Raw genomic sequence first — 57,671 nt, forward strand, 5'->3', positions numbered from 1 at the left:
GTTGATCTTGTAAGCTGGTTAATTCTTCTAAATATGCAGGGGAAACTAAGTCGGGGCGGGTGGAAAGGGCTTGACCAATTTTGATGTAGGCAGGACCTAGTTTGGTTAAAATCTTTCTGAGTTTTTCTGCTTGTTTTTTTTGATGTTTTTTTGATGTACCCCAGAGGGAATGCCACCAGTTAGTTAACATAAAGGAGGCGAAGGGAAAGGAAATATTGATTAATCTTGCTAATACTTGGAAAGGTTTGCCCCGATAATATTTAATGATAGTATCTGGATTGTATTCCCAATCTTCTGGGCTAATGTCTGTAATCGGGCCCAAGTTTTCTTGATGTTGTTTGGGGGAAGCTACAATTTCTGACTGGACATCAATTATCGTTTCTTCTTTATTTAATGGGTTTTGGGGGGAAGTAGTTTGAGTCATGAGATCCGTACTATTTTATTTAGTATCTGGGGTTGTTAGTCATTGTAACAAGATCTTAACATTTTTCTCACTATTCTCCCGAACTGTTGACGGTGTGGAAATTAGCAATTGATCTATTGATTTTTATGGATTATGAGTCTTTGAGGTTGAGGGATAAGAACTGAAAAAAGGCCTTGTAGTTATACTGAGAAAAGAAGATCAAGTTATTAGGAGACAAAATATGAACCCCAATCCCGCCATTATGAAATCTGTGGAAAAATTAGATTATCGTGTCACGGTGGGTGATGTCGCTTCGGAGAGTGGTTTAGATGTTGCTTTTGCCCAACGGGAGTTGTTGGCCTTGGCATCGGAAGCGGGAGGACATTTACAAGTAGCGGAAACGGGGGATATGGTTTATGCTTTCCCCAATGATTTTCGGGCTATTTTGCGTAATCGTTACTGGAAGTTAAGAGTTAAACAATGGCTTTCTAAGGCATGGGAAGTGATTTTTTATTTGATACGTATTTCTTTTGGTATTTTGTTGATTGCGTCTATTGTAATTTTAGCCGTTGCGATCGCCCTTATTGTGATCGGACTTTCTGCTTCAAGGGGTGATAATGATAACCGTGGTAATGATTCTCGGGGAGGAGGAGGAATGATGTTTGTGCCAAATTTTTGGCTGATGCCTAATCCTTTCTCTATTTTTAGCCCCCGTTACCACCGCAATAATTACTATTATCAACAGTCTTATCAGGGTAATATATCTCAACAATCTAAACAAGAGAGTGAGTTAAATTTCCTTGAAAGTATTTATTCATTCTTATTCGGTGACGGTAATCCTAACCCCAATCTGGAGGAAAGAAGATGGCAGGAAATTGCGGGGGTAATTCAAAACAATCAAGGTGCAGTCATAGCCGAACAAATTGCCCCTTATCTCGATAACATTAACATCTATAATGAAATGAAAGGGACGAAGATTATATGTTACCTGTGTTAACCCGTTTTAATGGTTATCCTGAGGTGTCAGAAACGGGGGACATTATTTACTATTTCCCTGAACTACAGGTTAAGGCAAAGGTAAAAGAAAAAAGCTCTATTGCTCCTTATTTGGAGGAAAATAAATGGCGGTTTAGCATTGCCACCAGTTCACAAAAAATCATGGCATTTGGTTTAGGGGCGGTTTATTTTATCTTGGTATTGGTTTTTTCTTCCCTTACTAAGCAAGATATATCTACTTTATCCCCCGATTTAGTTTCCTTTGTGGATTTTGTGCGTTTTATTTATCCTATTCTTGTCAGTTATTCTGTGGCTTATTTAACAGTGCCTTTAGTTCGTTATTTTTGGATTCAAAATCGCAATGCTAAAATCGAAAAACGTAATGATAATAGGCAAGAGAGGGCTGGTTTATTGATAGAAAATAGAGAGCAATTACAACCTAAAATTAATTATGCCCGTCAATTTGCTAGTCAAAAAGTGCTTAGTGAAGATAAGATGATTTACTCTAGTGATCGAGATATGTTAGATAATTTATTAGAAGAATAAGTCATTAAAATATGCTCTCCCCTAGCCCCTAGAAGACTGGGGGGGAACTTGATTTAACTTCAATTTGGGATAATCGTCGTTAATGTGCTAGAGAAGTTGTGCCACGTCCGTACAGATTACAGGTTACGGGTATTAATACCAAATCCGATTTGTAATATGAAATATAAAAAAGATTGCTATAAATATAATTCGGCTGGGATGTCATTTTAAAGGCTTTATTTGTCGCAAACATTTAAGTATTTCATATAAGATTTACTATCATCCACTTGCCACAGTTGACAATAAACAATTATTATCTTTTTTCTGTTGCCTGTTCCCCGTTCCCTGTTCCCCACTCTAATTAGTATATTTTGATTTACGAATTTAATATAAGCTGATCAAATGCTAATTATTTCTTGAGTGCCAATTATCGATATTTTTTTGTTTTTGACGGGCGATCGCCAATGCCCCATCAGGTACATCATGGGTAATGACTGAACCCGCACCGATGGTAACATCTTCACCGATGGTAACGGGGGCAACAAAGACACTATTTGAACCAGTCTTGGTGCGATCGCCTATAACCGTAGGATGTTTATTAACTCCATCATAGTTAGCGGTAATAGTACCAGCGCCTACATTAACTTGATTACCAAGGGTAGCGTCCCCAATATAAGATAAATGAGCCACATTCGTTTTATTACCAATGGTGGATTTTTTCACCTCCACAAAATTTCCTACCCGACAATTTTCGCCAATATTTGCCTGTCCTCGCAAATGAGTATAGGGGCCTATTTTGCCCCCCGAAGCCACCCGACTATCGGTAATGGTGGAATAAAACACCTTAACATCTTCCCCAAGGTGACTATTTTCGATAAAACTACCAGGGCCGATGTGACATCCTGAACCAATGATGGTATTACCCCTTAAATGGGTTTGGGGTTCGATAATCACATCACTGCCAAGGGTGACGGTATCTTCAATGGTAATGCTATCAGGATCAATCATGGTTACCCCTGCCATCATCCACGCTTCTTTTACCCTTGCTTGTAAAATATCATAGGCCACGGCCAATTGACGACGATCATTAATACCATTAATCTCTAAAGAATCATCAACATCCAAAGCCATGACGGGGTTTAAATAATCCACTACCTCGGTGAGATAATATTCTTTTTGGTCATTATTGGTGCTGAGTTTCGGTAATACTTCTTTAAGGGCATCCCAGTTAAAACAATATACCCCCGCATTGACTCGGGGATTCTGTTTTTGGGCAGAACTACAGTCTCGATGTTCTACAATTTGTTTAACAATATTGGTGCTGTCGCAAAATACCCTTCCATAACCCGTAGGATTGGATAAATTAGCAGTGAGGAGGGTTGCTTGGTTTTTATTTTCCTTGTGGATGGTGATTAATTTTTGAACTGTTTCGGGGCGTAATAGGGGTACATCACCGTTTAAAACCAATAAATCTCCTGAAAAGTCTTTGAGGGGTTCGAGTAACTGTTGAATGGCGTGTCCTGTGCCTAGTTGCTCTTTTTGTTCAACAAATTCTACCTCTTGAAGGTGATGGAGGGCTTCTTTTATTTTATCTCCTTCATAGCCGATAATGATGGCGGTGCGATCGGGTTTTATCAGTTCACAAGAGGCGATCGCCCTTTCCACTAAAGTTTTATTTCCTAAAGGATGTAACACCTTAGGAAGTTTGGATTTCATTCTAGTTCCTTTGCCTGCGGCAAGTATTGCAACTGCTAACATGAGATATTTTTACTACCGTTTGCCCTAGAGTATATCATCAAAGGATTACCTTGGTTTAGTTGAAAATTTAGCAGATATGAAAGATGGAGAGGATGAAAGGTTAAGGGTGGCTTTATCATTGTGGGAAATAGAATTAAAAGCCCTGCAAAATTAAGAGATCAAGATATTGTAACTGTGGATAATTTACTGTTCTTTGTTTGCTATTAATAATTATTATTTAATTTAAATTTATTCTTTAGACTATCTTTTTTGCTAATCTTATTACTGTGCTTTTGTTTAACTGTTTATCATAGACAAACTTTTTTAAGTTATAACAAACAATGTTAATTTAATCTGAGTTCGAGATAAAATTTATAGTCTTGTAAAAGTGTGAACCATTAACAATGGACAGTGAAGAACTATTGCCTGTTCCCCGTTCCCTGTTACCTTCTCCCGATTGACAAGCATTATCCCGAACTGAAGTTAATTTAGTCAGCACATACTTGAGGATTAGAAATAAATAGTAAAAAATAACCGAACAGAAATAGAGTGATTACCGCTCTAATTTTATTTTTTCTGTGGTAAGAAGTATCATATTATAGTAGTAGCAATAATTAAAATTATTTCAGAAAATCGTATCTTTAAAAGCGATTGAAAATGTTCAGTTAAATAAGGAGACAAACAATATATGAACGGTAACATCAGAGTGGGGAATCTATTCGGAATTCCCTTTTATATTAATCCATCATGGTTTTTAATCTTGGGTTTAATGACTCTTACCTACGGTGGACAATTAGCCTTTACTACCGAACTTCCGGGAGTAGTGCCTTGGTTGGTGGGTTTATTCGCTTCTTTACTGCTTTTTGCCTCAGTGTTAGCCCACGAATTGGGGCATAGTTTTGTGGCCATTTCCCAAGGAATTGAAGTTAAATCCATTACCTTGTTTATTTTTGGTGGTTTAGCATCCCTTGAAAGAGAATCAAAATCCCCTGGGGAAGCCTTCGCCGTTGCGATCGCAGGGCCCCTTGTCAGTATAATTTTATTTGCTATTTTCACGGCAATTCAAACCACCGTTACTCTACCTTTAGCATTATCGTTAGTGGTATCCTTATTGGCTTACATTAACTTAATTTTGGCATTGTTTAACATGATTCCTGGCCTACCCCTTGATGGTGGTAATGTGTTGAAAGCCATCGTCTGGAAAATTACAGGAAATCCCCAAAAAGGTGTTATTTTTGCAGGACGTTTTGGACAGTTTTTCGGTTGGACGGCGGTTATCATTGGTGCATTGGGTACTTTGAATGTCATTACTTTTGGTAACTTTTGGACAGTGTTAATTGGTTGGTTTTTACTTCAAAACGCAGGAAATGCCGCCCAATCGGCGAGATTAGAAGATAAGTTAAATCACTTTAGTGCCGGAGAAGCCATCACCGAAGAAAGCCCCATTGTAAAAGAAAATATCACCCTAAGAGAATTTGCCAACAATTACATCATCGGTAAACAACCTTGGCGTAAGTTTCTTGTTACCAACGAAGACAATATTTTAGTAGGGGTGTTGGAAGTGGAAGATATAAAAGGTATTTCCACCCATCTTTGGGGAGAAACAACCATTAAGGAGTTAATGAAATCCCATGATGATGTGAAAACCGTTATTGATACCGAAACCCTATGGGAAGTTGTCAAAATGCTTGAGCAACAAAAAGAGTCGGAATTAACGGTAGTTAAAGAAGATGGTACATTGTTAGGTTTAATTGAGAAAAAAGGTATCACTAAACTTTTACAATCTCAAAAGTCTTAATAATAAGAGCCTTCTATACCAATGGGCGATGAGAAAACGAACATGGTGGGTAGTTTTGCCCATCTTAATTCCATCAACTGATTATGTTAAAATGGGTATCATTCTTGACCTGAAATTGCTATTCCTAATACACTAAGAATATAACCCTGTTATGACTGTAACTCAAGTAAGTGCGATCGCCCCAAACCTCAGAAAAGATTTTCCCATCCTTCACCAAGAAATCAACGGCAAACCTTTAATTTATTTTGATAATGCGGCTACCTCCCAAAAACCCACCGCCGTTATCAACGCCCTCAAAAATTACTATGAGTTAAACAATGCTAACGTCCACCGTGGCGCCCACAGTCTTAGCGGTAGGGCAACGGATGATTACGAAGGGGCAAGGGATAAAGTAGCAAAATTTATTAATGCCCGTAGTCGTAACGAAATTGTCTATACCCGTAATGCCAGTGAAGCCATTAACATTGTGGCCTATACTTGGGGTTTGGCGAATCTCAAAGAAGATGACGAAATAATTTTAAGTGTCATGGAACATCATAGCAACATTGTGCCATGGCAAATTATCGCCCAAAAAACAGGCACAAAAATCCGTTTTGTAGAACTAACGGACACCGAAGAATTTAATTTGCAACAATATAAAACTTTCCTCAACGAAAAAACTAAATTAGTATCCATTGTTCATGTTTCTAATACCCTCGGTTGCATTAACCCCGTAGAAGAAATTATCAATCTTGCCCATCAACAAGGCGCGAAGGTTTTAATTGATGCTTGTCAAAGTCTTCCCCATATGCCCATTGACGTTCAGGGGATGGATTGTGATTGGTTAGTGGGTTCTGGCCATAAAATGTGCGCCACCACAGGCATTGGCTTTTTATATGGTAAAGAAGAACTATTATTGAAGATGCCTCCTTTTTTGGGGGGAGGAGAGATGATAGGAGAAGTATATCTTGATCATTTTACTTGCGGTGAATTACCCCATAAATTTGAAGCGGGTACTCCTGCCATTGGAGAGGCGATCGCCCTTGGCGCCGCGGTGGATTATTTGAGTAGTATTGGCATGGATAAAATTCACCAATATGAGGAGCAATTAACCGCTTATTTATTTGAGAAGTTGAATAAAATTCCCCATCTAAAAATATATGGTAATCAACCCACCCCCGATGGTCAAGGAAGGGCTTGTTTAGCCGCTTTTAATGTGGATGGCATTCATGCTAGTGATTTGGCTACCCTCCTTGATAACGAAGGGATTGCCATTCGTTCGGGGCATCATTGCACCCAACCTCTCCATCGATATTTAGAAATTTCTGGCAGTGCTAGGGCGAGTCTTTATTTTTACAATACCTTTGAGGAAATAGATACTTTTGTTAAGGCACTCCAAGAAACCATCGATTTTTTCACCCAGATGATGTAAGCAAAAAAAATATGGCTGTTACAAAATTTTAGATTTTCTGGCCCTCAATCACTGTATTTTAAAAAATGAATATAAATGCTCATAAAATACAAAATGCCATGTTAAAGAAAATTTTATACGCCGATTCGGGAAATGGTCACACCCAAGAAATGTTAAAAACTTTACAGGATATTCCTGCTTTTCAAAATTGTGACCTAACCATCTTACACGTTGTTTCCCCCCAAACCAGCGCCGATGCCCTCGAAAGTAAATGGGAAGAAGGGGGAAAGATTTTGGCAGACATCGTTAAAAACGTAGAAATTGATCCTAGTAAGGTTGCCACTATCCTTAGACAAGGTGAACCGAAAGACGTTGTTTGTCAGGTAGCCCAAGAAATTGACGCAGACTTGATTTTAATGGGTTCTCGGGGTTTAAAAAGGTTAGAATCTTTCTTGGAAAACTCTGTTAGTCAATATGTATTCCAACTGAGCGATCGCCCCATGCTCTTGGTCAAAGATGATATATATGTAAGAAGGATAAAAAGGGTAATGCTGGCTCTAGATAAATCAGAGGCTGCCCAATATGCCCTTGAGTTAACCATTAATATGCTCAAAGACTATCGGGAAGCAGAATTATATCTAGTGAGGGTAAACCCCGATTTAGATGCCAATGTGGATTTATCTAAAACCGAAATGGAACAAAACCCCATCCTTGCCCCTGCCCTTGCCCAAGCTAAAAGAATGGGAATTAGTACCCGTTGTATCGTCACAGGGGGTAAACCAGGGAAAAAAATCTGTCAGTTAGCCGAAGAAAAAGACATTGATTTATTATTATTAGGCTCTCCTGATCGTCGTCCTTCCATTGCTAAAAGTTTGGTAGATTTAGATCGTTTACTGGGTTCTTCTCTTTCTGATTATATTCGAGTCAATGCCAATTGCCCTGTTTTATTAGTGAGAAAATAAGGTTTCAGGTTTGGGGTTTTAGGTGATGTGTCCGTACAGGTGTTAGGTAAATGGGTAATTTAATTATCCATTATCAATTCTCCATTATCAATTATTATCATGTCTATAGGCGATCGTTTTAATAAAATTAGAGGCAAAACTAGATTTGTTGTCTCTCGAATTTTTATCCATTTACAAGGGGAAGAAATAGCTCCTTTATTGGGGGTATTAAATGAAAATGCCCGTAGTGCCGTCGATGCGGATGGTGATTTGGAAGTGATGGGGGAATGTTTGGTTAATGTTTGCCAAAGTTTACTCCAATATCAAAACTATTGGCGTAGTGCTTCCAATGAAGGTGACGTAGTCTGGAATGAAGGTGAAGCCGGGGATTATGTAGAAGAATTGTTCACCGATTCAGCTAACCGCTATCTTTCTCAACCCGATGTTACTCCCATGGTAGAGGAAAACGAACTTCTATCCTTGCCCATCACCGATAACTTAATTGTTATGATTACGGTAGCCTTTGAAGGGGAATCCCCCGACATTGAAACTGATTTAGGGGAATATGATGCCCTTAGTGAAGGTTTAAAAGCTCTCATTAGTCTTAATTATAAAGGGGGATACCGTGCGATCGCACTTCACTTCTCCCCCGCCCGACTAGGAGAAATCCTCACCGAAGAACAAACCATTCTCAATTTCCCAGAATTAGTACCACTATAAAAAAGTATCCATACATTACAATGTTTAAGAAATTACTCGCTATATGTTTAGTCATCACCCTCGGTTTTACTACCGTTGCCTGTGGCTCAAACAACCCTAGCCGTAACAATACCAACTTTACCAACAACACAAGCCCAACCGCTACCAATAATATCCCCAATGGTCAATATCCCGTCCAACAAGCCACTTTTAACGATGTAGATGGGGAATATAACCTAATGCTATTAAATACCCCCTCTGGTAGTCGTCCCAACTTCATGACTACCGATTTACAGATGGCAAGGTTAACCGATGAGGAAATCGAAGCAGGTAAACAAACCTACGTAGAAATTAACGGTAGTGATGCCGTGATGCACCTTACCGAAGATTTTCGCATTGAATACATCCACAACGAAACCGAAACCGTCACCAACCCAGACACGGGCAGACAAGAAACCGTCATTGTCAGACAACAATCTAGCTTCTGGAGTCCTTTTGCGGGAGCATTAGCAGGACAAGCCATTGGTAATATGTTATTTAGTCCCCAATATTATGTTCCTCCCGTATATCAACCAGGGGTAACTTTAACGGGTTTTGGGGGTTATGGCAGTAGCTATAGTCAAGCGGTGGACAGCTATCGTAGTAACCATAATACTGTGCCTCCTGTGGAAAAAAACCGCCAATCGGTACGCACCACGGGAACTATTAGAAACAGTCAAACAGGGGTTGTGAAAAGAACAAACCTTAATAATACTAGGTCAACGGGTTCTGGAGTTGGTTCTAGTAATCTCCGTAATAATAATACATCTAACAGCACTACCAGACAAAGAAATAATAGCAGTTTTGGTACTAATCGTAACAGCGGTAGTACAACCCGTCGTACTCCTACTCGTCGCAGTAGCGGTAGTAGTGGTTTCCGTCGTCGTCGTCGTTAACTATCGGAGCAAAAAAATTAATGGGGTGGATAGGTTTTGGGTTTTAACTAATTCCTAATTCCTATCACCTTAATGAAACCTCAATTTGGGATAATAATTATATCAAGTTCGGATAATTCGTTGTAAATAAATTGTACCCCAGTCCCACCATGTAATGAATCACACGGCTAATGGTAGTTCGTTCAATAAATTGAACTAAGATATTAATATTGCTAATTTGTAAGTGATCAAGCGGATTTTATAATTATTAGTCTGGTTTAGTATCATGCTTGACGATAAAAACTTTACAACGGTTTTCAAATTTTTAAATAATAGCCAGAAATGGTTGAAAATATTTACCTTACCATTGCCCGTTGCCCATTCCCTATTCCCTACCTTAACTAAAAAATCTTATCTCGAACTCAGGTTAAAATAGTAGCTACAATTTTTTCATCAATGATTATCATTTGGCACCATGGGTAAAAAATCATCATCCCCTGCAACAATAGATAAAATGGTAACGGGAGTTTTACAAACTATCCAAGCCCAATTTAATCTTCCTAAGTTAAAACAAGGTGCGATCGTTCCCAAAATAATACTTAAAAATGGTAGTAGTGGTAAAACCCACGAATATCCACTATTAGGAGAACGTTATATAATCGGTAGAAATAAAAATAGTTGTGATATTATTCTCCGTAACCCCATCATTAGTCAGATTCATTGTGCCGTTGAAAAAGATAAAAAAACCAATAGATTTAAGATAAAAGATTTACAATCCACCAATGGAATTTACCTGGGCAAAAAACGTTACCAATCAATTGCCCTACACCATAATGATACTGTCACCCTAGGGCCTCCAGAGTTAGAAGATGTCATAGAATTATATTTTGATAAACCCCCCTCCAAATTATCGTTAATTCTTCGCTACGGATTATTTACCATGGCGGGTTTTTTAATTCTCATCAGTGCCGTTGTGGCGGTGGCGTGGTCAAGATATACTGTTTATCCTATGCCCCAAGGTAATACTGGTGCCACCGTGGTTTATGGAGAAGATGGGGTAACACCCCTTGCCCCTCGTATTTCTTCCCCCCATCGAGAGTTAGAAAGATTAAGTGATTTTTCTCCTTATTTACCACAGGCGTTAATTGCTTCGGAAGATTCTCGCTATTATTGGCATTTTGGGGTTGATCCTGTGGGGGTTTTACGGGCTATCCTCATTAATACGGGAGATAGTGGGGTAAGACAGGGGGCAAGTACCATTACTCAGCAGTTAGCCCGTAGTTTATATCCTGAGGTGGGTAGGGAAAATACTATTGCACGGAAGGTGCGAGAAATGATTGTGGCGACTAAGTTGGAGGCTGTATATAGTAAAGATGAGATTATGAAGGGTTATCTCAATCGGGTTTATTTGGGGATAAATCTTTATGGTTTTGAGGATGCGGCGAGATTTTATTTTGGCAAGTCAGCACGGGATGTGTCTATTGAGGAGGCGGCGGCGTTGGTGGCGATTTTACCTGCCCCTAATGCTTATAACCCTGTGCAGGATTATGATACAGCTTTAGGATTGCGTAATCGTGTCATTAGTCGTATGCTTTCTTTGAGTATGATAACAGAGGATCAGGCAAATAGTGCGAGAAGATCTCGCATTGAGATAACCCCCGAAGCAAGGGAGACTTTATCAAACACCATTGCCCCTTATTTTTATAGTTATGTGTTTGATGAGGTGCGGATGTTGTTGGGGGCTGATTTGTTGCAGGAGGGGGATTTTATCATCGAAACGGGGTTAAATTTAGAGTATCAAAGGGAGGCGGAAAATTCCCTTAAGGATTATATTAATACTAATGGATCTCGTTTTAATTTTGACCAAGGGGCGATCGCCACTATCAACAGTCAAACAGGAGAAATTGTTGCCCTAGTGGGGGGAAAAGACTTCCAAGAAAGTCAATTTAATCGAGCCACCCAAGCCCAACGACAAGCCGCCTCCACCTTTAAACTATTCTCCTACGCCGCTGCCCTCGAGGCTGGAATCTCCCCCCATAAAACCTATTCTTGTGCCGCTTTACAATGGCAAGGGGTACAGTTTCGCCCCTGTAATAACTTTTCTGCCCCCATTGATATGTTTGTGGGCATGGCAACTTCAGAAAATGCCGTGGCTTTACGCATTGCCCAAGATGTGGGCTTAAATAAGGTGGTGGCTATTGCAAAAAAAATGGGTATAAATTCCCCCCTAAATCCTGTACCTGGTTTAGCCCTGGGGCAAAGTGAAGTCAACGTTTTAGAAATGACAGGGGCTTATGCCACTATTGCCAACCAAGGGGTATGGAATCGCCCCCACGCCATCAACGTCATTCGAGATGGCAGAGACTGCGAAAACGTAGATGAATATAATACCTGTAGGGAAGTATATCGTTTTAATCAAGGGGGTTATGAAAGTAAACAAGCTATTACTCCCCAAATTGCCCAAACCATGCACCAAATGTTTCAAAGGGTTGTTACTTCAGGCACTGGTAGAAATGCCAATATAGGTAGGGGGGAAGGGGGTAAAACAGGTACGAATTCCCAAGGTATTGACTTGTGGTTTATTGGTTATAGTCCTCAAGATAACCTCACCACAGGAGTATGGTTGGGCAATGATGATAATTCCCCCACTAGGGGAGGTAGTGCGCAGGCTGCTTCTTTATGGGGTAGTTATATGAGAAAATTACTTTAAATGGCTTTTTTCTCGTAAAAGTGCGTCTTTATTTTAAATATTGAAAAAACTTTTATTCTACTTTTTCAAAATATTGATTTTCTAACAAAAAGGCTTTTTGGGTAAAACGAATTGCCCAATATCCGCTTGGTTTTGGTGATAAAATAATTCCTTCTTCGCCTATGGCTATTTCTGAGGCTGATTTTAGCATGGGCATGGGTTCAGCTGTTTTGAGGTATGGAGGTAATTTTGTTACCCTAATTTTGTCCCCTACTTTTAATGTTTGTTCCATTTTTTCTAGTGTTTAATTTATCTTTGTAACTTGGATTTTAATTAGGGTGCGCTGATCAAAAATATCCTATCTAATTAGTAAATTCTACCATTATTCACGGTATAATCAATGACGTAGCTAAGGATTAATATTCAATAAATTGAACAAAAAGTTATATTTTGATTTACGGATTTAGTATAAATTATTAAAAAATTAGTTTAAAAATAAAATAATAGCTTGTAAAGCACCAATAAAAAATCCTAAAATTCCTCCTAAATTAACGATCGCCTGTAGCTCACTTTTAACAATAGATTGAGTGGCATTTTCTAACTGTTCGGGGGAAGTATCTTTGATACGATCAATAATGACTTGATCTATGGCTAAAATAGGGATTGCTTGGGTGACAATTTTTTCTAAATCTTCTTCTAAATACCTTTCCAAAATTAAGGCTAATTCTTTACTCACAACCCCCAGGGAACTATTAACCACGGTGGAGGATTGGAGACGACTAATAATTAAAATTGAAACCTTATCCCAATCAATAGAAGCACTAAAATCCTGTAAAAAATCTACCCCTTTTTCTTGAATATATTCCCTAACAATTTTTCCTGTAGTTTGTCTCAATTGTTTAACAGTGGCTACGGGTAAATTTTGTAAAGATAAGGTAAGAAAAAATTCCTTTAAACGGGTTCTAACTTCTAAAGATAATAATATTTCTTTGATGCGTAAATTAGCGGTTTCTTTTTCATCTAAACAAAAAGTTCTTAACCTTTGTAAGCTATTTTTTACCCCGAACAAATTAGCCACTACCCAATAAGTACCGCTAGTTTTTTCCCTAAATCCCTCATCGATAACAGTTATGTTTCTGTCTGTCAAAAAATTAACTAAATTTTCCCGTAAAAAATCGGGAGAGAATACAGCCTTTAATAACCAGTCTGATAGTTGTCTGGCTTGATTTTCCGTTAAAGTAAATTCTAATAAAATACGGTCAAAAATTTGATCTATTTGAGCTTGAAAAAAATTCTCTTTTCTGGCTAAGGCTCTTAATAATTTCGGGAAAGATTCTCCAAATAAATCCCTTAAAATATCGGCTAAAATTCGAGCAGTTTTATTTTCTTTATCCTCCTTAATTTGCTTTAATGCTAACTGTAATAACCAAACGATCGCCCCTTCAACCCTTTCAGTTTGTAATAATCTTTTAGCTAACTTTTGTAACTCTGAAGGAGTCAAAAGAGAACCCATAATAGTATCAGAAACCCTTTTAGCTAATCTTTCTTGATTTCGGGGAATTAAACCGGGGGTAAAAGGAAGTCTTTTTTTGAAAATAAATACGGGGCGATAAGGTCGAAATAGCATATTAATGGCTAAATCGTTGGTAAAATAACCTATTACTGCTCCTGCGACGGGGGGTAAAGCGTATTGCCACCAGTTATTGAATCCTAAAAACATTAATTCTTGTTGATAACTGTTTTTTCTTGCTTTCTTTTATTATTTAAATAAATAGATTTGCAAAATTAATGATGATATTTGATGGTTAAAAAATTCTCACAAGGGGCTTATGCCTTCTGGATAAATTTATTTAATATTTTAACTTTTCAAATAAAAATTTTATTAGTTATTTTGTTAATACTAAGACCCCCATTATACCACCAGCTAGGGGGTAATGGATAGCCGAATTAAATCCCGCTTTTTGTCCTAATTTTATTTGTTCCTCACCACAGGGAAATCGGTCTAAACTGGGATTAATATAAGCATATTCAGCCGTTGAGCCAAAATATTGAGCCATATTAACCACAATATTATCTATATACCATCTTTGGGCTTGGGCTAATAGGGAATCAGAAGGGCGATGAAAATCAAGAATGGCGACTTTAGAGTTAGGTTTCAAAACTCGGTGGATTTCTTGGAGGGCCAGGGGTATATCAACAACGTTTCTGAGTCCATAACCCATGGTGGCACAGTCAAAGGTATTGTCATCAAAGGGGAGAGTTAAAACGTCACTTTCTATCCAAGTTATATTATTGATAGAGGGTTTTTGTTGTTGTTTTTCTTGGGCAACGGCAAGGAGTTGGGGGGAGAAGTCAACGCCGTAAACTTTGCCGTGGGTGATTTGTTTTGCTAATAAAAAAGTAAGATCACCTGTACCACAACAGAGGTCTAAACCTTGATGATGGGGTTGGGCGTTGCTCCATTTTACCGCCATTTTTTTCCAAACATGGTGAACCCCAAAACTAAGCCAGTTATTCATTTGGTCGTAGATAGGGGCAATGTTGTTAAAGATGTTTTGAATTTCTTTATCAGTGGGTTTGGTGGATGATGTCATACTAAGTCCTATTTTAATAATATACCAATATAGGTTAAGGCAGGAAACGGGAAACAGGGAACAGATAATAATGTTTTATTCTCAATTGTCAGACGGTGGATAATACTAAACTTTACTAATCGGATTTGCTGTCATGGAGTTTGTTTGGAATTAACTGGCTTTTTCGGTATGATTCGATCTAGTGTATCGATTTTTGATTTGTGATGAGGGAGGTATTCGGTTGACTTTTGTGGAATCAAGGATTAAGGTGGCGGATGATTTATCTTTGTCTGTGATGGGTTGTGGCACTTGGGCTTGGGGAAATCAGTTTTTGTGGGGTTATACTCCCGAGATGGATGGGGAGTTACAGAGGGTTTTTAATTTGATGGTGTCGCAGGGGGTGACTTGGTTTGATACGGGGGATTCTTATGGCACGGGGAAATTTAGTGGGCGCAGTGAGTCTCTTTTGGGTCGGTTTGTGGCAGAATATGAGGGGGAACATTGGGGGGATATTGCGATCGCCACTAAACTAGCGGTATATCCTTGGCGTTTAACTCCTCAATCCATGGTCAAAGCCTGTGAAAAATCAGCTCAAAGACTGCAAAAACCTGTGGATTTGGTACAGTTACACTGGCCCCCTACCAAGTATTTTCCATGGCAAGAAAAGCCCCTTTTAGAAGGGTTGGCGAGGTTATATCATCAGGGTAAGGTAAGGGCGATCGGTTTGTCTAATTATGGCCCTGATAATTTACTCAAAGCCCATCAGTTTTTTCAAGCCCAAGGGGTGAAAATTAGTACGTTGCAGGTACAATATTCTTTACTTTCTACCTATGCCATTTCTGAGTTAGGGTTAAAAGATTTATGTCGGGAGTTGGACATCAAAATTATCGCCTATAGCCCCCTAACGTTGGGTTTATTGACGGGAAAATATGGTTTAGATACTCCACTACCTAAAGGCTCTCGACGCTTCTTATTTAAGCAATTATTACCCAGTATTCAACCTCTTTTGGATCGGCTAAGGGCGATCGCCCTTAACAACGGCAAAACCATGGCACAAGTAGCCATCAATTGGTGTATTTGTCAGGGTACAATCCCCATTCCGGGAGCAAAAAACCTGCAACAAGCCCAAGACAATATAGGGGCGCTGGGGTGGCGTTTGAGTAATCAAGAAGTAAAAGAATTAGAACAAATTGCCCTTAATTTGGATAGAAAAATGATCCAAAATATATTCCAAACCAGTTAATAAATTATATGGCATTGGTGAATTAAGGTATGATTTCTTGTTGAGGAAGGGAACAGGGAACGGGGAATAGGGAACAGTTATAATATTTAGAAGTCTTAGTTTTTTGTGTAATTCAATAATGTTTCATACTCAAAATCAGCAATGCCAATCAAAAGTTTGCCAGTTTTAACCATTACCCATTTTCCTTAAACTATAACTAGCAATTTCAGAAGGTTTAATATAGTTTAAGTTGTCTTCATCAAGGGGATTTTCTAAGATATTAACCTTATGTTCAATGGTTAAATCTAAACTATTTTGTAAATCAAAGTTGCTAACCCGATGGGCAGATTCATAAAAACGCAAAATTACTTGATTTTTATCATCATATCCCTGTTTAAAACAAGTTAAAATCAGATTATCAGAGCCTAAATTTAAAAACTCCTGTTCAGGGGGAAAAATGTCAAAATGGTGTTCATTTTCCGCCAAAACTACTACTTGTAAAGGTACATTTAATTCATAGCCTTTATTAACTGTTTTAGCCTCTTGCCAACCCTGATGATGGGGATAAATAGCATAATTGAAATTATGCACCATCATATCAGAAGTAGCGTCAGGCCATTTAGGGCTACGTAACAAACTTAGTCTAATTTGATTTGGCTTAAAATCATGACCATATTTACCATTGTTAAGTAAACTTACTCCATATTCGTTGTTACTTAAATCAACCCAATGATGGGCGCAGATTTCCCATTTGGCTTTTTCTAGGGCAGTTTTTGGATTAGTGGGATATTCCATTACGGCGCAGGGGGTTTCATAACAAGCTGTTGGGCTATTAAAATTGAGGGGAAAGTTAACTTTTAAGAGAGTATATTCTTCTTGCCAATCAATGGTATTTTCTATATGAATTATGGGGCTATGGGAGTATAAGATATATTTTTGAGTAAAGGTTGATTTATTATATTTTTTGACGACTTCTATGATTTGTCTTAATGCTCCTTTTTCTAAACATTTTATCTCTGTTAATCTGGGATTTGGTAAGGGTTTTTGTTCATAATTAGGATCAATATTCCAAGCATCCCAATATTGTCCTTTATCTTCAAATAGTTGTAGTTCGTTGGCTTCTTGATTAATGATTTCTTTATTTATTTGATAATCATAAATATTAACAATATTTCCTGTTTTTGGATTTATTTTTGCGGTTATATATTCATTTTCTAATATAAAATCTGTAGTTATAATTTCATCTGGTTGAACTTCTTCTATGGGAGATAAAATTAATTGAGTATAGCCTATTTTTGGAATATCATTAACTAATACTAATAGTTTATTTTCTTTACTGATTTGGGTTATTAATATATTGCCTTCTCCATCTTCTACTTGATATTTATTGCCTTCTATATCAATTTCTATGATTTCTGAGCGTTGCCAGTTTAAACTATTAAAAATTACTACTCTTTTTTCTCCTTTTGATAATACTCTTTTTTTATTATCAATATTAAGGGCGATCGCCCTTAGACAATCATTTAAAATTAATTCACCTTCTTTAATTACTTCATTCCAAATTTGATTAGCTTCAGTAAAAACAGGAGTAATCGAAGTACCGGGTAAAATATCATGAAATTGATTTAATAATATTTTTCGCCATAAATCATCAATTTTATGTTGACTACCAACAATAGTGCTATTGATTAAACTATACTTTTTATTTAAAATAGTAATAATAGTTAAAAACAATTCAGCCTGAAAAAGTAGTTTTTCAGAATATCTATTAAAATATTTTTGCTCTCCATGGGTAGTATAACAACCTCGATGTAACTCCAAATATAACTCCTCATCCCACAAAGGAATATCATCACCCAATTGATGACTAATCTTATCTAAATAATCTTCCGCCCTAGCAAAAGTAACTTGTGGAAAAAAGGGAGAATCATCATAACGTTTCACTACATCTAACATATCACGGGTTGGACCCCCTCCATGATCACCCACCCCAGGCAACCAAAAAATATCCTTTAACCCTGTCTGTTTTTCCCAAGCCACACTGTAATCACTCATTACTACTGGATTAGTATTCATTACCCCCGCAATATTGGGGGGAGACATGGTGGTAAAAATACGACTACCATCGGGAGATTGCCACCAAAAACAACCATGGGGAAACTTGTTGGTATCATTCCAATGTAATTTGCCTGTGACAAAATAATCAATTTCCCCTAACTTCATAATTTGTGGCATTTGGGCAGGAAAACCAAAACTATCGGGTAACCATGCTACTCGATTATATTTTGTAAATTTTTCTTGAAAATATTTTTGTCCATATAATATTTGTCTAATTAATGATTCTCCACTAATTAAATTAACTTCTGGTTCAACCCACATTCCTCCTAATATTTCCCATGTGTTATTTTTTACTTTAGTTTGAATTTGATTAAATAATGATTTATTATGGTTTTCTATCCACTCATATAAATAAGCCGTAGTATGTCCAAAAGTTAATTGAAAAGTATTTTTTTGTAAATTTAATACAGAGTTAAATGTTCGTTGGGCAACGTCATAAGTTTCGTCCATTGTCCATAACCAAGCCATATCTAAATGGGCATGACCTAATAAATAAAAGTTTCTTTCTTTGATAATTTCTGAAAGGGATAATAGTTTATTTCTAAACTCTATTAAGGATTTATTAAATATATCTTGATTTTTAATATTACCCCAATCGATAATTTTTAAACTATCATTGATAGTGGTTTTATATTCAGGGTAGAAATTATTAATATATTGTGATAAAACTGTTAGTTCATTGGCAACTAAACTAGGATCAACTTTATTATAGTTGCTTTCATAAAGACAACGAGAAATCATTAATCCCCCAATATCATGACCAGGACTTGTTAATTTTAAACTAATAATAAATTCCTGCTCACATTGAGCATTATTAGTAACTAAAACTCGGCTAGAGGAGTCGAATAAATCTCCCTCACAAACCAATGTACCATCAATAAATATTTGAGCTGATTTGGCCCACCATGTTAAATTAATACGTAGAGATAAGTTATTTAAGGGATAATGATTAAGATGATGAGGAATAGTTACTTTTTGAATAAACCAGCGCACCTTATCCCCTTTTTCCCATACTAAATATCTTTTTTCGTTGGGGATAGCCTGTTGCCAATTATCATCGATATATATGGGAGGATGATTTAAATTTTGGTCAGTAAAAAACCAATTATTTTGTATATCTAATTCTGTCAGATTTCTGAGGTTATTAATGGTTTGCTCTAAGGAGATATTTTGGGTCATAATTTAAACTATTTTAGATAATAATTTAAGGGCGATCGCCCCTAAGATAATAAAAAACCTATAGACAAATAAAAACTAACAATAATAAAGATAACAAAAAATATTAAATCAAAAATAAGATAAACAAACTAAATTAGTAACCATAAAAAGAAAATTAATTTTTTTATCGTAAAAGCAAAAAAATCAAGTAGCTATGTCAAACTATATATATAAGGGCAAAATAAAAGGAGCAAAACCATGGAAAATAAATTAGAGAATAAAAATAATAGTTTATCCCTAGGGTTTCACAAAATCATCGTCAGTTTAGACTACCCCGAAATTAATAAAGAAGTTTATCAACAAGCCCTAGCCATAGCTAAAAATAATCAGAGTGAATTAATGCTGTGCCATTGTTTGCACGAAAATCTATCCCATAATACTGATTTATTGATGCCTTCTGTGGTAGGTAGCGGGATGTATGCCTCCGAGGTTTGGGATGTTGAACAAGAAATGTTAGAAAATAACAAGAAAAAAATAAACGAATGGCTAGAATCATTACAAACTGAAGCTCATCAGGCACAGGTTAGATGTGAATTTGTCTGCTTAACAGGTAACATAGCCGTGGAAATTTGTGAATTAGCCCAAGAATGGAAAGCCGACTTAATCGTTACGGGGCGCCGAGGCTTAAAAGGCTTAGGAGAAGCATTATTAGGCAGTGTCAGTAACTATGTCGTCCACAACGCTCCCTGTGCTGTTTTGGTAATACAACATAGTACCAAAAATTGACCAAAAGTCAACAATAACTAAAAACCCACTCATGTTTAAATTGCTAAATTGAACGATCATTTTACCCTAGCTAGGGCATAAGAAAATGTCTTCAATTCTTTACCATTAGCAGTCGAATAAAAGTTAATGTGACACAATAAAAGGTAATTATTAGTATTTAAATAGTGAAAAAAAGCCTTTAATATAATTTTAGGAGTTTAATTTGTGAGTACAGCAACTTTAACATCTAGTTTTGGCGTTGCCCAAAGAGAAGACTTTAACCAATATGTAATGAATACCTACGGGCGTTTTCCCGTTACCATAGAAAAAGGTCAAGGGTGTAAACTATGGGATACTGAGGGTAAAGAATATCTTGATTTTGTAGCAGGTATTGCTACTTGTACCTTAGGCCATGGACATCCTGCCCTCATTGAGGCGGTGAGTGAGCAAATCAAGAAACTACACCATGTTTCTAATTTATATTATATTGCCGAACAGGGGGCATTAGCTAAAAAAATTGTCGAAAGTTCCTGTGCTGACAAGGTTTTTTTCTGTAATTCGGGGGCAGAAGCCAACGAAGCAGCCATTAAATTAGTTAGAAAATATGCCCATACGGTCTTAGAATTTTTAGAAGAACCTGTTATTTTAACTGCTAAATCTAGTTTCCATGGTCGTACTTTAGCCACTATCACCGCCACAGGGCAACCTAAATATCAAAAACATTTCCAACCTTTAGTACCGGGGTTTGAATATGTGCCTTACAATGATATTCGTGCCGTAGAAGAAGCTATCACTGATATTGATGAGGGCGATCGCCGCGTAGCTGCTATCATGATAGAACCATTACAAGGGGAAGGAGGAGTAAGGCCAGGGGATTTAGATTATTTCCTCCGCCTCAGAAAAATATGCGACGATACCGGCATTCTACTGGTGTTTGACGAAGTACAAGTGGGAGTAGGACGCACAGGGAAAATGTGGGGTTACGAAAATCTTGGGGTTGAACCTGATATTTTCACCAGTGCCAAGGGTTTAGCTGGGGGTATCCCCATCGGGGCGATGATGTGTAAATCTAGTTGTGATGTTTTTGAGCCCGGTAATCATGCTAGTACCTTCGGCGGTAATCCTTTCGCCTGTGCAGCAGCCCTCAAAGTGCTAGAAACCATCGATAATGAAGGTATTTTACAAAACGTCCAGGCCCGTGGCGAACAACTTAGAACCCGCTTAAGGGCGATCGCAACTAGCTATCCTCAAACATTTGAAGAAGTCAGAGGATGGGGACTAATCAACGGCATTGAAATTAAAGCCGACACCCCACTAACCTCCGTTGAAATCGTCAAAAAAGCCATGGAAAAAGGTTTATTACTAGCCCCCGCAGGGCCAAAAGTAGTTCGTTTTGTACCCCCCCTAATCATTTCTAGCCAAGAAATCGACCAAGGTGCCGACATCCTCGAACAAACCCTTAACGAATTAATTAACCCCTAATATCATATTCAATAAATTGAATATCAACCAATAGCCGTGTAATTCATTACACGGTGGGGCAACTGCTAAAATACAATCTAATTATAAGGAATTTTTCGAACTTGATATAATTCATTCCAAGGGGAGTGATTGATATATTTTCTATTCTCCCCAACTCAAGTTAAAAAACATAACCCCCCTCCCCATCCTTCGCATAGGCTTTACTCAACAACTCATTAATACTCACGTTAAAAACCGCCTCGCCATTAAACACCGTACCTATCTGATGGGTGTTGAAATGAATCAAAGCCACCTCATAAGCAGAATCAGGTAACGGTAAATAGCCAACCTCCCTTACAACCCCAGAAGCAGACTTCAGAAAATAATCCACAAAACCTTTTAAAGCACCATTATCCTGAGCGCTCTTAGCGTTAACATACATAAACAAAGGACGAGTCAAAGGACGATAAGTATTATTAATAATAGTTTCATCAGAAGGAAAAACCGCCCCTTCCCCATTATCAATAGCCAAAGCCTTTAACTTATCCTTATTCTGCTCATAATAAGCATAACCAAAATAGCCTAACCCATTAATATCCTGAGCCACCCCATTTACCAACGCCTCATCATTCTCGCTAAATACATAGTCATTACGACTAGCTTGAGCATCTCCCACAATTGCCCCCGTAAAATACTCAAAAGTACCAGAATCACGACCAGGACCAAATAAATTTAAAGTATTATCAACCCAATCAGAATTAACCTGATTCCAAGTCATAATTTGATTTTCTGCCTCCGGTTGCCACATAATTTTTAACTCTTGTACCGTAATAGAATTAAGCCAATTATTATTTGGATTTACCACCACCGTTAAAGCATCAAAAGCCACAGGCAATTCAATATAAGCCACTCCATTTTTTTTACACTCCTCCATGGCTTCCCTGGGAATTGGCACAGAAGAATTATTAATATCCGTTTCCCCATTACAAAACTTACGAAATCCACCCACAGAACCCGAAAAACTTACATCGATCGCCACTTGATTTTCACCTTGCCCATTAAAATTTTTTGCAATTAAATCGGTAATCGGAAAAACCGTACTTGAACCATCAATAGAGATTGATTTATTTTCTTCAGTAACACTATCTCCACAGCCTTGAGTCAAAATACCCAACCCTATACATACTAAAATATATTGAATTATTTTTGTTTTTGATTTACGCCACATAACCTTAATCCTCAAACAATACAAAGAGTTAACTTGGTTCTTAACTCTAATATTATTTCAAAAATAATTAGTTAGTGATAAATGTAACAAAAAAGATAAACTACATTTAAAACCTTAAAAAAAACCAAAGCTAAAGAGTTTTTTTCTCAATAAAATAAGCAGATCAAATCAGTTAAAAAAAAAGATAGATAAAAAATAAATTTCTTAACCTAACCTTTACCAACAAATAAGCATCCCTGTTCTATGATTAAAACCTGAACAGGAAATTAAATTTTTATTCTCAATTATATGTTGACAAAATTAAACAGTAAAACTTTAAAAAATAAAGTTGTTGGCGGATTTTCTAGCCTAACCCTAGCTTTCATTCTTGCCGCCTGTGGCGGTGAATCCACCACTACCACCCCCGAAGGAGGTACAGAAACAGGAGGAGAAACCACCGAAACCACCACCGGTAGTATCGAACTTCCCTTCGACGATAGCGTTTCCTTAACCGGTGCAGGAGCAAGTTTCCCCGCCTCTATTTATCAAAACTGGTTTGTAAGCCTTAACGAACAAGTACCCCAACTACAAGTAAACTATCAGTCTGTCGGTAGTGGTGCAGGAATTGAACAATTCACCGCAGGAACTGTAGATTTTGGTGCTAGTGACGTTGCCATGACTGACGAACAAATTGCCGAAATTGATAGAGGAGTTTTACTATTACCCGTTACCGCAGGGGGTATCGTATTCGCATTCAACGTGCCTGGGGTAGAAGAATTAAACCTCAGTAGAGAAGTGTATGTGGACATCGCCCTAGGTAGAATTACTAGATGGAACGATCCTCGCATTGCCGCCGATAACCCCGATGCCCAATTACCCGACTTAGCCATCACCTTCGTACATCGTTCCGACGGTAGTGGTACTACAGGGGTACTCACCAAACATCTATCCGCCATTAGTCCTGATTGGGAAAGCGAAGTAGGCTCAGGAACTACCGTAGAATGGGGTAACGCTGGGGGAACTTTTATCGGTAGTAGAGGTAACGAAGGGGTAACCGCTAGTATCATGCAAACCGAAGGGGGCATTGGCTACATTGAATATGGTTATGCCCTTAACAACGATATTCCCATGGCTTCTTTACAAAATGCCTCTGGAGAATTTGTTTACCCCACCGAAGAAACCACCTCAGCAACCTTGGGTAACGTAGAACTACCTGATAACCTTAGAGCATTTATCCTCGATCCTGAGGGCGCTAATTCCTATCCCATTGTTACCTATACTTGGATTTTGGCTTATCAACAATATGATGATCCTCAAAAAGCCGTCGCCTTAGAAGCCGCTATTCAGTATGCCCTAACCGACGGTCAAAATGTTGCCACTGAACTAGGTTATATCCCCTTACCTCCCAATGTGGCCGCTAGGGTAGCTCAGGCAGCTGATCAACTTACCGATGAATTTACCATCACCGTTGAATAAAACCTACTTCCATTTTAGGAATTTTTAAAAATTGCCATTTTCTCGACAAATACTACGGGAAAATGGTATAAACCGATATATTTACAGTTTATTTAACTTGGTATTTAAAATGAGTGTTTCTGGTTATTCCAGTCGTTCTAGTGCCGTTACCGATTCTAGATCCGTTACTGAAAAAAATCTCGATACGGGCTTTCGTTGGTTAACCTATGCCTTTGCCATCGGTATCGGTTTAATTTTAATTAGTATTGCTTTAATTATCATCGTTGGTGCTTGGCCGGCCATTGTCGAATTCAATGTCGGTTTTTTTGCGGGTAGTAGCTGGAATCCCGTGGAAGATGAATACGGAACTTTGATGGTAATTTATGGAACTTTGGTTAGTTCTTTTATTGCTCTGCTAATTGCCGTACCCTTGGGGGTGGGCGCTGCTATTTTTTTAAGTGAGGATTTTTTACCGGAACAAATTCGCACCATCTTGGTGTTTTTGGTGGAAATTTTGGCGGCTATCCCCAGTGTTGTATATGGTTTATGGGGTATCTTTGTTTTAATTCCTTTAACCAGAACCCTCGGACTTTGGTTGAATGCTAATTTTGGTTGGATTCCCATTTTTAGCACTGAGCCATCAGGTCCTGGTATGTTACCCGCTGGGATTATTCTAGCAATCATGATTTTACCTATTATCATAGCCATTTCCCGTGATTCTTTGGCTTCTTTGCCCCCTGATTTACGTCAGGCTTCTTTAGGTTTGGGGGCTACTCGTTGGGAAACTATTTTCCGTGTGTTAATTCCTGCTGCCATTTCTGGTATTGTGGGGGGAACTATGTTGGCTTTGGGTCGTGCTATGGGTGAAACCATGGCGGCAACCATGATTATTGGTAATGCTAATCGTCTTAATATATCTATTTTAGATCCTGCGAACACGATCGCCTCTTTGATCGCTAATCAATTTGCTGAGGCTAGTGGTTTACAGGTATCGGCTTTGATGTATGCTGGTTTGGTGTTAATGATCTTAACTTTTATTGTCAATATTTTTGCTGAATTAATTGTTAATAAAATTAAGGCTAAATACGAATAGTTAATTTAAGGATATTTTTTGATATTTTTAAATCATCTATTTATGAACAATTTTACCTTAATTTCAAAGTTGATTTGTATCTAACTTTATCTTAAATTTTATTATGACTTCCTCAACCATTAAAGGTTTAGATTTAAAGAAAAATAGCAATAGCCCAAGAACTATTATGGGTAATGTCATGACGGCTATTTCTGGTCTTTGTGTCCTCATTACCCTCATCCCTTTAGTGGCACTTATTTATTTTGTGGTGGTACAGGGCTTTAGTCGTCTCAATGCCGATCTATTTACCAAGTTACCCCCTCCCCCTGGCTTGACTGAGGGGGGTTTAGCTAATGCCATCATCGGAACTTTGGTGGTGGTGGGTATTGCTACCCTGATTTCTGTTCCCTTTGGGGTAATGGCTGCCATTTATCTCTCGGAGTTTAGTGGTAATAATAAAACCGCCCTAGCCATTCGTTTTGCCACCAATGTTTTAAGTGGTGTACCCTCCATTATTGCGGGGGTATTTGCCTATGGCTTATTGGTTGCTACGGGTATTGTGGGTTTTTCTTCTGTCGCTGGGGGTGTTGCTTTGGCGGTATTGATGTTACCTACCATTATTCGTACCACCGATGAAGCCCTGAAAATTATTCCCCAAGAAATTCGCTGGGCTGCTTTAGGGGTAGGGGCTTATAATTATCAAACGGTATTAAAAATCGTCTTACCTGCCGCCTTACCCGGGATTTTAACTGGGGTTACCTTGGCGATCGCCCGTGCGGCTGGAGAAACCGCCCCCCTACTATTCACCGCCCTATATTCCAACTTTTGGCCTAACGTATCAGCCCAAGGATTATTTGAACCCATCGCCACCCTAGCGGTATTGGTGTATAACTTTGCGATCGTTCCTTTCCCCGCTCAAAACGAGTTGGCCTGGGCTGGGGCATTAATTTTAGTTATGTTGGTACTCTTTACCAGTATTATTGCTCGTTTTGCCCTCAGAAAAAAGGTTTATTAATCATTTAATTCTCCAGAGAAATTTAATAACTTTAGCCTTAAAATTAGAAGAGGAATAATAGTTCCATAAATTTTTGAAATAATCATCGTCCATAGATATTCCGCACCTTTAATCAATTAATTTTTTATCGTTAATTCAAATAAAAAAAATGCACTCTGATAACAATTACACCGATTCCCCCGATATTGACATTAGTGATTCAAGAGTAATGGCATTGGACAATGTTGATATTTATTATGGTAGCTATAAAGCCGTTAGGGGAATTAACTTAGAAATTCCGCAAAATCAAATAACCGCTTTTATTGGTCCTTCTGGGTGTGGTAAAAGTACCATTCTTCGCTCTTTAAATCGTCTCAATGACTTAATTAAGTCTTTTCACCTCACAGGGAAAGTAAGCTACCACGGACAAAATATTTATAACAAAAGTATCGATCCTGTAAAATTACGTCATCACATCGGCATGGTTTTCCAGCGCCCTAACCCATTTCCTAAAAGTATTTATGACAATGTGGCCTATGGGGCAAGAATCAATGGTTATAAAGGGGATTTAGATGAATTGGTAGAAACTTCCCTCCGCCGTGCGGTATTGTGGGATGAGGTAAAAGATAAATTGAAAAAAAGTGGTTTTTCCCTATCAGGGGGACAACAACAGCGGTTATGTATTGCTAGAACCATTGCCGCAGAACCAGAGGTACTATTAATGGATGAGCCTTGTTCTGCCCTTGATCCCATTTCCACCCTCAAAATTGAGGAGTTGATGCACGAATTAAAACAAAATTACACCATTGTCATTGTCACCCACAATATGCAACAGGCCACGAGGGTAGCCGATCGCACCGCCTTTTTTAATGCTGAGGCCATCGGTGATAAGGGTAATAAAATCGGTTATTTGGTGGAGTTTGACGACACCGACAAAATATTTAATGACCCTGCTGAGGAATTAACCAGAGATTATGTGAGTGGTAAGTTTGGTTAACTTTTTTTATCACCACAAAAGTCGTTGAAATCAAATATAAAACTGTTCTTGATCAAAGTATTTAATGGTGGGCGATACATCGTCCCACCTTTTTTTAATCTGTCTGAATTTTAATTTCTAGCGGTGTTACCCATTTGGTTTCCGAGAACTTCAAGAGCCTTTTTAAATTGAGCATCTTCCAAAGTACCGACCTTCTGGCGATCGCCCGCTAAAACCTCCCGTTGCTCCTCACTAAGTTCATAAACAATGTCGGGGGTAATACCCTCTTTATTAATATCCCGACCATCAGGGGTGAGATACTTAGAAATAGTCACCGCCAATCCAGAACCATCACTCAAACCGCGCACCGACTGTACCAAACCCTTACCAAAAGTCTGAGTTCCCACAATGGTTGCCCTTTCATTATCCTGTAGAGCGCCCGAAACAATTTCACTAGCACTGGCAGAACCACCATCCACCAACACCACCAAAGGTTTATCCGTCAAAGCTCTACCATTGGCCTGATGACTATCCACCTCCCCAACTCGGTCAACGGTGGTGACAATACCTCCTCGGTCAATAAACATCCGAGAAATTTCCACACTAGAATATAATAAACCCCCCGGATTAGAACGTAGATCTAAAATATAACCATTAACGTTTTGGGATTCGGCTTGGGCGATCGCCTCTCGCATCTCCGCAGAAGCATTATTACTAAACTGAACCAATCGAATATAAGCAATTCTACCAAGGTTCGGATCTTCTTCAATGCGGCTTCTAACAGGTTTAATCTCAATCTTTGCCCTAGTCAACTCAAAATCAATTTCCCGATTATCCCTTTGTATTGTAAGCACCACATTACTTCCAGGGACACCCCTAATTAAATTAACCGCATCATTTAGCTCCATCCCTTCAGTGCTTTGACCATCAATTTTTGTGATAATATCCTTCGCCATAAGCCCCGCCTCCGATGCAGGGGTATCCTCAATGGGCGCCACCACCACAATATTATTTGTCTCCTCCTCCTTGGTGATTTGAATACCAACCCCTGTTAACTCCCCAGAAGTGTCAATCTGCATACTCTTAAACTCCTCAGGGTCCATAAAACGAGTATAGGGATCTTCTAAAGTTTTCAACATCTCCCTTACCGCCTCATAGGCTTCCTCCTCATTGGCATATTCCCTTTCTAGGTATTCATTTCTAATGCTACGCCAATCTTGACCGTTAAAAGTTGCATCGACATAACGGCTATTGATTACTTGCCATACCTCATCGACTATTTCCTTAGGACTTTGTTGGACAAAAGCCTGAGTTTGCGAATAGTGGAGACCAAAGCCTGTGATTGCTACACTACCAGCAGTTAAGGCGGTTGCCCCTAAGATTAGTCCATTTTTGGTGATGTTCATAGTGTCGAATTCGTGTTATGAAAATTAGTTTTTTGTTGTTAGCCTTTGTTGTTAAAGATAATTTACTTAATGGTTTTCTATCTTTAATAAATAGGTTTTTAACGATACTTTGATGTTAGCATAATTTATTTTTCCCTTGTTAACATCCTCTATGGTTCTCTTTGTCTCTTTTACACGACTATAGATGATTCTTGAAACCTTATTTTTCCATACTCCCAACATATATTTTTAAATTGAGGAATTATACTGTTTTAGTTAACTATAAACATTCGGTAAACCATCCTGCCTAAATATCGGTTTTCCCTAATCTATTTTAACCTATTTATTGCCAGAATATAAATTAAGTAACAGCTTATTAATGACCATTGCTGGAGGATTAAATATATGTCTTTAGTTCGTTTTTATCCCTTATCTGATGTTAATGGTTTACACCGTCAAATGAATCGTTTATTTGATGAATTAAGTAATACTTGGGAACAAGTTCCAACCATTGGTAATATTCCTTTAGAATTATTTGACAATGGTGATACCCTCGTTTTAAAGGCAGTTCTGCCCGGTGTTAATAAAGATGACATTGATATTAGTGTCAGCCGTCAAAATTTAAAAATTGCAGGGGAGTATCATCAAAACGTAGCGGAAAAAGAAAATAACTATTTTATTTCTGAGTTTAATTATGGTAAATTTGAACGTACTATTAATTTACCTTTTCCTATTAAAAATACTGAAGTAGTAGCAGATTATAATGATGGTATTTTAACTTTAACTTTACCTAAGGTAGAGGAAGTAAAAAATAAGGTTGTCAAGGTTAGTTTAAATCCAGTAAAAAGTATTGATAATTAGTTTTTGATTACTGTTTCAAACTTTTATTCTTATTTTTAATGTATCATTCTAGGGCGATCGCATTTAACCAGTAAGGGCGATCGCCCCTATTTTTTTAACCAACTAACTGTAAAATAAAAAGTGCCATTATCCATAACCAATCAATCAATAAAAAATCATGTCCCATCAACATTGTTTAATCCTAGGAGCAAGTCAAGGCATAGGTTTAGGATTCGTTAAACAACTAGCCGAAGATAATAATTATCAAAAAATATACAGCCTATATAGAAATAAAAATAACGCCGAAAAACTATTTCAACTACAACAACAATATCCCCATAAAATTCATTGCATACAAGGAGATATAACCCAAGAAAAAGACATCATTAACCTAGTAGAAAAAATAAAATCAACCACCAATCAACTTCACCTAGTCATCAACTGCGTAGGAATTTTGCATCAAGGAGAAATACAACCCGAAAAAAGTTTAAAACATATCCATAGCCCCAACCTACTACATTACTTTCAAGTAAACGCCATCCCAACCGTCTTACTAGCCAAACATCTCCTCCCCCTGCTAAAACATAGCCAAAAGAGCATTTTTGCCACCATCTCAGCCAAAGTAGGTAGCATAGAAGACAACTATCTAGGAGGTTGGTATGGTTACCGTGCCTCCAAATCAGCCCTCAATATGTTCATTAAAAATATAGCCATAGAATATAACCGAGTCAGCAAAAACACCATCGTTATCGCCCTCCACCCCGGCACCACCGACACCCAACTATCCCAACCCTTTCAAGGAAATGTTCCCCCCGAAAAACTATTTTCTGTCGAGCGTTGCACCTCTCAATTACTATTAATAATTAATCGCTTAACCAAAAATGATCACGGTAAATTTTTCTCCTGGGATGGCTCTATTTTGCCTTGGTAAAAAAGAACTTTTTTTTCTGAATCCAAATCAAAAATCCCGTTAAAGATAAACCTACTAATACGAATCCAAAAACAAAATAAACTCCCATGCTAAATATACCGAATAAAATACCATAATGAAAAACATCAGACCATACCCGAAAACGCTGATAAAATGATTTTTCAGAGAACTTATCAACATTCAATAATTCTCCTGTTTTGCCATTAAAAGAAATATAACTTCTACCCCGAGGATTAATATCATAACCCTGTTTAAAACGAAACTCAATAATATCTCTTTCTTCTACAAACTTGACTTCTGTAAAATTATTTTCCCCCGTAATATGTTTTGCTTCTCTTAAAAGACTATCTAGGGATGATAAATTAGTATTATTATTTACCATTAAAGATTGATTATTGACTGTCACAGTTTCTAAATTAGATGGAGAAAAAAGTTTATTTATCGGTTGCTCAAAAGCTAATATTGATCCCGTAATAGCCATATTAGCCACCAAAATAAAAGAAAAAATACCGATAAATTGATGTAAATCATAATTAATAACTTGCGGTTTTGACAACCAGCGCACCTTAAAGCCCATACGAAACCTTTTCCACCCCTTCCAAAGAAATATACCAGTAAGAGAAAGAATCAATAAACAAATCCCCAATAAACCAAGAATAAATTTACCAATATTTCCCCCTAATAACTCCGTATGTAACCTATGTAAAAAAGGATCATAAGTATTATTTCTGCCATAAATATTTAATACTTTTTCCTGCTCAAAATCAAAATAAATTTCTTGCCTAATGTCTTGAGCATCATTCAAAATAAGACGTAACGGAGACTTTTTTTGCAATGGTAAAACAATTTTTGTTAACCTAAGACTAGGATAACTTTCAGTCAAAAAATTAACAGTTTTATCCAAAGTATAGTCAGGTTTATCAACATCTAATTGGTGAGTGTAACTATAAACCACAGGAGTTATCTCCCGACTCCATACCAAGTAGCTACCAGTCAAACCCATAACCATAATAATCAGAGCTACCATTACCCCAATTATTTGATGAACCCTTAAGAAAAATTTCCTCATAAAATATTACTTAAATTTAATATTTATTGAACCATCAAGCTACCATAGCACTATACTATTAAAAGTTATTTATACATTTTACAAAAAACAATTTATTCCTTCATTATCCATGAAAAACTACTCCATTCTTGTAGTTGATGATGAGCCAGATAACTTTGACGTTATCGAGACATTTTTAACCTCAGAAGAATATCAATTATATTACTGCTCCAGTGGTTATGACGCCATCCATTGGTTAGAAGACTTTGAGCCAGATTTAATATTGCTAGATGTGATGATGCCAGAATTAGACGGTATCCAAGTATGTCGAGAAATCAAAAGCAGAAGCAAATGGAAAAAAATACCTATCATAATGGTAACAGCCCTTAATTCAAAACAAGACCTAGCAAACTGCTTAGAATCAGGCGCTGATGACTTTATTGGTAAACCCGTAAACAGCATTGAATTAAAAGCCAGAATCAAATCGATGTTGAGAATAAAAACTCAATACGATCGCCTTAATCAGTTTTCCATCTTACAAAGGAATACCATTAATATGTTAGCCAGAAACATGGACGAGCTAACAGGAAATATTGCTACGAGTTTATCCCATGAATTAAATACCCCCCTAAATGGTATTGTAGGGGCGCTCGATATTCTCACCAGTAATTTTTCTGATGATGACGAGTTTAACCTAGACAATGAAGAAATATTAGAATTATTAGACTGCGCCCAAAACTCCACCAATCGATTAGTCGATTTAACCAAAAGATTTTTACTCTATCTACAACTAGCCATATCCAACTCCACCAAAAAAGAATCCATTGCGGGGGAAAGTATTTTTTCCCTTGCCATCATTGATGGCATCACTAAAGAAATAGCCCTAAACCTCAGTCGTGAGCAAGATTTAGTTTTTGAGATACAAGAAGCAACCCTTGCCATTAACGAACAATATTTAGCCTTAATAATTTCCGAGTTAGTAAGTAACGCCCTCAAATTTTCCCCCTCAAATTCACCCATCACTATCTCAAGCCACATAGATAATAATCAACTGCATATTTGCATCCACGATTTAGGGAAAGGAATGACAGCCGAACAAATTTCCAAAGTAGGCATTTTAAGGCAATTTGAACGGGAAAAACACCAACAACAAGGGGTAGGTATTGGGTTAAACCTAGTCAGAATGATAACTCAAGCCGTTGAAGGTTCGATGAACATTGATAGTGTTTATGGAAAAGAAACCAAAGTAGTAATTAGTTTACCGATTATGCAGGAAGAAGAAACCATGGCTGATGAACATTAAGATTTTGTCATATTAGGTAGTGGATATTAGGGATTTTTGTTTTGTTTGGGGAAAATGAAGGCATAAGGTAATCAAAGTTTGATGATTTATTAACCTTGTACCTCACCCGTAAAAATACAAACTGATGTTGACAGGAAAAAGGGCTAATGACACAACCTATTAATATAACCATCCAAAACTTACAAAGTGCAATGATTGATGATCCCTTAACGGTATCACCCCAAAGCACCCTTACAGATGTTATAACCCTAATCCATCATAAATACCATCAGCAACATGATCCTATTTTAAAAGTAAAAACTCCCTGTACCTGTGCAGTGGTCGTTGAATCAGATAAAATTGTTGGTATTCTAACCCTAAAAGATATTCTAGGTTTAACCCTTAGCCATCATAACACCTTAGATAATTTAGTTATTGGGGAAGTGATGAAATCCCCCGTTATTACTCTGAAAATTTCAGAATTTGACGATTTATCTACCCCAAAAAATTTACTCAAGCAACATAACATTAATCACCTTCCTATCATCGATGAAAATAATTATCTAGTGGGCTTAGTTACCCATCAAACCATCGAAAACCTAGCTTATTACCATCTCCAAAAACAACTACAAGAAAAACAACAAACAGAAGAAAACCTCAAAGAAAGTGAAAATCGCTTCCGTCAACTAGCCGAAAATATTGACCTAATCTTTTACCTAACTAACCCAGAATGTACCGAAACATATTATATTAGCCCTTCTTATGAATCAATTTGGGGTAAATCTTGCCAAAGTTTATACGAAAATCCTACCTCCTACCTAGATAATATTCACCCCGAAGATAAACATATCGTCCTCCAAGTTAAAGAAAACCAAATATATGAAGAGCAAACCACCGCCGAATATCGTATAATACGTCCCGATGGTGAAATTCGTTGGATTTTAGATCGCACCTTTCATGTTAAAACATCCGATTGCCAAACCACGAGAATATGTGGCATTGCCGAAGACATCACCGCCGGGAAAGAATATGAAATACAACTAATAGAATCTACCAGGGAACTAGAAACCACCTCCCATCGCCTTCAAGAAGTCCAAAGAATCGCTAAACTAGCCCATTGGGAATATGATCACCGTAATCATCAAGTTTACTGGTCAGAGCAATGTTTTTCCATATTTGAACTTAATCCCGATCAGTTTATTCCTACTTATAACAATTTTTTACAATTTGTTCATCCGGGCGATCGCCCCTTAGTCCATCAACATTACTCAAATCATATTCATAACCATACCCCCTACAGTATCTCCCACCGCATCATAACCCCCAAAGGAGAAATAAAATATATACAAAACCAATGCGAAACAGAATATACCCTTGAGGGGAAACCCATCATCTCCCGAGGCACAACCCAAGACATCACCGCCATCAAACAAACCGAAATCGAACTAGCAAAACTAAATCAACAACTAGAACAAAAAGTCATTCAGCGCACCCACGAACTATGGGAAATCAACCACCTGCAAACAACCATCCTCGATAGCACCGACTACGCCATCATATCCATCGACTGTAACGGTTATATCAAAACCTTTAACCGTGGAGCAGAAAAAATGTTGGGCTACATCTCCACCGAAGTCATCGACAAAACAACCCCCCTCCTATTCCTCGACAAAGAAGAAATCAAAGCCCATAGCCTAAAAATATTTCAACAACTAGGGCAACCAATCCCCCCACAAATCAACGACTTTACCATCAACCAAGTATTAAACCAACTCAGCCAAGAAGTTACCATTCACCACATTAAAAAAAATGGTACTCGTTTCCCCGTCATGATGACCATAAACCCCCTCAAAAACGAGCAAGGAGAAACCATCGGTTTTTTGAGCATCGGTAAAGACATTACCGCCCGTAAACAAACAGAAATCAAGATACAAAAAGAAAATATCCTACGACAACAAATCCTCGAAAAAATGGGCGATGGCTTATGTGTCTTCTACGAAACTGCCCATCATCCCTTAATACGCTTCACCATCTGGAATCCCAAAATGGAAACCATTACAGGCTACAGCCGAGAAGAAATTAATACCCGTGGTTGGTTTGAGTGCGTCCATCCCCATGCCGAAACCAGAGCCATAGCCATAGAGAGACTCAAAAAAGTCAGTGAAGGAAAAAATCTGATGGCCGAAGAATGGGAAATACACACCAAAAATGGCGAAAAGCGCATCATTACCGTTTCTACCTCCATCCTTGCCACAGAGGGTAATATTATTTTTGTTCTTGCAGTCATTCAAGATATTACAGAAAGAAAAAAGAAGGAAATTGAAAACCTCTATTTAAAAGAGCGTTTAGAATTTGCCCTCTCATCTAGCCCCGCCACCATTTATAGTTGTGACGCTACCCAAGAAAATCTTCCCGTCAAATTCATTAGCCCCAACGTGAAAACCCTTGTGAATTATCAAGCTAAAGACTTTATCTCAGGTTCACTATATTGGAATGATTTTATTCACCCCGACGACATCCCAACCGTTAACAAAACCCTCGAACAAGAGCTTTTAACTAACAACTACTGTTCCCTTGAATATCGCTTTTTAACGGGCAATGGAGATTATATTTGGTTACAGGATGAAATGGTTTTATATCGAGATAATCAAGGTAATCCTCGTAATATTGTTGGTTATGTGGCGAATATCAACGATCGCAAACAGGCCCAAATCCAACTAAAACAGAAAACCGAACTACTCTCCACCATCAGTAAAGCAGAATCACAATTTATCACCGCCGAAAATCGTTTAACCATCTTTGAGCAACTACTTTCAGACTTATTAGAATTAACCGACAGCGAATATGGCTTTATTGGGGAGGTACTATTTAAAGAAGACGGTAGCGCCTCCATTGAAGAAAACTTTTTCAAAATTAAAGGAGTACCCTACATCAAAAACCGCAGCATTACCAACATCGCTTGGAATGAAGAAACCCTCAAATATTACGAAGAAAACTTTGAAGAGGGTATGGAATTTCATAATATGCAAACCCTATTCGGGGCAGTAGTTACCACAGGAAAGCCCGTTATTGCCAATAACCCTAGCACTGATTCTCGTCGGGGCGGCACTCCCCAAGGGCATCCCCCCCTAAATGCTTTTTTAGGTTTACCGTTTTTTAGTGGTCATAATTTAGTGGGTATTGTTGGCATTGCTAATGCTCCAAGGGATTATGATGATGCCGTAATTGAATATTTACAACCATTTTTGATGACTTGTAGTATTTTAATTGAAGGTTTTCGCCTCGATCAACAAAAAAAATTAGCCGAACAACAATTATTTGAAAGTAATCAACAGTTAATTCGGGCTAATCGCTTGAAGGATGAGTTTTTGGCGAATATGAGCCATGAATTAAGAACCCCCCTCAATGCTATTTTGGGTATGACGGAGGGGTTATTAGACGAAATATTTGGGCAGATAAACAATAAACAACTAAAAGCCCTTAATACCATCGAACGTAGTGGCACCCATTTACTGGAGTTAATTAATGATATTCTCGATTTAGCCAAAATTGAAGCCGAACATCTGGAGCTACACTGTGAGCCTGTTTCTATTAATAATCTTTGTGATTCTAGCTTAGCTTTTGTGAAACAAATGGCTTTGAAAAAAAGAATACAGTTAACCACTGATTTACCCGCTACTTTTCCCGATTTAATCGTTGATGAAAGAAGAATTAGACAAGTATTAATTAATTTACTTAATAATGCGGTTAAGTTTACCCCCAAGGGAGGTAATATTAGTCTTCGGTTTTCTTGCAATCCTCCACCGATAGTCCCTGATTTTTTTACCCATACTTTTGAGAATCGGGGGGATACTTCCCATAATTTGTCTTCCCAAAGCTATATTTATATTTCGGTGATTGATACGGGTATCGGAATTTCTCCTGATAATATACAAAAACTTTTTCAACCTTTTATGCAGATTGATAGTGCTTTAAATCGTCAATATGCTGGTACAGGTTTAGGTTTATCCCTTGTGCGTAAAATTGTTGAATTGCATGGGGGTTATGTGATTGTTAGTAGTCAATTGGGGGTGGGTAGTTATTTTACTATTGTTTTGCCCTGTGTTTGTTGTGATTCTTCCCTTATTACGGAGGCAGTTGATAATTCATCTATTATTCCTCAGAATGTTACTTCATCTCCTCTGGAGAAACCTTTGATTTTGTTGGCGGAGGATAATGAGGCTAATATTCGCACCATTGCTAATTATTTGAAGGCTAAGGGCTATAATTTAATTTTTGCCGAAAATGGTGAAAAGGCTGTTTCTTTGGCGATTTCGGAACAGCCAGACTTGATTCTGATGGATATTCAAATGCCCCAGATGAATGGTTTAGAGGCGATCGCCCTTATCCGTGAACATGATACCCTGTGTAATACCCCTATTATCGCCCTCACGGCTTTAGCCATGAAAGGAGATGAAGAAAAATGTCTGCGCATGGGCGCCAATGAATATTTGAGTAAACCTCTCAAAATGAAGCAGTTAGTTAGTAAAATTCAACAATTATTGATGGTTTAAGTCCTCCTAGTATTTAAGCTCAATACGGGAGATGGGGAGTATGGGAGATGAGGGGTATGGGAGAGGAGGAGTAGGGGTGATGAGGAGTAGGGGTGATGAGGGGTATGGGTGATGAGGAGTATGGGTGATATAGTTCGATTTATTGAACGATAAACTGTTAGCCTTGTAATTCATTGCAAGGCGAGTCATGATATATTGTCTAAATCTGAGTGGGTGTAATTCATTACATGGTGGGCGTTGGTGAATTAAGGTATGATTTCTTGTTGAGGAAGGGAACAGGGAACGGGGAATAGGGAACAGTTATAATATTTAGAAGTCTTAGTTTTTTGTGTAATTCAATAATGTTTCATACTCAAAATCAGCAATGCCGAATTTAGTATCAGTATTAAAACGCAAAATAAAAAAATATGAATTTAGTCAAAATTATTGAGGAAGATTATCAGCGATTTCCAGAAAATCAAACTTACGGTATTTACGCTGAAGATGTTCATTTTAAAGATCCTGTTTATGATTTTCGGGGCTTAAAAAAATATCAAGAGATGATTGGTTTTTTAAAGAAATGGTTTGCTAATTTACGCTTAGAACTTCATGAGATTGAGCAATGTGGAGATCAAATTAACACCCGTTGGACTATGTCATGGAATAGCCCTTTACCTTGGAAGCCTTTTATTTCCGTTTCCGGCCGTAGTGAGTTAAAGTTAAAGGATAATTTAATTGTGGGCCATTATGACTATTGGGATAAGTCTTTCTGGCATATGATTAAACAACATTTTCCTTTTCAATAGTTATATACTCTAAGAGTTTTTTTATGAATGATCAAGATAATCAAGGAAACTTGAATAAGAACAATAATAGCCCTAGTTTAAAACAGAGTGACCCTGAAAAGTATGCTTATTTGATGTCCGAGGCTCAAGCCCCTTATCGGGGGCTACGTAGGTTTATTTATGTGGGTTTTGGAGCTTCTGGGGCTATAGGTGCTTTTATTTTTTTTACTCAGATTTTAGCGGGTAAGGGGGTGGAGGATAATTTGCTTAATTTGTTGGTGCAGTTGGGGGTTATCGGTTTGATGGTTTTTTTATTTAAATGGGATCGCAAAAAGGATAATTAATATCTAGTTCGGATAAATGATTATAAATAGATTGTATGTTTGTAGTTGCCTCACCCTGTGATGAATTATACCCAATCAGATTTAGATAATATATCATGACTCGCCTTGCAATGAATTACAAGGCTAACAGTTTATCGTTCAATAAATTGAACTATATCACCCCTACTCCTCATCCCCTTTACTCCCAATCACCCATACTGAGGTTATCTTATGATGAGTGTTGAAGGGCTTTTTCGCCGATAAATTCTACAAGGGGTTTAAATTCGTTGATGAGTTTAGGATGGGCGACACAGAGGGAAGGAAATCCCCTATGGCTGTAGTCGGTGCCTTGGGGAAGGGGGAAAACCGGTTGAGGTTCGAGGTGAATTAATTGTCCTCCTGCGGCTCTGAGGATAGGATATGCCCCTGCGATGTCCCAAATTTTGGGGGTGGCTTCGAGAGAGCCTAAGGCCGCACCACAGGCCACTAAAAGCATATTATAACTGGCGACTCCCGTGAGTCTGATTTTGCAGGGAAAGTAGTTTTTAAGCACTTCTGTGCTTCTGGCACAAAGGGTAAAGATATGATTCATACTGGCATCGGCGTTGCTGGTATAAATGCGATCGCCATTAAGATAAGCACCTTTTGGCCCGGTTAATCCTGTATCGCCATAAAAATAACCATGATAGGTTTGTTGGATTTGGGGAAAATGTACAAAACCAAATACGGGAGTACCTTTGAATAGTAAACCGATGGAAATACCCCAAATGGGTAGTCCTCTGGTAAAATTGGTTGTACCATCAATGGGATCAACTACCCAACACCAATCGTTAATAGGTAAAAGATGTTCGGTTTCTTCGGTGAGAATACCATGGGTGGGGAAACATTGTTTAATTCCTGTTCTAATTTCTTGATCAGCCCACTTATCAGCGGCGGTAACGAGGCTACCATCGGCTTTGCGGGTGGGTTCTAATTTGGCAAAGTCTTCTAATAACTTGTCTCCTATACGGCTGGTGATGTGTTGACAAAAATTATATACTTGTTGCCAAAAGTAAATCATGGTTTTTTGGTTCGTTTATTTTTTTTATATGGGTGGAACACCGTTCAAATAAACTTATCCCCACTTATGTTAAATGGTATGGTCTATTTTTTGGTAATGGTTTGACCATTACAGGGTTAAACGGTAAACCCTTTATTCCTTGGTTAAGTACATCAGGAATTGCTTGATTGTTTTTTACTATTGATTTTTTAATGGTAAAGTATAATCGGGTTTTTGTAACCTAGTAAGATTTGATGTATTTACAAACTTTTATTATTGATTATTAATTATTCTGATTGTGTCTGATCATAAATCGAGGTTGTTAATCGCTGCTAGTGGTACGGGGGGACATTTATTTCCTGCCCTTGCGGTGGCTCAGAAATTGTCTGATTATGAGATTCAGTGGTTAGGAGTGCCTAATCGCCTAGAAACTTCTTTAGTGCCTGATTTTTACCCTCTACATACCGTTAATATTGATGGTTTTCAAACGAGGTTGGGGGTGAAAACTATTTTTCTTTTTGCCAAAATGTTAGGGGCGATCGCCTTTACCTATAAACTAATTAAAAGGGAAAAAATAGACCTAGTATTCACCACGGGAGGTTACATCTCCGCCCCCGCTATCTTAGGGGCAAAACTCGCAAAAGTTCCTGTTATCTTACACGAATCCAACTATATTCCGGGGAAAGTTACTAAACTTCTCGGTAAACAATGTAATCTCGTTGCCTTAGGTTTTGAAGGCACAAAAAAATATTTACCTAAAACTAAAACTCAATGGGTAAGTACCCCCGTACGTCAAGAGTTTTTATCCCCTAACCCCCTAGATTTCAAAATTCCCCCCAATGTTCCTGTTATCGTTGCCATGGGCGGTTCTCAGGGGGCTGTAGCCCTAAATAGATTAGTCAGACAGTGCGCCCCACGATGGCTGAAAAATGGTTGGTATATTGTCCATTTAACGGGTAATAGGGACGATGATTTTGGCACTTTTGAACACCCCAATTACATTGAAATGACTTTTTATGATAACATGGCAGGATTGTTAAATAGAGCTGATTTTGCCATTAGTCGTTCGGGGGCTAGTGCTTTGACGGAGTTAGCCATCACCAAAACTCCTTCTGTATTGATTCCTTTTCCTTTTGCTGCAGAAGATCATCAATTTTTTAATGCCCAAGTTTTTACCGAAGCAAATGCAGGGATTGTCTTTCGTCAGGATGATTTAACCCCCGAAATTTTAGATAAGACTGTTACTAATTTAATTAAGGATAAAATAAAGTTAAGGGAAATGGCTGGTAATTGTCAAAAGTTAGCTTTGTTTGACAGTGCAGATATTCTTGCTAGAATTATTCGTTCTTTAGGTTAAAATAATCAAATTATTTTCTTTAATTAGTATTTGATGAAAAATCAAAATTATCAGATTAATTAATGATATTTTTCTTATTTTTTTGATAGTTATAATATTAAACCTGTTAATCAAAATATACTTTAGTTTAATTTATTGAGCGATAAAATATTAGCCTTGTAATTAATTGCAAGGCGAGTGATGATATGTTTTTAAAATCGGATTTGGCTTAATATGCTTAAAAATCTTGTATTTATGGTTCAATATTTTATATTTTTTGTCATTTCTTTATTCATTTTAGCTGAATAATCAATAAGTTACAAAATAGCAGATAATAATAAGTCAATAATATTACTATTTATATATTTTATTTTCTAAATTATTTTTTAGATAATCCTTAAGTAATATGAAATATAAAAAAGATTGCTATAAATATAATTAACTTAAGTTTTTCCCGCCTTGTAATTCATTACAAGGCTACGGATTTTTCGTTCAATTCATTGAACTTTTATGTTTGGAAATAAATGGATTCAGCACCCATAAATCTATACAAGGAATGGTCAAGGGTTTTAACCTAAATTGAGGTTAATTAGGCTGGGATTTTATTTGAGAGGTTTTATTTGTCGTAAACATTTAAGTATTTCATATAATGACTTTTTTGAATGAAAAATAAATTTTACATTAAAGATTATTCATAACATTCAATGCCCAGTATTATTTAATATTAAGTTCGGATAATTTATTGTAAATAGATTTTGTCTTCCCAGTTGCCCCACTGTTTAATAAATTATATGACTAACGATACTTAGTTTAATAAATTGAACGAATATAGAGATTAATAAGACTCTTTAAAGATAGTAAAAAAATCTAAATTATGTTGATCAATATCAACTCCTATTCCTAGTTTTTGAGGAACATTAATGGTAGAATCTTGGGGATTTAGTGTAATATTTTGGGCGATAATATCTTCTTTAAAATAACGATTGGTAGCGGAAATATCTGCGGGGAATTGAAATTGGGCAAGACTGGCGATATGAAGATTAGTTGCCCTACCGATGCCTGATTCTAACATTCCTCCGCACCATAGTTTTATTCCTGCTTTTTTACATATATTATGAATATTAATGGTGTTAGTAATACCGCCGACACGGGATTGTTTTAAGTTGATTATTTGACAAGATTTAAGGGCGATCGCATTTAGGGTATCATTAATAGAATTGATGCTTTCATCGAGACATAGGGGCGTTTTTATCTGAGACTGTAACTGACTATGTTCTAATAAATCATCATAGGCCAAAGGTTGTTCAATCATCAATAAATTTAAATTATCTAGCTGTTTGAATAACTCTATATCATCTAAAGTAAAAACCGAATTAGCATCTCCCATTAACATTAAATCGGGGTAACTTTCACGAATAGCGCTTAAACAAGAAAAAGCATTATCAGGGGAAATTTTGAGTTTAATTCTTTGATAACCTTCCTCTACATAAGCATTTACTCTATTTATTAAAGCCTCCATATTAGATTGCAAAGAAACGCTCACCCCTACTGTTACTTTTTCCCTCACTCCATTGATATACCTCGATAAAGGTAGATTTTTTTCCTTAGCAAATAAATCCCATAGTGCGCAGTCTAAAGCAGATTTTGCCATTTGATGCCCCCTCACAGGGGATAGTATTTGATTAATTTCTTGGGGAGAATTAATATTTTTATGCAGTAATAAAGGAATTAAAAAATCTTTTAAAATATGATGGGCAGTGGTAATGGTTTCATAATTATAAAAAGGTTGATTAAAAGTCGGGCATTCCCCATAACCGATTAAACCATCACTATATATTTTGACAATCAAACAACTATGACTATCTACATTAATCCCATTGGTTTTGAAAGGATAAATAAACGGTATTTCAACGTAGTATAAGTCAATTCTTTCAATTTTCATAATTCAACGGTTAAAGACAAAAAATCCAAGGGAAATTAGCGATATTATCCTCAACAAGTCTCATTAAAAAACCATTGCCCATTCCTTTTTAATTCATTAACCGCCTTAAGAATATATTGAGACAAAGTAACCCCATCTACCCCTAAAGTAGATAAATCCTCACTGGCTAAAATTCCACCCCGTTGATGTAACCAAGCCGCCGCCCCCACCGTATCAACACTAATGGTATCAGTAAAATTATTTTGAGCGAGTAAACCACCAATAAAACCGCTTAATACATCTCCGCTTCCTCCCCTGGCTAGGGCCGTTGTGCCATGGGGTATAATCCAAGTATTAATATTATCGCTAATAATGGTTTTTGCACCTTTCCTTAAGATTGTAGCATTAAGGGCGATCGCCCCTTGCCTTGTTTCTTCGATTCTATCAGCCATGCCCACAAAAGGTAAATCAGGAAATAAACGCTCAAATTCTCCATCATGGGGAGTCAAAACCGTTTTACCATGGCGATTTTTCAATTCATCTAAAAGATAATAATTAGCCACGATATTTAAAGCATCAGCATCCAAAAGAATATCACAACCACTAGCAATTACCTTTTTTACCACCGATACCGCTTCCTTAGTTAACCCCATACCACAACATACCCACTGATATTTTTGCCAATCTAATAAAGGTAAAGTTTCAATACTACCCAGGGAAGTTTCTCGACAACCAATCACCAACATTTCTGGCAATTGACTATTAATCAAAGGTTTAAGGCTATCAGGCACTACCATTGTCACCATCCCCACTCCACTACTTCTCGCCCCATAGGCAGATAACAAAGCCGCCCCCGCATATTCTTTTGAGCCACAAATTAACAATAAATGTCCTTGTTTATACTTGTAAGTAGTAACATGGCGGGGGAGGGGTAAAATTTCTTGGACTTTTTCTTGTGTTAATAATTCCGTTGTCGGAAATTCGGCGGTAATTTTATCAATAAAAGCGGGGGGAATATTAAAATCTATTCTTTCTACTTGCCCTAAATATTCTAATGCCCTATCTTGCCAAATACCTTTTTTATATAAACCTAAACAAAGGGTATGGGTTGCCTTAATAGCTATACCTAAAACTGCCCCTGTATCGCTGTTAATTCCTGAAGGAATATCAATACTAATAATGGGTTTATTCCACTGATTAACAATGGCTATGTCTTCTGCTAAATTATCTGTAATTTTACGAGTTAAACCAAAACCAAATAAACCGTCAACAATTATATGACATATACTTAAGGCTTTAATGTTACTAACAATTTTTATTCCTAAACTTGAAGCATATTTAAAGTGATGGGCGGTTAATTCTTTAAATTTTTCTATTAAGGGAGGGTAAATAACTATATCATAGCCTTGATAATATAATTCCCTTGCAATTACTAAAGCATCACCTCCGTTATGCCCACAACCAACCATAAATCCGAGGGAAATTTTTTTTTCTTTTATAGGGTATAATTCTTTAATTTTTTGGGCTGTTTTTAGGGCTACTTTTTCCATTAAACTAGCTACGGGCATTCCTGCGGAGAAGATTTCCTCCTCAATTAGCTTCATTTCTTCGGCTGTGACTAAAGTTGTGGTTTTGTTTGAATACATATTGATTGACAATGGACAATGGACAATGGACAATGGACAATAAAAGACTATTTTTTTTGATCACTGTATTTTAAATCTGTTACCTGCAACCAGCAAACTTCATCACCCTGAAAATTATTATTCAGATTTGAGGTTAAATAGAGTAATTTTTTTCGACTAAAAATCATCTTCAACGAAATGTTATATCGGCTAGTGATTACGGAGAGTCAACGACAGGATAACAAAATTATATTACATCCTGACCAAGAACATTATTTACGTCGTGTCGTTAGATTAAATGATGGACAATTTTTTATTGCTATCAATGGGCGGGGGAATGGTTGGCAAGTAAAATTAACTCCTATAGGGGGAGAGATTACCAACGATATTGTCGAAAATAAAGAGTTACCCATGGAGGTTTCTTTGATGGTTTCTTTACCCAAGGGAAGTGGTTTTGATGATATTGTCCGTTGTACCACAGAATTGGGAGTAAGTCGATTATATCCGATTATGGCCGATCGCACTTTACTAAAACCCAAGGAAAATAAATTAGTCAGATGGCGTAAAATAGCCCAAGAAGCATCGGAACAATGTGAAAGATTAATCGTACCTTATATTGCCCCTCCCTTACCTTTTTTAGAAGCTATTCAACAAATGGAGGATGATTCTTCCCGTTTTATTGCCGTTGCCCGTAATACTGATAAACATTTATTTAACTGTCTTAATCCTCTCGATTTACCTTCTCAAATTACCATTGCCACCGGTTGTGAAGGAGGATGGACTACAAATGAAATACAAAGTGCGATCGCCCATAATTTCCAACCCATTACCCTAGGGAAAAGAATATTAAGGGCAGTTACTGCCCCCATTGCTATCATGGCATTAATTGCCTCCCTTGCTGAAAAATAAATTATCCCTGAGGATACAACAATGTTTAAAGACATAGTGACATATATTGATAATCAAGAGTATGAAGAAGCAAACAAATTAATCCATCAATTATCATCAGAAGGAGAAGAATTACTCTGGAAAAATTATTATTACGGATTAATTGCCGAAAAAACTAACCAAATTGAAAAAGCAGAAGAAAAATATCGTCAAGTTATTAAAGATAGTATATTTCCTCATCCTCAAATGACCAAAAATATTAGGGATGGATTAGAAAGAATTAAACAAGTAAAAACCCTTAAAAAAGAAACAGAAAATCAACAAAGGGAAGCTAGAAAGGAAAAAACCTTAGCAGAATTTCAAGAAAATAAAAATAGTAATGACCTTGCTATCTTAGCATTAAAACCCCTAACTGTTGAACAAAAAAATCTAGTAGGTAAAAAGTTTGCTGAAATTATTAAAGTTGATCCCTACACAGCAAAACTACAGCTTCCCACCAGAAATTTAAGACTATATCAAACAGGAAAATATGGAGAATTAAGTTATTATCAACAAGAGTTTAATTCCTTAAATATTCAATCTATTTGCTACTCTATCAAAGAAATTAATCAAACTATTACCTATCAAGTTAAGTATATTATTAACCATCAAGAAAATATTACCATTGTCAGTCAAAATAAATTAGCCCAAGAAATACAATTTACCTTCAATCCCCAAGATATAATCAACCAAATTAGGGGAAAAATACCCATTTTTGAAATGACACTCCATACTAATCCTCAGGGCAAATTAATTAGAAAAAAAGAAACCCTTGACTATATTAGTTTTTGTGACTTACATCTTCCTAAAGATAAAATAATCTTGCGATTTAGTGACTATATCTATCAATTTGACCAAGGAATTGATATATTTAATCAAGGGAAAACTAACCGAGATAAATGGTTGACCCTAATCAGATTTTTAAATGATAAAATTGGTAAAGTAAAATCCCATGATGATTTTACAACCTTCGGAGAAGGTGCGATTCAGTTTCCCGAAATGCTGACACAAATTGAGTCTAATATTAATATTTTTAGAAAAGAAACAACATTATGGGATGAAGCATTTCAATTATATAGCGCCCTTATTTTACTCGATAGTAATTAAGGTTTTAACCATGATTTAAATATCTTTTGTTTTTATTATCAATAATCTATCATTAAATCCATGAATAGTTCAAAAATTCCTAATTACTCTCCTAATTCTTTCAATCTGTTATCTTTTCTGACTAAAAGCGGAGTCAGTGTTATTTTTATGGTTGGTTTATTTTTCCTTTTCCAAACCAGTAATAAAATTATGGAAGGGTTAAAAAATTTACTTCCCACTGTCACCAACGACATCGATACTTCTAAACTGATTGTACAAAAAATACAGGGTGTAAGTGAGTTAACTACCACCGTTTTTGTTATGGATGCAGTTATACCAACTTCCTCTAGTCGTAGGATAGGAGATTGGGTAGTGGGAGAAACTAATCTATTATATCTTGCACGGGGAGAAGTAAGGGCTGGATTGGATTTGAGTAAAATTGAAGAAAATAATATCCGTGTGGAAAATGACACCCTTACTATTACTTTACCTGCCCCCCAAATTTTAGACTCTAAGATAGATGTCACGAAATCCCAAGTATATGACTATGATAGGGGATTTTTAAGTTTAGGGCCTGATGTTGCCCCTGATTTACAAACCCAAGCCCAAAGAGAAACTCTTAAAAAAGTGGTAAATTCGGCTTGTGATGCTCATATTCTTACTCAAGCTAACCAAAGGGCGGTGTTAACTATTACTCAATTAATGGAAAACACGGGTTATGATTCTGTCAATGTCAAAACAACCCCTTCTAAGGAATGTAAGGGTTAAGGTGCGCTGGAAATATTTTGAATGTTAACTATTGGTTTGATTGTAGAGATTAACGACGGCGGCTAAATCTTTGACTCTCAAACCCTCCCCTTTAGCATCCATTTCCCAATCTTTACCGTTGCGGGTTAATTCTGCCATAATCATGGCGGTTTGCCCTGTATATTCTGCCCCAGAAAGGGTATAACGCACGATTTCTTTTTGGTTGGTTAAATTAACTAAACGGATAAAAGCATTGTTTATTTGGGCAAAATCCTGTTGACGGTTAAAAGGATCGTAAATATTAACCACTATGGCAATTTTATATATATACTCTGGTAGTAGGGCTAAATTGATCATAATTTGTTCATCATCGCCGTTTCCTTCCCCTGTTAAGTTATCTCCTTGGTGCATGATGGCGGAGGAATAATGTCTGAGATTACCAAAATAGACAACGTCTTTTTCGTGTTTGACTTTTTTATTTTCACTAATACATATTACTGAGGCATCTAAATCAAAATTGCCATTGTTTTGGCTAAATAAACCTGACAAGAAACCACCTTTTTTGGTTGCCACATCCCACCCTAAACCGCACATCAATTGTTGTAATTGAGGGGCTTCTTTTGTTAGGGAGATTCTTTGTCCTTTTTGTAAATTAATTACCATGATAATGATTTTTTTACTCTCTCTTTAATCTCAATTGTAGCTCAGTTATTTTTAAGATTGTTGTTAATTTTCTTTAACTTTGCATATCAATAATTATTAGATTTATTTACTAAACAAAAACGTAGTCCAACAAGGGTTATAATATATCTATGACTATTAAGATTGTTGTTTGTATTACCCTTCGAGCAACAACTTTTAGTTTATGTTAATAAACAATTTTATTTTAGTTTTTTAGGAATGCAAGTTAACGATTTTATCTTTAAACAAGAGATTTCAGGCTCTCGTCGTCTTAGTAATTATCTAGTGGCGATCGCCTCTACCATCGGCGGAGTGGGCTTTTTATTAGCAGGATTATCTAGTTATTTTCACACTGATTTTCTCAAGGTTACTGATGTTTCTGGATTACAATTTGTACCCCAAGGTATAGCCCTTAGTTTTTATGGTGTGGCGGGTACATTATTAGCTTCTTATTTGTGGTTAAATATCTTTTTAAATGTAGGTAGTGGCTACAATGAATTTAATAAAAAAGAAGGAAAAGTAACTATTTTTAGACAAGGTTTTTTAGGTAAAAATAGACAGGTAAAAATAGTATATGATATTGATGATATTCAAGCAATTAGAGCGGAAATAAAAGAAGGATTAAACCCTAAAAGAACTCTTTATTTACGGGTAAAACCTAAAAGAGATATTCCTTTAACTCCTGTGGGTGAGCCTATCGCCCTTTCTGCCCTCGAAAATCAAGGCGCTCAGTTAGCTCGTTTTCTCACTGTACCCCTCGAAGGTTTATAATATCACGCTCTGTTTACTTTTTTAAATCATAATTACTCTCTGGGGTGGCCATGGCTCACCCTTTAGTTTTTCTTATATGATTTACAATTTATATATATTGAACTTATATGGTTATTTGGCTTATCTCTCGCTACACTAAAAATAGTTAAGCAATAATAATCAATTAATCAAACAATGATGAATTTTTCTTATGTACAGATTCCCAAGAAAATTTCCACAGCGCCCTTAGCCATTATCAAAGAGAAGTTAGGTAGTTGGGAAATTAAGGAGAAAAAAACTGCAAAAAGAGTTGTTAATTTGATTCCTAGTCAATGTCCGTTTGCTAGAGATGTTTATTTATTTAATCAAAAAATATTAACAATTCCTCCTCTATGTAAAATAAATCCTTTTTATGAAGATTTAATGATGTTGCGTTTTCGTGCTTTATGTTTTCTTAGTGAGATTGGAGAAGATATTACTCCTTATTGTCAATAATAATATTGTAAAAAAGTTTTTTCAAAAGAGGTAATTGAGATGTTAGCAGGATTTAAAATTAAAGTTTGCCCCATTTGTCGGGGTAGTGGTAAAATTTTAGTAAGAGAAAAAAACCCCTCTTATACAGGAGTAAAAGAATATCATCAAAAAACCTGTAATCATTGTCAAGGTAAAGGAATTATCGATAGTTAGGATTTGACTAAATCGCAAATAATGACAAAATTTGGTTAACAGCATCAATAAGAATAGTGGCACTTTTTTCTATTTCTTCATGGGTAGTAAATTTGCCGATACCGATTCTCAAGGCACTTTCTATCAACTCATCTTCTAGGTTTATTGCCCTCAATACATGGGAAGGGGCTAGGGTTTGGGTGGTACAAGCTGAGCCAGTGGAGATGGCTATTTTATCCCTTATTCTAGCAATCATAGCACTGTTAGGGACATGGGGAATAGATATATGAAGATTTCCTGCTAGGCGGTTATGGATGTCACCGTTGATGATTAATGAAGGGATTTGTGATTGTAATATTGATTGTAGATGATTTCGTTTAAGAGCGATCGCCCTTTCGTCTTCTACCATTTCCAATTGTCTGAGATAACAAGCCTCTCCTAAAGCCACTATTCCTGATACATTGAGTGTACCTGATCGCAGTCCGTTTTGATGTCCTCCTCCATAAATGAGGGGTTGAAGATGATACCCTTGTTTGACGATTAATGCACCGATGCCCTTGGGGGCGTATAATTTATGTCCGGAGATAGTTAGGAAGGTGATACCCCAATCTTGAAAATTAAGGGGAATTTTACCCACTGCCTGAGAGCCATCACATAAAAAAGGGATATGATATGTTTGGGCAATTTTACCAATTTCTTGGATAGGGTAAATGTTACCGATTTCGTTGTTGGCTGCCATGACACAGAGTAAGGATGCGCCTTGAGTGCATATTTTTTCGAGATATTCTAAGTCAATTCTGCCTTTCTTATCTACCTTTAGCCATGTGATTTTGCCTAATCCTCGTTTTACCATGGCTTGGCAGGTATCAATGACGGCTTTATGTTCGAGGGGTGAGATAATGAAATGGTGAGGGGGTGTTAATCCTTGGATGACGGTGTTAATGCTTTCGGTGGCGCCAGAGGTGAAAATAATTTCTTGGGCTTGACAGTTGATTAAGTCGGCTATTTGTTGTTTTGCTTTTTTGATCACATTTAAGGTGCGATCGCCCCATAGATGATCTATACTACTAGGATTACCAAAATTATCGATCATCGAGTCATATATCACATCGAGTAAGCGGCGATCTACTGGAGTAGTAGAATGATAATCTAAGTAGATAGGATTAAGCATTTTTTCTAACATAATCGATGATGCGTTACTAGTTTCCCCTCATTCTGCAATGATTAGTTTAGTCTTCTTTTTTACAAAGAGTATTTATTTCTTCTTCAGAAATTTCATGTTTCAATACTAATTGATAGTGTTTTTCTTCTACCACAGAAAGACGGAATTTTTCCTGAGTTTCTTCTACAGATAACTCTAAAATAGCTACATCATTATTGCTTAAAAACTGCAAAGCAATAGGCTTACAAATTAGATTGGGATAGCGAATTTTACAAAACTCAATATCTTGCATAACTTGTACAATACCAAAGCTATCACCAGGTGATTTCGCTTGACAAGGTAAAACAAAATGAGCACCTCTTTTATTAATTCCTAAATAAATTTCATCTATTTCAATTTGTCCGATAGTATCTATACTGGTTCTTAAATGATTTTGAATTGAATAACAAGTTAATCCAGTAAATATATCAATTAGTCGATTATATCGAACTTTTGTTAATAAGGCTTGTTCATCCATACCCGGTGCATAGCGTTTCACAATTTCGGGAGTAGCATCTGGTATTTTTATTAACTGTCTATTTTTTGTTACTTCAATTTTTCCGGGAGTTGCTTGTCTAAATTCATATGAAGCTCTACCAGTACCAATTATAATCCAATCAGTATTTTCGGGAGCTTTATTTTTGATAGAATCAGGCAAATTTCTTATAAAGCGATAAGTGTAAGGAATATCACCTAAATTTTTTATTCTACTGATATTTAAAGTGTCACAGGCTTCAGCTAATTCTTCTCTACCAAATGATACTGTTTTATAGCCTTCCCTATAATTATTAAAAAATACTGTTTCTATAATGTCATCATATTTACTCATAAAACACTCATTTTTAATCTTTTTCTTTTCGCAATTATATCATTAGAAACATTCCAATAATTTGATGCTTTGTCCATATTATATGCCATAAATTCAATATCTATTTTTTCTAATTTTCTCACGTCTAATTGGTTAATATCTATTTCTAAAACCTTAATTATTTCGTTTCCTATTGCCTTCGCTAACATGGGAATAACTGCGTTACCAATTTCTCGGAAACCATGCCAAATTGTCTCATGAAATAAAAACCAATCAGGAAATGTGTGCAGTCTTCCTGCTTCCCTTACTGTAATACATCTTGGCTGATTGTAGTGGATTGGACGAGCGGCGGTATAAGCCCCTTTATCTCTAGCAGTTCCAGCCCTTAATGTGTTACACAATCCTGTAGGTGAAAGTTTCAAGAAACGACTGATTTTTTCTACTTCCCCTTGAGGAGTATTTTGAAAACGTTGTCTTGATTTTTCTGTGTGATTTGAGCCTACATGGTTATAAACTAAATTATCTCGTTGTCGATCATGACATAATTTATAAATCCCTTGAGGTTTTAAGGCAAAATTACGCCTAAATCCTGAGTAATCGAGTTTATTTACCTCTATACCTTCATTTTTACCAATAAAAGCGGAAATACTGCTTAAATCATTGATAGTATTCTCCACATCATTATATTCACCTGTTTCGAGAGGATAATTAACAGGTTGCATATCATGACGACTACCCATGAGGATAAGGCGTTTTCGCTTCTGGGGTGCCCCAAAAAGACTTGCATCGAGAATTTGAATCGGCTTGGCGATGTGATAACCCAATGACTCAAATTCGTTGATTAGTTCTTCTAAAAATTGTTTATGCTTACCAACGGCGATACCGGGGACATTTTCAAAGACAAAATATTTCGGTTGTAAATCTCGAATCACTCGCACATATTCAAATACCAATGAATTACGGGGATCATCTAATTGTCTTTTTCCCATGAGAGAAAACCCTTGACAGGGTGGACCACCTGCGATTAAATCGATTTCATCGATACCTTTATCTTGAAGAATCCCTTTTAAATACTCGGTTTTGAGATGGTTTATATCTTGGCAAATAGTGTGAGTATAAGGAAAATTGAGATGATGAATTAGAGCATGAATTGCATCAAACTCAACAGCTACCACTACATCAAATCCAGAGGCTTCTAAACCCAAGGACATTCCCCCACATCCTGAAAATAAATCCATTGCAATTGGTCTTTTCATCATTTGAAAATAATACTACCTACTCACTTTATCAAGAAAATATTTTCATTTCAAGATCTTCAGATATTATTAAAATTTCGTCCACTACTATTGATACATTAAACTGTGCTTTAATAATAGAAAAAAATAATATAAAAAACTGATTAAGTATGCTATTTTTATGTTCAGCATTCAGTAATAAATCAGATGTTTTCAATGTATGATAATCTCCATATTAAGCAATATATTAATAAGAATTTAACCTCTACATCACATCAACGATAATATCCCTCTCATACTGTTTAAACTCATCATCCAGATTGTACAATAAACCATGAATATTTTGTCGTAACTCTCGAGCAGGTTTTAAACAATTCAATAAATACTCCTCCGTTGTTAAATTAAGGCTAGGATAAAGTATTTTCAAAAAACCAGAAGCACTTTTTAAAATTGCATTTTCATCTCTTATAGATACCTTAGAAATAAAATTAGTATGAGATTTTGCATAATGATAAAAACGATTATCCTTCCTCAAACTCAATAAAACATCCCCAAAAAAATCAGTTTTTAAACCTATCTGATAAGCCGTCATTTTTGATTGAAACTTAGGAATTTTCCACCCCGGAATAATTCCCGCAAAACGATCTAATAAAGCCGTTTCTGAAAAAAACTTAGGCAGATTTTTAATTAAATTATCTTCATTTTTCGGACGTTGATAAGCATCCAATTCGATATTAGCTAACAACACCAAACTACAATCACTACTTATATCAGCAAACCCCGCCCGATTATAACGCCCATTCGCCAAATAAGTTTTTAAAGGGCCAATCATTTCGTCAGGATTATCAAAAGTTAAACTTTGAACCTCATCTAACACAGTAACATCATAAGTACCCAATAAACCTATTTCCCCAGTTCTACCATTAAAAAATAATCGTGGCGCCGTTATTTTCCCTCCACTTACCACCATTACCTTACTATTAACATTCTCATAAAAGAAACTTTTTCCCGTGCCTTTAGGCGCCAATTCCATCACATGATAGTTAGATTCTACGAGAGGTAATAATCTACTGAAAACCCAGATTTTTGCATCATTATTATAGCCAGAATCTTCAGGGTTTAAACCCATCGAACAAAACATTAAATCTCGCCATTCTTCAAAGGTAAACTCATCACGACATCGAGCATAATATCTTAAATCCACTTCTGAAGATTGAAAAGGATCAAAATTGCAAATATTAATGTTATACTTTCCCTGTTCATTCACACTATAATTAAGGGTAATTTTCCCCCATAATCCTCTCCCTAATAATAAAGGATATTTTTCAAGAATATCAGAATCAATATCACATTCTCTAAGGTTTAAAATAGGAATACTTGCCAAGGGTTTTTGTATTTCATCCGTTGCTTTTTCAAGGGGAATTCTTACCTTTAATTTAGCAATTAACTGATATTCTTCTCCCTGATATACTTTATATTTGATTCTTTCCTTATCATCTTTTCTCGGAAAGGCTTTCATTACTAAACTGTTTACCCTATCATGCTCTGCATTACTTAAATCACCTCTACCCGGTGCAATTTTATCTAATATCCATTCAGCCACAAAACTAGGCACTCCGACTTTATTTAATCCGCTAGACGGTAATCTTGTTTTATCAATGGAATAGTCGCTAAATATTTGATTTACTAAATCATTCTGATAGGGATTATTGTGGTGCATGATTATATTTTTTTGTAATCTTTAAACAATATTGAAAAGTGATTATTTTTTGTACTATAGATAAATATAGTAATTAAAAACACTTAATCTATAAAAATTCGTCAATTCCTGTAGCAAAACCGCTATTATATTCAGTTTTATTGTGATTGGTAGTTAGTCGGAAAAGAATTTTATTTTTATCGGCTAATTCTCCTAAACTGGCTTTAATATTTTCTTTTGCTAATTTTTCTACATCAATTTGTTTTGTTTTTATAATTGTAGCTACGTGTTTTTCTATATCTTCATCTAATAAACCTTGTCCTTTTAACTGTGCTTTTTGTAATTCCAATTGATTATTAAATTCTTTAGATTTAATACTGCTATCAATACCTTTATTTATAAATTCTTTTCTCAGATTTAATATGCTGTCAATAATACTAGGTAATATCTTTAAATATTTCTGTGCTAAATCTTGACTATCTGGAGAATTTAATTCTTCTAATAATCCTTGATAACTATATTTACAATGCACCATTTCTAAGATAGCATAACGGAAAAATATCCATTGACTCTCATTTAATTCTTTAAGATGAAGATGCAACAAACCTCTTAAACCTAATTCACTAGGGTTAAATACATTAATTCTTGATTCATTTATTAAACCAGTTAGGGTATGGTGTAAACTATCGGATGATGAAGAAAAATATTTGTTTAAAGCCTTTAAATATAATTGAGAAATAAACTTAGTAATTCTCAGTCTTTCTTCATAGGATGTAGATTGATTATTTTCAATCATTAATTCAACAATAGAATGAATTGTCATGGGATAACCTAATTGAAAAGCCTGAGTAGAAATAGCATCTAAAATAGATTTTGCTTTGGCTAATAACTCTTTTTTTTCGTTTTCGCTATTATTGTCTAAAAAACGATCGCACTCTATACTAAACAATTTACAAGCAGTATTTAACTTTATTTTATCTTCCCAAGTTTCTACGGCTTTTAAGGTATTTTTTGCATCTTTTAACTGATTATGAAGATAATCACTGATGGGTTTACCTTCTTCCTGATACTTATTAATTTTATCCTTTAAACGATGGATATGATCTTCAAAAATTGCTTGAACTGCACTACCTTCAAACAATAAATTAAAAGATTTAATGTGAATTTCTTCGGTGCGTAATAAAGGAGTTTGTAACTGCTGATAAACTTCTCTCATGGCTTGATTATAAACCGCAAAGGGAGTAAATTGATCGAATAAAGGTAACAAAACTACATCCGTTAAATTGCCCAATAAATTAACCGCTAATTGTACCTGTTGTAAAGGGTGATATTTTCCCGAAAAACGATCATAATAATTCCATTTTTGCTCTAATTCTGTACCTTTTAATAAATCCTCACAACGCTCTTTATTTTTAACTCGACGCTTATCGGTAATATCTTTTACCGACTCATCAAGATTAAAAGCATCTTTCATGCCAAAACTAATGGCACAATGAATTTTATGTAATGCTACAGCTGTACAATATTCCAATTGCCCTGTAACCACTTCACTTTTACGGGTATCGGCATCAGAAAGACTATCACCAAAGGCAAAGGAGTAAATACGCGCCACCGAGGAATTATCTTCCCCCCTATCTTTTAACTGGGATAGGGTATTACGCATCATACGGGCGGCTAAATCTTCATCATCTAATAATAACTCCCTTGATGGACTAATACGTTTAGCATTTTTGTTTACTACCACAAAGATTTCTCGAGAGACACTTTTTAAGTCGATGCCTTGGGTTTGTAAAGCCTGATTACCTTCATATAAATCAGGAAAAAAGACAATACAAACAGGTAATTCTAAGTTTTTTATCTGCTGTTGATTTACTTGTAAATGATTATAATAAGATGCGTATTTATTATCTCCCCATTTTTGGTTTATGGTGCGGTGAAGGGCTAAAATTGCCATGGCTCGATGTTGTCCATCAACAATTATTAAAGCACTCTGTTTTTGGTTATATTTTAACACTCCTAAAGGGGTTAATTGTCCATTTAAAGTATGTTTTTCAAATTCAAATAAATTACCAAAACTCATGGATGTATCGTTTTGATGGGTAAGGGGAGGATAATAGGGTAATATACCTGATTTATCAATTCTTTTTGGGGCTAAAACTGCCAATATAGGCGGAAAAAAACGAGCATTAGAGCCACTTTCACCGAGTAGGTAAGGAATCAAGTCGTTAGCTACCCTAGAATCGTCTAAGTCTCTTTGTAGTAATTCGTCGAAGGTTAATTCATCAATTTTGAAAATTTCTCGCCAAGGCACCATTTGATCTGCTAAACTATTTTCCCAACTATTTTCTACCCCTGGCTTCATTTTTGTAAGTAAATATTGGGCGGTAATATGTTTATTTTCTGACTCAATGGTAAATTCTCCATAAGTACCATAAACATCTTGTTTTTGCACACCAAAGTTTAAATTCATAATTTTTATTTTGAATTATTTATTACATTTAAAAAACGATAAAGTAGTTCTTCTATTTCAATCTAAATCTAACCAAGCAGACATACGATCCCATAAAATATCGCAAATTCTTTCTGTTCTTTTTTTTACCAGACTTAAATCCCAATTTCCTGTTTCACCAACTTCAATTATTGATTTAATATGATGGGCGTGTTTAGCTTCTTGTAATAATTGAATAGTTGAATCATTTAACTTAATCCTTTTCTCTTTAGCTTTTTGTTTAATTGTTTTCAATTTATCTGGGTCTGTCTCTCCCAAATGTTGATAATAAAACCATTTTTCAAGCCAGTTTTTATTTGATGCAGAAATATTAATCGAGGTAGGTAATAAAGTTAGATTTCCTATTAGTTGATAATTATCATTTTCATATAAGTGTTTATCCCATGTATTGTTGTTATTGGGATTTTGAGGTGCAATATGTTCAATACTACTAAGTTCTTTAATCCATTTATTCGGATCTAAATAAGATATGGATGAACCATCTGTTCCTTTTTTCATTAAACCTAACTCTTTTGGATCCGAAATAGTATCATTTGAGGTAACAAACAAAGCAAACTTACATACTTTCTGAACGTTGTCATATTTTAGATAGTCAATAGCTTTACTTTTCCAATTTTCTTTTGTTCCGATATTTTCTTTTTTAAGAACATCTCTAAAATATGTTTTTAACTCTTTTGTTGTTAAAAATTTGTCCCCTTTTTCCCAAGACATTTTATTTTTAAGTAACTCTCTATATACATCATCTAAGCCTTTATTTTCTAAGGTCGAACGCCATAGAGTAAAAAATGCGGCAACAACTTGACAGGCGACGGCAAATTCTTCTGTTGCGTAATTCACCAAGTTTTCTCTATCGTCTTCTCTAATTTTTAATTCAGAAGAAATAGCCTGAGAATAAAAACGACTTAAAATCGTATCAGCCATTTTATGGTTAGCTTCTTTAAGATACAGCAAACATATTGAAGAGGTATTTTTTTGTGATAAATCCAAACATTTTAATTGGGGGAGAGATTTTTTTAAGTTATTTTCAGAATATATTATATCCTTACAATATTTGGCAATTTGCCCCATTTGACAAATAAAATTTTCCTTTTTATCGATAGATTCTTGCTGTTCAAATTTATTTATTAACCATTGTCTTTGAATGCTGAACTGTTTCCTTAAACTTTTTCCATCATAAGTTAAAGCAAATAAATTCAGATAATCATTCGTTCTTTTATTTTTA

General features: G+C 36.3%; 44 protein-coding genes and 2 pseudogenes (1 of these 46 running past the window's edge). 27 read left to right on the top strand and 19 right to left on the bottom strand.

The genetic code is table 11. From position 1 onward, the window contains the following. Nucleotides 1–424, bottom strand: a pseudogene (locus tag IQ215_RS08665) (AarF/ABC1/UbiB kinase family protein); the annotation flags it as partial. A 220-nt stretch (nt 425–644) separates the two neighbouring features. Between IQ215_RS08665 and IQ215_RS08670 the strand changes: the two are divergent. Then, nucleotides 645–1,945 (top strand): annotated as a pseudogene (locus IQ215_RS08670) (hypothetical protein). Between the two features lie 384 nt (nt 1,946–2,329). Here IQ215_RS08670 and glmU read toward each other — a convergent pair. Beyond that, nucleotides 2,330–3,682: a bifunctional UDP-N-acetylglucosamine diphosphorylase/glucosamine-1-phosphate N-acetyltransferase GlmU gene (gene glmU / locus IQ215_RS08675; protein WP_193800921.1), complete on the bottom strand. Its 1,353-nt coding sequence runs from the start codon at nt 3,680–3,682 to the stop codon at nt 2,330–2,332. Between the two features lie 667 nt (nt 3,683–4,349). Between glmU and IQ215_RS08680 the strand changes: the two genes are divergently transcribed. The 6 genes from IQ215_RS08680 to IQ215_RS08705 all read left to right on the top strand — a co-directional run bounded on the left by IQ215_RS08680 (nt 4,350) and on the right by IQ215_RS08705 (nt 12,113). Next, on the top strand, nt 4,350–5,459 hold the full coding sequence (locus IQ215_RS08680) for a site-2 protease family protein (protein WP_193800922.1): 1,110 nt from the start codon (nt 4,350–4,352) through the stop codon (nt 5,457–5,459). Nucleotides 5,460–5,610: 151 nt separating this feature from the next. After that, nucleotides 5,611–6,870: a SufS family cysteine desulfurase gene (locus tag IQ215_RS08685; protein WP_193800923.1), complete on the top strand. Its 1,260-nt coding sequence runs from the start codon at nt 5,611–5,613 to the stop codon at nt 6,868–6,870. A gap of 98 nt (nt 6,871–6,968) precedes the next feature. Next, a complete protein-coding gene (locus tag IQ215_RS08690) occupies nt 6,969–7,811 on the top strand; it encodes a universal stress protein (protein WP_193800965.1) in 843 nt (280 codons plus the stop codon). Nucleotides 7,812–7,907: 96 nt separating this feature from the next. Next, nucleotides 7,908–8,510 carry a DUF1517 domain-containing protein gene (locus IQ215_RS08695; RefSeq protein ID WP_193800966.1) on the top strand — a complete coding sequence of 201 codons (603 nt, stop codon included), beginning with the start codon at nt 7,908–7,910 and terminating at the stop codon, nt 8,508–8,510. Between the two features lie 20 nt (nt 8,511–8,530). Further along, nucleotides 8,531–9,424: a hypothetical protein gene (locus tag IQ215_RS08700; RefSeq protein ID WP_193800924.1), complete on the top strand. Its 894-nt coding sequence runs from the start codon at nt 8,531–8,533 to the stop codon at nt 9,422–9,424. A gap of 454 nt (nt 9,425–9,878) precedes the next feature. Continuing rightward, entirely contained in the window at nt 9,879–12,113 is a 2,235-nt protein-coding gene (locus IQ215_RS08705; protein ID WP_193800925.1) for a transglycosylase domain-containing protein, read from the top strand. Between the two features lie 52 nt (nt 12,114–12,165). Here IQ215_RS08705 and sipA read toward each other — a convergent pair whose 3' ends face one another. The 3 genes from sipA to ubiE all read right to left on the bottom strand — a co-directional run bounded on the left by sipA (nt 12,166) and on the right by ubiE (nt 14,686). After that, nucleotides 12,166–12,384 carry a regulatory protein SipA gene (sipA, locus tag IQ215_RS08710; RefSeq protein ID WP_193800926.1) on the bottom strand — a complete coding sequence of 73 codons (219 nt, stop codon included), beginning with the start codon at nt 12,382–12,384 and terminating at the stop codon, nt 12,166–12,168. 192 nt (nt 12,385–12,576) lie between these two features. After that, nucleotides 12,577–13,812 (bottom strand): DUF445 domain-containing protein, encoded by a 1,236-nt coding sequence (locus IQ215_RS08715; RefSeq protein ID WP_193800927.1) that lies wholly within the window; start codon nt 13,810–13,812, stop codon nt 12,577–12,579. 166 nt (nt 13,813–13,978) lie between these two features. Then, on the bottom strand, nt 13,979–14,686 hold the full coding sequence (gene ubiE, locus IQ215_RS08720; protein ID WP_193800928.1) for a bifunctional demethylmenaquinone methyltransferase/2-methoxy-6-polyprenyl-1,4-benzoquinol methylase UbiE: 708 nt from the start codon (nt 14,684–14,686) through the stop codon (nt 13,979–13,981). 274 nt (nt 14,687–14,960) lie between these two features. Here ubiE and IQ215_RS08725 point away from each other — a divergent pair, with 274 nt between their 5' ends. After that, a complete protein-coding gene (locus tag IQ215_RS08725) occupies nt 14,961–15,908 on the top strand; it encodes an aldo/keto reductase (protein ID WP_193800967.1) in 948 nt (315 codons plus the stop codon). Nucleotides 15,909–16,073: 165 nt separating this feature from the next. Here the strand turns inward: IQ215_RS08725 and IQ215_RS08730 are convergent, their stop codons facing one another. Continuing rightward, a complete protein-coding gene (locus IQ215_RS08730; RefSeq protein ID WP_206688558.1) occupies nt 16,074–19,184 on the bottom strand; it encodes an alpha-mannosidase in 3,111 nt (1,036 codons plus the stop codon). Nucleotides 19,185–19,421: 237 nt separating this feature from the next. Here IQ215_RS08730 and IQ215_RS08735 point away from each other — a divergent pair, with 237 nt between their 5' ends. Then, a complete protein-coding gene (locus tag IQ215_RS08735; protein ID WP_193800929.1) occupies nt 19,422–19,949 on the top strand; it encodes a universal stress protein in 528 nt (175 codons plus the stop codon). Nucleotides 19,950–20,153: 204 nt separating this feature from the next. Next, nucleotides 20,154–21,410: an acetylornithine/succinylornithine family transaminase gene (locus tag IQ215_RS08740; protein WP_193800930.1), complete on the top strand. Its 1,257-nt coding sequence runs from the start codon at nt 20,154–20,156 to the stop codon at nt 21,408–21,410. Between the two features lie 160 nt (nt 21,411–21,570). Here the strand turns inward: IQ215_RS08740 and IQ215_RS08745 are convergent, their stop codons facing one another. Continuing rightward, on the bottom strand, nt 21,571–22,617 hold the full coding sequence (locus tag IQ215_RS08745) for a PstS family phosphate ABC transporter substrate-binding protein (RefSeq protein ID WP_193800931.1): 1,047 nt from the start codon (nt 22,615–22,617) through the stop codon (nt 21,571–21,573). Between the two features lie 288 nt (nt 22,618–22,905). Between IQ215_RS08745 and pstS the strand changes: the two genes are divergently transcribed. The 4 genes from pstS (at nt 22,906) to pstB (ending at nt 27,114) form a co-directional block, all read left to right on the top strand. Next, nucleotides 22,906–24,072: a phosphate ABC transporter substrate-binding protein PstS gene (gene pstS / locus IQ215_RS08750; protein ID WP_193800932.1), complete on the top strand. Its 1,167-nt coding sequence runs from the start codon at nt 22,906–22,908 to the stop codon at nt 24,070–24,072. 109 nt (nt 24,073–24,181) lie between these two features. After that, nucleotides 24,182–25,144: a phosphate ABC transporter permease subunit PstC gene (gene pstC / locus IQ215_RS08755; RefSeq protein WP_193800933.1), complete on the top strand. Its 963-nt coding sequence runs from the start codon at nt 24,182–24,184 to the stop codon at nt 25,142–25,144. A gap of 103 nt (nt 25,145–25,247) precedes the next feature. After that, complete coding sequence (gene pstA, locus IQ215_RS08760) at nt 25,248–26,138, top strand: phosphate ABC transporter permease PstA (protein ID WP_193800934.1); 891 nt, start codon at nt 25,248–25,250, stop codon at nt 26,136–26,138. A 208-nt stretch (nt 26,139–26,346) separates the two neighbouring features. Then, nucleotides 26,347–27,114, top strand: a complete 768-nt coding sequence (gene pstB / locus IQ215_RS08765; RefSeq protein ID WP_193800969.1) for a phosphate ABC transporter ATP-binding protein PstB — start codon at nt 26,347–26,349, stop codon at nt 27,112–27,114. A 110-nt stretch (nt 27,115–27,224) separates the two neighbouring features. On the opposite strand, the gene ctpC is transcribed toward pstB, so the two are convergent. Beyond that, the gene (gene ctpC, locus IQ215_RS08770) at nt 27,225–28,499 is read right to left on the bottom strand and encodes a carboxyl-terminal processing protease CtpC (RefSeq protein ID WP_193800935.1); all 1,275 of its coding nucleotides are present in this window, start codon (nt 28,497–28,499) and stop codon (nt 27,225–27,227) included. Nucleotides 28,500–28,883: 384 nt separating this feature from the next. Between ctpC and IQ215_RS08775 the strand changes: the two genes are divergently transcribed. Beyond that, the gene (locus IQ215_RS08775; RefSeq protein WP_193800936.1) at nt 28,884–29,339 is read left to right on the top strand and encodes an Hsp20/alpha crystallin family protein; all 456 of its coding nucleotides are present in this window, start codon (nt 28,884–28,886) and stop codon (nt 29,337–29,339) included. A 157-nt stretch (nt 29,340–29,496) separates the two neighbouring features. Next, on the top strand, nt 29,497–30,249 hold the full coding sequence (locus tag IQ215_RS08780; protein WP_193800937.1) for an SDR family NAD(P)-dependent oxidoreductase: 753 nt from the start codon (nt 29,497–29,499) through the stop codon (nt 30,247–30,249). Here the strand turns inward: IQ215_RS08780 and IQ215_RS08785 are convergent. After that, a complete protein-coding gene (locus IQ215_RS08785; protein WP_193800938.1) occupies nt 30,233–31,318 on the bottom strand; it encodes a PepSY-associated TM helix domain-containing protein in 1,086 nt (361 codons plus the stop codon). The genes IQ215_RS08780 and IQ215_RS08785 overlap by 17 nt on opposite strands. A gap of 109 nt (nt 31,319–31,427) precedes the next feature. On the opposite strand from IQ215_RS08785, the gene IQ215_RS08790 reads away from it, so the two are divergent. The 4 genes from IQ215_RS08790 (at nt 31,428) to IQ215_RS08805 (ending at nt 38,240) form a co-directional block, all read left to right on the top strand. After that, on the top strand, nt 31,428–32,600 hold the full coding sequence (locus tag IQ215_RS08790; RefSeq protein WP_193800939.1) for a hybrid sensor histidine kinase/response regulator: 1,173 nt from the start codon (nt 31,428–31,430) through the stop codon (nt 32,598–32,600). Nucleotides 32,601–32,746: 146 nt separating this feature from the next. Then, the gene (locus IQ215_RS08795) at nt 32,747–37,132 is read left to right on the top strand and encodes a PAS domain S-box protein (RefSeq protein ID WP_193800940.1); all 4,386 of its coding nucleotides are present in this window, start codon (nt 32,747–32,749) and stop codon (nt 37,130–37,132) included. Between the two features lie 407 nt (nt 37,133–37,539). After that, nucleotides 37,540–37,917 (top strand): DUF2358 domain-containing protein, encoded by a 378-nt coding sequence (locus IQ215_RS08800; protein WP_193800941.1) that lies wholly within the window; start codon nt 37,540–37,542, stop codon nt 37,915–37,917. Between the two features lie 23 nt (nt 37,918–37,940). After that, a complete protein-coding gene (locus tag IQ215_RS08805) occupies nt 37,941–38,240 on the top strand; it encodes a DUF3493 domain-containing protein (protein WP_193800942.1) in 300 nt (99 codons plus the stop codon). A gap of 208 nt (nt 38,241–38,448) precedes the next feature. Here the strand turns inward: IQ215_RS08805 and IQ215_RS08810 are convergent, their stop codons facing one another. Further along, complete coding sequence (locus tag IQ215_RS08810) at nt 38,449–39,279, bottom strand: inositol monophosphatase family protein (protein WP_193800943.1); 831 nt, start codon at nt 39,277–39,279, stop codon at nt 38,449–38,451. 277 nt (nt 39,280–39,556) lie between these two features. Here IQ215_RS08810 and murG point away from each other — a divergent pair, with 277 nt between their 5' ends. Next, nucleotides 39,557–40,615: an undecaprenyldiphospho-muramoylpentapeptide beta-N-acetylglucosaminyltransferase gene (murG, locus tag IQ215_RS08815; protein ID WP_193800944.1), complete on the top strand. Its 1,059-nt coding sequence runs from the start codon at nt 39,557–39,559 to the stop codon at nt 40,613–40,615. Between the two features lie 814 nt (nt 40,616–41,429). Here the strand turns inward: murG and menC are convergent. Both menC and IQ215_RS08825 read right to left on the bottom strand, forming a co-directional pair. Then, complete coding sequence (gene menC, locus IQ215_RS08820) at nt 41,430–42,536, bottom strand: o-succinylbenzoate synthase (RefSeq protein ID WP_193800945.1); 1,107 nt, start codon at nt 42,534–42,536, stop codon at nt 41,430–41,432. 50 nt (nt 42,537–42,586) lie between these two features. Next, nucleotides 42,587–44,161 carry an NAD(P)H-hydrate dehydratase gene (locus IQ215_RS08825; protein WP_193800946.1) on the bottom strand — a complete coding sequence of 525 codons (1,575 nt, stop codon included), beginning with the start codon at nt 44,159–44,161 and terminating at the stop codon, nt 42,587–42,589. Between the two features lie 177 nt (nt 44,162–44,338). Here IQ215_RS08825 and IQ215_RS08830 point away from each other — a divergent pair, with 177 nt between their 5' ends. The 3 genes from IQ215_RS08830 to IQ215_RS08840 are packed head-to-tail and all read left to right on the top strand — an operon-like array spanning nt 44,339 to nt 46,921. Next, nucleotides 44,339–45,049, top strand: coding sequence for a 16S rRNA (uracil(1498)-N(3))-methyltransferase (locus IQ215_RS08830; RefSeq protein WP_193800947.1), 711 nt, complete (start codon nt 44,339–44,341; stop codon nt 45,047–45,049). 21 nt (nt 45,050–45,070) lie between these two features. Then, nucleotides 45,071–46,174, top strand: coding sequence for a tetratricopeptide repeat protein (locus IQ215_RS08835; RefSeq protein WP_193800948.1), 1,104 nt, complete (start codon nt 45,071–45,073; stop codon nt 46,172–46,174). A 60-nt stretch (nt 46,175–46,234) separates the two neighbouring features. Further along, a complete protein-coding gene (locus IQ215_RS08840) occupies nt 46,235–46,921 on the top strand; it encodes a DUF4230 domain-containing protein (RefSeq protein ID WP_193800949.1) in 687 nt (228 codons plus the stop codon). 24 nt (nt 46,922–46,945) lie between these two features. Here IQ215_RS08840 and IQ215_RS08845 read toward each other — a convergent pair whose 3' ends face one another. Beyond that, the gene (locus tag IQ215_RS08845; RefSeq protein ID WP_193800950.1) at nt 46,946–47,563 is read right to left on the bottom strand and encodes a TerD family protein; all 618 of its coding nucleotides are present in this window, start codon (nt 47,561–47,563) and stop codon (nt 46,946–46,948) included. Nucleotides 47,564–47,800: 237 nt separating this feature from the next. Between IQ215_RS08845 and IQ215_RS08850 the strand changes: the two genes are divergently transcribed. The 3 genes from IQ215_RS08850 to IQ215_RS08860 all read left to right on the top strand — a co-directional run bounded on the left by IQ215_RS08850 (nt 47,801) and on the right by IQ215_RS08860 (nt 49,018). Then, nucleotides 47,801–48,352: a photosystem I assembly protein Ycf4 gene (locus IQ215_RS08850; protein ID WP_193800970.1), complete on the top strand. Its 552-nt coding sequence runs from the start codon at nt 47,801–47,803 to the stop codon at nt 48,350–48,352. A gap of 174 nt (nt 48,353–48,526) precedes the next feature. Continuing rightward, entirely contained in the window at nt 48,527–48,826 is a 300-nt protein-coding gene (locus tag IQ215_RS08855) for a Mo-dependent nitrogenase C-terminal domain-containing protein (protein ID WP_193800951.1), read from the top strand. A gap of 39 nt (nt 48,827–48,865) precedes the next feature. Continuing rightward, a complete protein-coding gene (locus IQ215_RS08860; RefSeq protein WP_193800952.1) occupies nt 48,866–49,018 on the top strand; it encodes a hypothetical protein in 153 nt (50 codons plus the stop codon). A gap of 7 nt (nt 49,019–49,025) precedes the next feature. Here the strand turns inward: IQ215_RS08860 and IQ215_RS08865 are convergent, their stop codons facing one another. The 6 genes from IQ215_RS08865 to IQ215_RS08890 form a co-directional block, all read right to left on the bottom strand. Continuing rightward, nucleotides 49,026–50,168: a cysteine desulfurase family protein gene (locus IQ215_RS08865; RefSeq protein ID WP_193800971.1), complete on the bottom strand. Its 1,143-nt coding sequence runs from the start codon at nt 50,166–50,168 to the stop codon at nt 49,026–49,028. A gap of 58 nt (nt 50,169–50,226) precedes the next feature. Further along, nucleotides 50,227–51,027, bottom strand: a complete 801-nt coding sequence (locus tag IQ215_RS08870; RefSeq protein ID WP_193800953.1) for an endonuclease — start codon at nt 51,025–51,027, stop codon at nt 50,227–50,229. Continuing rightward, a complete protein-coding gene (locus IQ215_RS08875) occupies nt 51,024–52,265 on the bottom strand; it encodes a DNA cytosine methyltransferase (RefSeq protein WP_193800954.1) in 1,242 nt (413 codons plus the stop codon). Before IQ215_RS08875 ends, IQ215_RS08870 begins: the two co-directional genes overlap by 4 nt. A 241-nt stretch (nt 52,266–52,506) precedes the next feature. Next, the gene (gene brxL / locus IQ215_RS08880; RefSeq protein WP_193800955.1) at nt 52,507–53,961 is read right to left on the bottom strand and encodes a BREX system Lon protease-like protein BrxL; all 1,455 of its coding nucleotides are present in this window, start codon (nt 53,959–53,961) and stop codon (nt 52,507–52,509) included. An 88-nt stretch (nt 53,962–54,049) separates the two neighbouring features. Next, nucleotides 54,050–56,410: a DNA sulfur modification protein DndB gene (locus IQ215_RS08885; protein ID WP_193800956.1), complete on the bottom strand. Its 2,361-nt coding sequence runs from the start codon at nt 56,408–56,410 to the stop codon at nt 54,050–54,052. Nucleotides 56,411–56,467: 57 nt separating this feature from the next. Further along, nucleotides 56,468–57,671: the 3' portion of a DUF262 domain-containing protein gene (locus IQ215_RS08890; RefSeq protein WP_193800957.1), read on the bottom strand. Its footprint extends 1,145 nt past the window's final position; only the last 1,204 of its 2,349 coding nucleotides appear in the window; the start codon falls outside the window, past its right edge; it ends in the stop codon at nt 56,468–56,470.

It is taken from the genome of Cyanobacterium stanieri LEGE 03274, from assembly GCF_015207825.1.
Lineage (GTDB): Bacteria > Cyanobacteriota > Cyanobacteriia > Cyanobacteriales > Cyanobacteriaceae > Cyanobacterium > Cyanobacterium stanieri_B.

Bases quoted from the DNA above. Each gene is read 5' to 3' on its own strand.
- IQ215_RS08725 (WP_193800967.1), top strand. From the start codon at position 14,961: ATGGGTTGTGGCACTTGGGCTTGGGGAAATCAGTTTTTGTGGGGTTAT.
- menC (WP_193800945.1), bottom strand. From the start codon at position 42,536: ATGAAAATTGAAAGAATTGACTTATACTACGTTGAAATACCGTTTATT.
- sipA (WP_193800926.1), bottom strand. From the start codon at position 12,384: ATGGAACAAACATTAAAAGTAGGGGACAAAATTAGGGTAACAAAATTA.
- IQ215_RS08835 (WP_193800948.1), top strand. From the start codon at position 45,071: ATGTTTAAAGACATAGTGACATATATTGATAATCAAGAGTATGAAGAA.
- IQ215_RS08735 (WP_193800929.1), top strand. From the start codon at position 19,422: ATGGAAAATAAATTAGAGAATAAAAATAATAGTTTATCCCTAGGGTTT.
- IQ215_RS08855 (WP_193800951.1), top strand. From the start codon at position 48,527: ATGATGAATTTTTCTTATGTACAGATTCCCAAGAAAATTTCCACAGCG.
- IQ215_RS08680 (WP_193800922.1), top strand. From the start codon at position 4,350: ATGAACGGTAACATCAGAGTGGGGAATCTATTCGGAATTCCCTTTTAT.
- IQ215_RS08885 (WP_193800956.1), bottom strand. From the start codon at position 56,410: ATGAATTTAAACTTTGGTGTGCAAAAACAAGATGTTTATGGTACTTAT.
- IQ215_RS08785 (WP_193800938.1), bottom strand. From the start codon at position 31,318: ATGAGGAAATTTTTCTTAAGGGTTCATCAAATAATTGGGGTAATGGTA.
- IQ215_RS08715 (WP_193800927.1), bottom strand. From the start codon at position 13,812: ATGTTTTTAGGATTCAATAACTGGTGGCAATACGCTTTACCCCCCGTC.
- IQ215_RS08865 (WP_193800971.1), bottom strand. From the start codon at position 50,168: ATGCTTAATCCTATCTACTTAGATTATCATTCTACTACTCCAGTAGAT.
- pstA (WP_193800934.1), top strand. From the start codon at position 25,248: ATGACTTCCTCAACCATTAAAGGTTTAGATTTAAAGAAAAATAGCAAT.
- ctpC (WP_193800935.1), bottom strand. From the start codon at position 28,499: ATGAACATCACCAAAAATGGACTAATCTTAGGGGCAACCGCCTTAACT.
- pstS (WP_193800932.1), top strand. From the start codon at position 22,906: ATGTTGACAAAATTAAACAGTAAAACTTTAAAAAATAAAGTTGTTGGC.
- IQ215_RS08825 (WP_193800946.1), bottom strand. From the start codon at position 44,161: ATGTATTCAAACAAAACCACAACTTTAGTCACAGCCGAAGAAATGAAG.
- glmU (WP_193800921.1), bottom strand. From the start codon at position 3,682: ATGTTAGCAGTTGCAATACTTGCCGCAGGCAAAGGAACTAGAATGAAA.
- pstC (WP_193800933.1), top strand. From the start codon at position 24,182: ATGAGTGTTTCTGGTTATTCCAGTCGTTCTAGTGCCGTTACCGATTCT.
- IQ215_RS08810 (WP_193800943.1), bottom strand. From the start codon at position 39,279: ATGATTTACTTTTGGCAACAAGTATATAATTTTTGTCAACACATCACC.
- IQ215_RS08790 (WP_193800939.1), top strand. From the start codon at position 31,428: ATGAAAAACTACTCCATTCTTGTAGTTGATGATGAGCCAGATAACTTT.
- IQ215_RS08690 (WP_193800965.1), top strand. From the start codon at position 6,969: ATGTTAAAGAAAATTTTATACGCCGATTCGGGAAATGGTCACACCCAA.
- IQ215_RS08870 (WP_193800953.1), bottom strand. From the start codon at position 51,027: ATGAGTAAATATGATGACATTATAGAAACAGTATTTTTTAATAATTAT.
- IQ215_RS08845 (WP_193800950.1), bottom strand. From the start codon at position 47,563: ATGGTAATTAATTTACAAAAAGGACAAAGAATCTCCCTAACAAAAGAA.
- ubiE (WP_193800928.1), bottom strand. From the start codon at position 14,686: ATGACATCATCCACCAAACCCACTGATAAAGAAATTCAAAACATCTTT.
- IQ215_RS08840 (WP_193800949.1), top strand. From the start codon at position 46,235: ATGAATAGTTCAAAAATTCCTAATTACTCTCCTAATTCTTTCAATCTG.
- IQ215_RS08860 (WP_193800952.1), top strand. From the start codon at position 48,866: ATGTTAGCAGGATTTAAAATTAAAGTTTGCCCCATTTGTCGGGGTAGT.
- IQ215_RS08685 (WP_193800923.1), top strand. From the start codon at position 5,611: ATGACTGTAACTCAAGTAAGTGCGATCGCCCCAAACCTCAGAAAAGAT.
- IQ215_RS08730 (WP_206688558.1), bottom strand. From the start codon at position 19,184: ATGACCCAAAATATCTCCTTAGAGCAAACCATTAATAACCTCAGAAAT.
- IQ215_RS08830 (WP_193800947.1), top strand. From the start codon at position 44,339: ATGTTATATCGGCTAGTGATTACGGAGAGTCAACGACAGGATAACAAA.
- IQ215_RS08700 (WP_193800924.1), top strand. From the start codon at position 8,531: ATGTTTAAGAAATTACTCGCTATATGTTTAGTCATCACCCTCGGTTTT.
- IQ215_RS08775 (WP_193800936.1), top strand. From the start codon at position 28,884: ATGTCTTTAGTTCGTTTTTATCCCTTATCTGATGTTAATGGTTTACAC.
- IQ215_RS08800 (WP_193800941.1), top strand. From the start codon at position 37,540: ATGAATTTAGTCAAAATTATTGAGGAAGATTATCAGCGATTTCCAGAA.
- IQ215_RS08795 (WP_193800940.1), top strand. From the start codon at position 32,747: ATGACACAACCTATTAATATAACCATCCAAAACTTACAAAGTGCAATG.
- IQ215_RS08850 (WP_193800970.1), top strand. From the start codon at position 47,801: ATGCAAGTTAACGATTTTATCTTTAAACAAGAGATTTCAGGCTCTCGT.
- IQ215_RS08705 (WP_193800925.1), top strand. From the start codon at position 9,879: ATGGGTAAAAAATCATCATCCCCTGCAACAATAGATAAAATGGTAACG.
- pstB (WP_193800969.1), top strand. From the start codon at position 26,347: ATGGCATTGGACAATGTTGATATTTATTATGGTAGCTATAAAGCCGTT.
- IQ215_RS08875 (WP_193800954.1), bottom strand. From the start codon at position 52,265: ATGATGAAAAGACCAATTGCAATGGATTTATTTTCAGGATGTGGGGGA.
- IQ215_RS08805 (WP_193800942.1), top strand. From the start codon at position 37,941: ATGAATGATCAAGATAATCAAGGAAACTTGAATAAGAACAATAATAGC.
- IQ215_RS08780 (WP_193800937.1), top strand. From the start codon at position 29,497: ATGTCCCATCAACATTGTTTAATCCTAGGAGCAAGTCAAGGCATAGGT.
- brxL (WP_193800955.1), bottom strand. From the start codon at position 53,961: ATGCACCACAATAATCCCTATCAGAATGATTTAGTAAATCAAATATTT.
- IQ215_RS08745 (WP_193800931.1), bottom strand. From the start codon at position 22,617: ATGTGGCGTAAATCAAAAACAAAAATAATTCAATATATTTTAGTATGT.